The organism is Flavobacterium sp. LHD-85 (genome assembly GCF_030929595.1).
Classification (GTDB): Bacteria; Bacteroidota; Bacteroidia; order Flavobacteriales; family Flavobacteriaceae; genus Flavobacterium.
Genome location: NZ_JAVFVR010000005.1, coordinates 230,686 through 288,356 on the forward strand (window position 1 = coordinate 230,686; position 57,671 = coordinate 288,356).

Below are 57,671 nucleotides of genomic sequence, written 5' to 3' on the forward strand. Positions count from 1 at the left end.
ATGTTGAACCTCAAAAAAATCAATGGGATATTAACTTTACAACTTTCGTAAACGTTATTCCTAATGGAGCAACAACAGTACCATATTTCTATCCAGATTATGTTACTAACAACTTAAATGGTAATGCAAAAGCTTATCAAGTCTTAACTTCTGCGTTTACTTATGATGCTTTTACATTAGCAAATGTTGATAATACTAAATTTACTGCAGATCAAAGAAATATCGGGTCAAATTGGAGAAGTACTAGTGCTCCTGGTCCTGATGGAAATCCAATGACTCAATTTGTATTAAGAACGGATCGTTTCTTTGTAATTAAAGACCCTGCAGGAAACGTTTATAAATTGAAATTTACAGGCGGTGCAAAAGCTGATTTGGAAAGAGGTCATCCAACATTCCAATATGCTCTTTTAAAATAATTTCAAAAATGAAAAAATCTAAAGACTATAAAGAATATTTCATTTTTAACTTCAAAATGCTTCGGCATCAAAAATCTAGTTAATCATTAGCTTTGTTTTTTTTATTTTTTTTGATAAAGAGGTTAGGATCTTTCTAACCTCTTTTTTTTGTTCTACTTTCTTGTTAAAATGAAATAGAAACAAAATGTTATTCTATCTTTGCACAAATTTTTTTCTGCAATAAGTTAACAATTATTTTATTGGTTTAATTTTTGAACGCAGTCCTTCATATATTATAATTATTAGGTGAATACAAAATCTTATTTTTTTCAGTCTTTTGCAATCGTGGCTTTAGCGCTGGTTGCTTTTATTGGGTTTAAACAAATCCTTCCAGATAAAATATTTTCTGAGACTAAGCTAGATTCTAAAAATATATTGATAGATAGTATGCTTTTAGAATCTGTTGCAGACGATTCATTATCGCTAGACAAAGACAGTATTGCAAAAAGTGAGCAAGCATTAAACGGGCAGAAAATTGTTTTTGATGAAACCGAAGGGATTGAATTTCCTGCAGAAACATTTGAAAACTATAAAGGATATCAATATCTGATTTCTTTCTATGAGAAATTGTATCAATTAGAAAAAAATCCGCAGAACAAAGTTCGAATCGCTTATTACGGTGATTCTATGACCGATGGAGATTTAATCGTTCAGGACGTTCGTACCAATTATCAAGAACGTTTTGGAGGAAATGGAGTTGGTTTTGTTCCTATTACTTCAGAATCTGCAGCTTCTAGAGGATCTGTGAAATCTTCTTATTCTAAAAACTGGAAAACGCAGTCTTACTTAAACGTAAAAAGACCAGTAAGCCCTTTTGGAGTTAACGGACATGTGTTTTTTGCCAATGATAAATCCAATTCAACTTGGGTTCAGTATGAAGCGGGATTGAACAAATATTCTACTTCTTTAGATAATGCAACATTATTTTATGGACGTTCATCTAAAGTAGGAAAAGTGAATTTCATTATTGGAAAAGATACGCTTAAGAAAAGTCTTTCTCCAAATAATTTAGTGAATACATTGAAAGTTTCGTCCGGAAGTTTAAAAGCTTTTAGAGCAAACTTCATTCAAGCAGATTCTATTCCTATTTACGGATTTAATTTTGATAATGGAAGTGGAGTTCATGTTGATAATTTCTCTCAGAGAGGAAATTCAGGACTTCCAATTTCGATGTTCAATGCAGATGTAATGAAAGCTTTCAATAATAGTTTGAAATACGATTTGATTATTCTTCATTACGGAACGAATGTTTTAAATTACGGAACTAAAAATTATTCTTGGTATGAAAAAGGAATGACAAAAACCGTAAATAAAATAAAAGAATCTTTTCCTGGAGTTTCAATCTTAATTGTGTCTACTGCTGATAAATCGACGAAATATGATTTGGAGATGAAAACCGATTCTGCTGTGGTTCCTCTTATGAAGGCACAAAAGCATTATGCGTTGGAAGCGCAAGCTGGATTTGTGAATTTATATACTCTAATGGGAGGAGATGGCTCTATGATCAAGTGGGTTGATGAAACTCCTGCAAAAGCAAACAAAGATTATACTCACTTTAACCAACGTGGAGCTAAAGCAATTGGTAATTTGCTTTATGGACAATTGAATAAAGGATACGAAGAATATAAAGGACTCAGACAAAAAAGAGATGCAGAAGGGACTAAGCCAAAACCAGTGAAAAAAGCCAGACCCGATTCTGTTTCAGTAACAAAAGATAGTGTATGATAAATAAACTTATGGTTTTCTTTTGTTGTCTTTTTTTTACAACAAATGAAAAAACTCCCAAAACAGACGTACAGCCAACACCCAAAAGTATGATTCAAAAAGTGGATACAGCAGCAATTGATGCACCTTCTGATGGCCAGATTTATAATGCAAAAGCGATAAGCGATTTTTTTGAGAAACTGGAAAAAAACGAAGATCATAAAAATCAAAAAATCAACATTGTACATATTGGAGATTCTCACATTCAAGGTGATTTGATGACCAATGAAATCAGAAAAAAACTGCAACAGAAATTTGGTAATGGAGGACGTGGTTTGGTATTTCCGTATCAATTAGCAAAAACAAACGGATCTTATAACGAACGTTTTAGATCGAACAGAACTTGGGAAAGTTATAGGAATATTTATCCGGTTAAGAATTGCCCGATTGGGTTATGCGGAATTGGACTTTGGAGAGATTCTGGCGGATTTGTAATGGAGATGAATGTGAAAGATCCAGCATACAAATTCAATACTATAAAAATTATTACGCCGCAAAATCAAAATATGTTTGATTTGGCAATTTCGTCTAAAATCAATTCTATTCAGACAACAGAGCCTAAAGTAATTACGCATAAAATTAAAAAAGGCGAAGTGCTTGGTACAATTGCAGACAAATACAATGTTTCGATTGCAGAAATTAAAAGAGACAATCATTTAAAATCGAACAATATCCGAGCGGGAAGAACTTTAAGAATTGCCACAAAGGAAACGAGACAAAAGACCATTTCTATGTCAGAATTTGTTCCGCTGGAAATAAAAGCAGATTCGTATTCGCATTATTATAATTCAGAAAATGCTTTAAGTCGAATTTTCTTGATTCCGAACAAAGAAGCAAAAGATTATGAGTTAAACGGAATTGTTTTAGAAAAAGACACTCCAGGAATTATCTACAGCGGAATTGGAGTGAACGGAGCTAAATATTCAGATTACAATAAATATCCGTTGTTTTTTGAACAATTGAAATCATTGCATCCTGATCTGCTGGTTTTTTCGCTGGGAACAAATGAAAGCTATGACCACTTAGATCCAGAAAATTATATTAAAGAATTACGAGAGTTTATCAATAATATAAGAGCACAAAAAATAGACGCGCCAATCATTGTAATGACACCTCCGCCATCATTGTTAAGACGAAGACCAAATACTTACATTGATAATTATGCGAGACAGATTATAGATATAGCCCAGAAAGACGGTCTTGCCGTTTGGGATTTGTACGATGAATTTGGAGGCATGAGCGGAATCAGACAATTAAAAGTACAAGGATTAATTGGGCCAGATTGGGTTCATTATTCAAAAAAAGGATACGAGAAACAAGGAAATCTGTTTGCTCAGGCGTTTTTAAGATCATACGATAATTTTAAATTAAAGAAGTAAGTTGACAACAATAGATAGCATTAATAATTGGTTCATTCAAAACTTTGGTGCAATTACAATAGAACAAGTTAAAAGTTGGTTTGTTTATAATGAAGACGAAAAACTTTTATTCAATACCGGTTTATTCTTAGGTTTATTTTTGATTTTCTATTTTGTGTATGGTTTTTTACGCAAAACATTTTATTTGAGATTAACGTACGTTATTCTCTTCTCATTATTCTTTTACTATAAGTCGAGCGGTATTTACTTTTTACTGTTACTGCTGTCATCTGTAGTAGATTATGGTTTGAGCCAGATTATTTATCGAGAAAGCAGAGATGGAGTTAAGAAACTGTACTTGGTGATAAGTGTTATTTTGAATTTGGCACTTTTAGGCTATTTCAAATACATGAACTTTTTGATTGTGACTTACAATGATATGTTTCATGGTAATTTTGAACCGCATAATGTTTTTCTTCCTGTTGGAATTTCGTTTTATACGTTCCAGTCAATGAGTTATATTATTGAGATTTACAGAGAAGAAATTAAGCCGACAAAAAACTACATTGAGTATTTATTCTTCGTATCGTTCTTTCCTCAATTAGTTGCGGGACCAATTGTACGTGCGAAAGATTTCTTGCCTCAGATTTATCAAAAATTAAATCTTACCAAACAAGATGTAAACAACGCTTTGTTTTTGATTATTGGAGGATTAATCAAGAAAACCGTAATTTCAAATTATATCTCTGTAAACTTTGTTGATCGTGTTTTTGATACGCCGATGAGTTATACTTCGTTCGAAAACTTAATGGCTTCGTACGGATATGCCATTCAGATTTACTGTGATTTCTCAGGATATTCAGATATGGCAATTGGTATTGCATTATTGCTTGGTTTCAAATTGCCAGTCAACTTTAGAACTCCGTATAAATCCACTTCGATTACCGATTTCTGGAGAAGATGGCATATTTCGCTTTCAACTTGGTTAAAAGACTTTTTATACATTTCGATTGGAGGAAACAGAGAAGGTTCTTTCGCAGGATATTTATTCCCAAGTTTATTCTTCTTCGGATTATTGCTTTGGGGAATGTCTTGTTATAATGAAAGTATAATTCCGCTTATCATTGCAGGAATCAGTATTTTAATTTTCGCTTTGTCGTTTTTGCTTTCAAGCAAAATCAAACAAACCTTAGTGACCAATTTCAATTTGTTTACTACAATGCTTTTAGGAGGTTTATGGCATGGAGCAGGAGCGCAGTTTATTGTTTGGGGAGCATTACACGGTTTGGCGTTAGCAGTTCATAAAATATTCATGGAATTTTTTCCGTCAAAGAAAGATAAAAGCCCAAATTTCTTGTGGAGATTTTTCTCTATCCTGATCACATTCCATTTTGTGGTTTTCTGTTGGATTTTCTTCCGCGCCAGAGATTTTGAAACAGCTTTACAGGTAATTAATAATATAGGTCAATTAACATTCGAACCAGAACTTTGGAAAACAATTGTTTTAGGTTATAAAAATGTCTTCGGATTAATGCTGTTCGGTTATGTTTGGCATTTCTTGCCAGAAACTTTCACTAACGGAATGAAATCTGTTTTCGACAAAACTCCATTATTAGTAAAAGCGATAATCTTAGGATTCGTGTACTGGATTGTTTATGCAACAGCAGTAGCAGGATCACAGCCTTTCATTTACTTTCAATTTTAAAGGTTCATAGCCACAAAGACACAAAGGCGCAAAGTTTTTTCTTTGTGCCTTTTTTTATAATTTTTACTCAAAGAAATAAAAAAATAAGCTTTGTGACTTAGTGTCTTTGTGGCAAAACCAAACTTTGTGGCAAAAAAACCATTTAAATAAAAATTGCCTGAAATATCTAATTAGATTATCTTTGCACTTCATATAAAGAAAATGATATGTTTGATAATTTAAGTGATAAGTTAGATAAAGCGTTCCATATATTAAAAGGACACGGTAAAATTACAGAAGTAAACGTTGCCGATACTTTAAAAGAAGTTCGTCGTGCGTTACTAGATGCCGATGTTAACTTTAAAATTGCTAAAGATTTTACAGCTAGAGTAAAAGATAAAGCAATTGGCCAGGATGTATTAACAACCTTACAGCCAGGACAATTATTGGTTAAGTTAGTAAAGGACGAACTTACTGAATTGATGGGTGGAGATGTTGCTGGTGTGAACCTTTCAGGAAATCCAACAGTGATTTTGATGTCTGGACTTCAAGGTTCTGGTAAAACGACTTTCTCGGGAAAATTAGCAAACTTCTTAAAAACAAAGAAAAACAAGAAACCACTTCTTGTAGCGTGTGATATCTACCGTCCAGCGGCGATTAATCAGTTGCATGTTGTGGGAGACCAAATAGGTGTTGAGGTTTACTCAGAACCAGAAAATAAAAATCCTGTAGAAATTGCTCAAAACGCAATTAAACATGCCAAAGCAAACGGATTCAATGTTGTTATCGTCGATACAGCTGGACGTTTGGCAGTAGATCAGGAAATGATGGACGAAATTGCACGTGTTCACAAAGCAATTCAGCCACAAGAAACATTGTTCGTTGTAGACTCTATGACAGGACAAGATGCTGTGAATACAGCAAAAGCTTTCAACGATATCTTAAACTTCGATGGAGTTATCTTAACGAAATTAGACGGTGATACTCGTGGTGGAGCTGCACTTTCGATCAAATCGATTGTAAACAAGCCAATCAAATTTGTTGGTACTGGAGAAAAAATGGAAGCAATTGATGTTTTCTACCCAGAACGTATGGCTGAGCGTATTTTAGGAATGGGAGACGTTGTGTCTCTTGTTGAAAGAGCTCAAGAACAATTTGACGAAGAAGAAGCAAGAAAACTTCAAAAGAAAATCGCTAAAAACGAATTCGGTTTTGACGACTTCTTAACGCAGATTCAGCAAGTGAAGAAAATGGGTAACATGAAAGACTTGGTTGGAATGATACCAGGAGCTTCAAAAGCTATGAAAGACGTGGAAATAGAAGATGACGCTTTCAAACATATCGAAGCGATCATTTATTCGATGACGCCAGGAGAAAGAAGCAAACCAGCCATTATCGACGTAAAAAGAAAAGCGAGAATCGCTAAAGGTTCGGGAACTAAAGTCGAGCAAGTAAATCAGCTGATGAAACAGTTTGACCAAATGAGTAAGATGATGAAGATGATGCAGGGCCCAGGCGGAAAAAATCTGATGAAAATGATGGGAGGTATGAAAGGGATGCCGGGTGGTATGCCAGGAGGAATGCCGAAATAATAAAAAGAGTTTCAAGTTTAAGGTTTCAAGTTAAGAGACCAAAACTTGAAACTTTTTTGATTCAATAAAATATTAAGTTTCGCAAGTAACGTGACCCGAGGCCAAGGGACGACTAGGCGAAGCAAACATGAAACATTAAACTTGAAACACACACAATGCAACTACTAGACGGTAAAAAAACATCTAACGACATTAAAAACGAAATTGCAATCGAAGTTCAATCTATAAAAGCAGCTGGAGGAAAAGTGCCTCATTTAGCAGCAGTTTTAGTGGGTAACAACGGAGCAAGTTTAACTTACGTAGGAAGTAAAGTGAAATCTTGCCAAGAAATTGGTTTCGATTCAACTTTAGTTGCTTTACCAGAAACGATTACAGAAGACGAGCTTTTAGCAAAAATTAAAGAATTGAACGAAGATGATAATCTAGACGGATATATCGTTCAGTTGCCTTTGCCAAAGCATATCGACGAGCAGAAAATCTTATTGGCAATTGATCCAAACAAAGACGTAGACGGATTTCACCCAACTAACTTTGGTAGAATGGCTCTTGAAATGGAAAGTTTTATTCCAGCAACGCCATTCGGAATTATGGAACTGTTAGAGCGCTACAAAGTGGAAACTTCAGGAAAACATACTGTTGTAATAGGAAGAAGCCACATCGTAGGACGCCCAATGAGTATCTTAATGAGCCGTAAAGGAAATCCTGGAGATTCAACAGTTACATTAACACATAGCCGAACTAAAGATTTGGCAGAATTCACTAAAAATGCCGATATCATCATCACAGCTTTAGGAGTTCCAGAATTCTTAAAAGCAGATATGGTAAAAGAAGGAGTAACTGTTATAGACGTCGGAATTACTCGCGTAGATGATGCTTCAAACCCAAAAGGATACGTTATCAAAGGAGATGTTGATTTTGACGGAGTAAGCAAAAAAGCATCGTTCATTACGCCAGTTCCAGGTGGAGTAGGACCAATGACAATTGCAATGCTACTTAAAAATACGCTTTTAGCAAGAAAAATGAGAAGCGCAAGAAATAAATAATATTGCATCAAAATATATTTTAAAGCCCGTTCTATATAGAACGGGCTTTTTTGTTGCATTAATTTTTAACACAGAGAGGCATAGAATTTAATTTTTAAAAAGAATACCAAAGAGAAACAAATTTCTTCCACATAGTTTACTCAGACTCCTGCTATGTTTATTAAAAAAAGTGAAACGCCTTTCTTTACACTTACAATATCTATGTCTCTATGTGTTTAAAATCTTCTCAAAGTGCCATTTTAATATATAATTAATAGTTTAAAGTTTCGGTTCTTAAAAATAAAGGATACTTTTGCACCACTTAAAAAACACTTCTCCAAATGGACGATTATTATTCGTTAGTATTTAATTAAAAGCAGCTTTTGAAATTTTCAAAATGCTGCGGTAAAAACCTGTATTTTGAAATGAAAGCCTTTTACACAAATGACAATGGATTATTAGAAATATCAAAATGGATTCCGAACTGCTGGATAAGCATCGAAGATCCATCAGAAGAAGAAAAAAAATACTTGCTCGAAGAGCTTCAAATTCCAGAAGCTTTTTACAATGATATTGAAGATATTGACGAAAGACCCCGTATTGAAATCGAAGACGGCTGGACACTTATTATCATGCGTGTTCCTATAAAAAGTAACGATATTAAACTTCCTTTTCAAACCATTCCGATGGGTATAATTTTTAAAGATGATGTCTGCGTAACCATCACTTTTTATAAAACAGAAGTTATATATGATTTTATGTTGTATTCGAGACGCAAAAATATTCAGGTTAAAGACAATTTCGACTGGGTTTTGAGATTGCTTTTGTCTTCAAGTGTTTGGTATTTAAAATATTTAAAACAAATCAATCAGAAAATAAGACTGGCCGAAGATAATTTAGAAAAATCAATTAAAAATCAAGAATTGCAGGCTTTGCTTCAAATAGAAAAGTGCTTGGTTTTCTTTATTACATCTCTAAAAGCAAACGATGTTTTGTTTCAGCGTATTAAAAATCTAAAAGCATATAAAGCACATTACGATCTTGATTTATTAGAAGATGTCGAAATTGAGTTAAGTCAGGCACAAGACACAGCAAATATTTACAGTAACATATTGACTGGTATGATGGATGCTTATGCATCTGTAATATCAAACAATATGAATAACATCATGAAGCAGATGACATCAATCTCAATCATATTGATGATTCCAACTCTTATTGCCAGTTTATACGGAATGAACGTCCCAAATGGTCTGGAAGAAAACAAATATGGAATCTGGATTTTGCTATTAGTTTCCATAATTCTATCCTCTTTCGGCGTATTTTTATTCAAGCGCAGAAGATGGTTTTAAATAAAAAATTTTAAAAAGTATAAGAGCCTGTTCGTTAAGAATGGGCTTTTTTGTTTTTATAGTTTGGGCGTGACCCCGACACATTGAGAGGGCAAACATACTTTGCGCTTATACGCCCTCTCAACGTGTCGGGGTCGGGCTATCCGCGCTACTTCGGTAGCATGCTCCTATCCCTCACGCAACTTTGCGGAGAGACCTAACAGGTTTTAAAAACCTGTTAGGTCTTATTTAAATAAAAAAATCACTTTTTTACTTGCCAATTCAAAATAAATGATAACTTTGTACTGCAAAGTACTTTAATTATGAATCAAAAGCACCAAGAAGATTTAGCACATATTCGTTCCATGATGGAGCGCTCTTCAAGATTTATATCGTTAAGCGGACTTTCGGGAGTTTTCGCAGGTCTTTCGGCTCTAATTGGTGGAATCTATGTATACCAGTTGTTCAAAGCAAATGGAATGGATTATATAAATGATGAACATAGATTGTATTCTGCCAATTTGGTTTCAGAATTATTCTGGATAGGAATAGGAATTTTAGTTTGCGCATTTGCATTCGGAATCTTTTTCACCATTAGAAAAAGCCGAAAATACAATCTGCCAATTTGGACATCTGCGACTAAGAAGATGCTTTTCAATTTAACAGTTCCGCTTTTTGCAGGAGGTGTTTTCTGTTTGGCTTTAATGTATCACGGATACTTCGGATTGGTTGCACCATCTACTTTGCTTTTTTATGGTTTGGCACTTATTAACGCAGAAAAATATACTTTTTCTGATGTAAAATATTTAGGTTTCTGCGAACTTTGTTTAGGATTAATTGCTCTTTTCTACATCGGATATGGGTTGATTTTCTGGATTCTTGGATTTGGAATCCTGCATATCTTGTACGGATTAGTAATGTTCAAAAAATACAAATGATTGAATGGGAATTATTGACAAACTAAATAAAGATTTCGAAAGCCGTGTCAGATTGGGTATAATGTCCGTTCTGATGGTTAACGACTGGGTAGATTTTACCGAGATGAAAACGCTTTTGAATATCACCGATGGTAATTTAGCAAGTCATTCTTCTGCATTGGAGAAATCTGAATATATCGAGATTAAGAAAGAATTTGTGGGCAAAAAGCCAAAAACATCTTATCAGGTAACACCGCTTGGCCGCGCGGCGTTCAAAGAACACCTTTCTTACCTCGAAAAATTAATGAAATCATAGAATCTAAAATTTTTTATCTAAAAACTTTGAATTACAAAGTACTTTTAAAAATTAAAATCATGAAAAAACATCAAATTATCTTGGCATGTACAGCGGTTTTCATACTGCTTTTTTACAACGAATCTGTCGGAATCAATATTTCTATTTTCGGCGTAGTTCTTACACTATTGATTAGCTATTTTTTTCAAGAAAAGCTTGTAGACAGATCACATCTTATTTTAGTAATGACTTCTATTTTGTCTTGTTTTGCCTTTGCGTGGTATGGAGATGCTGCATCGTTTTTTGCCTTAGCATTATCAATTTTGTTTTTACAATTTAAAACACAAGATGGCGAACTCAAAACGATACAAATCTTTCCATTAATAATTTTAAACGGATTTACATCAGTAGGGCGTATTTTTCTTTTCAGCCAATGGCTTCCAGAAAGAAAAATTCATAACGATTTTGCTAAAAAATTAGTGGCGTTTGTTGTTATTCCGGTCATTTTTCTTGGATTGTTTTTTATCGTTTACTCTTTTGGAAGCGATCATTTCTCTTCATTATTTACAGATTATGAATTAGATGTCAATTTGCCACAATTAATTGCAATGTGCATTTTAGGATTTTATATTTCGTTCAGTTTTTGGAATTATTGGGTGCCAGATGCTTGTTACGATTACAATCCGAAATTGAATAATGATTTCAGTAATATTTCTGAAGTCAAAAATCAAAGTACATTTTCATTTCTTGATTTGGACTTCGAAAGAAAAAGCGGCGAAATCACATTGTTTCTGCTAAACATCATGCTTTTAGTTTTTATCGGAACTTATAACTATGAACAATTTTTTGAGGCAGTAGAAAAAACAAATCTAAGTGCAGATACACACGAACGTGTAAATGCTGTAATTTTTTCAATTTTAATGGCAGTTGGCGTAATCTTATTTTACTTTAAAGGCGGATTTAATTTTGACGAGAAAGCTAAATCTTTAAAAAACTTAGCTAAAGTTTGGCTTGCACTAAACGTAATTTTAATTGTAAGCGCTATGATTAAGAATACAGAATATGTTTCTTTTTATGGTTTAACATATAAGCGTCTTGGAGTTTATGCTTTTTTAATCTTGGCAATTATCGGATTGATAGTTTCGTTCCAAAAAATAAGAAAACAAAAAACGAACGCTTACCTTTTCAATCAGATGGTTTGGTATTTTTATGGAACAATTCTTTTGTGCAGTTATATCAATTGGGGAAGTCTTGTTACCAATTATAATATTTCAGTAAATAAAGGTGTAGAGCCAGTTTTTTTAAGTGGTTTGAATTTTAATGATGATATTCGACGTGATTATTTTTCTAAAAATAATCTGAGCGGTGGTTATGATGAAGGTATGAAAGAAGAGCTAATTTCAAGCTATCAGAATGCAAATTTTTTGTCTAAAGCGTTGTATTATGAATTTCTAGATAAAGAAAAGAAATAACAAAAAATCCCATTCATTTTAGTGAATGGGATTCTCTTTATTTATTATCTCCTCTTTTTTTAAATCGAGGATCATGTTTTGAGATAAAATTTTTTCTTCTAGTTGGAGTTGCACTTGAAGCAGCATTTTCAACTTTAGGAAAACTCGCTTCTTCCGTTTTGCTAGAAGGCTCAATTAACTGATTCAGTTCTTTTATTTCAGCATCGGTTAAATCTCTGTATCTTCCAACCGGAACATCCAAAGAGATATTGATGATTCTAATACGTTTTAAGGCTGTAACTTCATAACCTAAGTATTCAGACATTCTTCTAATCTGACGGTTTAATCCTTGCGTTAAAATGATCTTGAAAGTGTATTTGCTAATTTGTTCTACTTTACACTTTTTAGTCACTGTATCCAGAATTGGAACACCATTTCCCATTCTCTGAATAAAACGATCTGTAATTGGTTTGTTTACCGTAACTGTATATTCTTTTTCGTGGTTGTTTCTAGCGCGAAGAATCTTGTTTACAATATCACCGTCATTGGTCATAAAAATCAATCCTTCACTGGCTTTATCCAATCTTCCAATTGGAAAAATACGTTTTGGGTAATTAATATAATCAACAATATTATTTTTAACTTCAAGGTTAGTCGTGCATTCAATTCCAACAGGTTTATTGAAAGCCAGATAAACCAATTTTTCATTTTTCTCTACGATTAATTTTCCATTAATACGTACTTCATCATCTGGAGAAACTTTAGTCCCCATTTCAGCCACAGCGCCATTTATTGTTACGCGTCCTTCTTCAATTAATTTATCAGCTTCACGACGAGAACAATATCCCGTTTCACCAATAAATTTATTAAGACGTTTTAAATTTTCTTCCATACTGCAAAAGTAGCTAAAAGTTTAGACTTCTTAGAATTTTAGATTTCAGAAAAAAACTTAGTCCCGATAGCTATCGGGATAGTAGCTTAGAATCTCAGAAGCTTTTTTACGAATCATGAAAAATCGAACTATCTTCAGGAGTTTCTTTTCTGTCGAACATTCCGTAGTCACGAACTACGGTTGCAATTCGCAAATGATAATCTTTAAAAACTTCGTTTCTGCCTTTTGCTTGCGCGTGACGATGCATCTCGAGATTTCTCCATTGCTGAATACTTTCTTCATCTCTCCAAAAAGATAAAGACAAAATTTTTCCGGGATCAGCTAAACTCTGAAATCTTTCTATCGAAATAAAACCATCGATGTGACTTAATTCGGGTTTTAAATTTGCAGCGATATCCAGATATTCTTCTTTTTTTCCTTCGTTTGGAATGACTTCAAAAATTACAGCAATCATTTTAATTTTAGATTTTAGAGTTCAGATTTTAGATTTATGGAAAAACGTTGTACCTCTGAGCCTTTGCTACTTTGAACCTTCGGCAAAAAGAAACTCGATCACTTTATCATACAATTCATCATCGTGCATACCGTGGCCTAAACCGCTGGTTTCGATAAACTGACTGTTTTTCCAATTGCTGGCTATTTTTTGCCCTTCGGCGAAAGCCACAATTTTATCAGAAGTATCGTGCGCAATTAATCCAGGAATAGTAAATTCAGATGCGAATTTTTGTCCTGAGAAATCTTCTAATTTAAAATTGAATCGGTTTAAGAATTTGTTTTCTAAAAGAGAAAACATTTTGGTATTCAGGCTCAACATCGAAACATAATTGTCAATCAAAGTTTTTAACTCTGACGGAGCTCCTAAAATCACCATTTTGTTAATACTCGTATTTGGAAATAAATATTGATGATAAACACAAGCTGCTCCCCCAATAGAATGTCCAATGATGATTTCGGGCTGATATTTTTCTACGGCTTTATTGATAAATTCAGCGTAAAGCGGAACATTAAATTCTTTCCCGCTACTTTGTCCGTGTGCTGGTGCATCAATTGCTATAATGGTGCTTCCTGATTTCTGAAGATGTGGTAAGGTCTTTTTCCAGCGAGATGCATTGCTTTCCCAGCCGTGAACTAATAAAATTTTGGTTGCATTTCCTTTCCAAATATAAGTTTGAAAATGATGTTCGTTATGATGAAACGTTTCTGTTTCTGTATGTCGCAAAATTTTTGGAAGTTCTTCTTTTTTTAATCTGCCAATTCGAGGCTGGCTAAAAAGAGCATAAGAAAGTTCCATCGCTTTTTGTGGACGCACATAACTCAAAAAATTAATATAAGATCCAACTGATTTTAATGTAATAAAACGAATTCCTTTTTTAATTCCCAAAACTTAAATTTTTTCTAAAGGTAAAAAAAGGTCTGCCACGAATTACACAAATGGGCACGAATTTTTTATTTTCAAACGAATAGATTGAAAAAATAATTTGTGCCCATTTGTGGAATTAGTGGCAAAGTAAACAAAAAAAAAAGTCCCGATTAAATCGGGACTTTATATTAGAATTTTGCGAACAATTGTTCCATTTTTTCTTTTTCTTCTTCAGCTAATTGCGTATCAACTAAGATTCTTCCAGAGTGCTCATCAGTGATGATTTTCTTTCTTGAAGCAATTTCAACCTGAGTTTGCGGTGGAATTGTAAAGAAAGATCCAGCAGAAGCACCTCTTTCGATAGAAACTACAGCCAATCCGTTACGAACACTGCTTCTGATTCTGTTGTAAGCTGCTAATAATCTGTCTTCGATTTGTGCAGCATACTCAGCAGATTTCTCAGTTAAGAAAGTTTCTTCTTTCTGAGTTTCAGCCATAATAGCGTCTAATTCAGATTTTTTATGTTTTAAATGAGAGCTTTTAGCATCAAGTTTTTCTTTTAAATTAGAAATAACTTCTTTTTTGTGCTCGATAGAAGCTTTCATTTCTTTGATTTGCTTTTCAGCCAATTGAATTTCTAATTCTTGAAATTCAACCTCTTTTGTCAAAGAATTAAATTCTCTGTTGTTACGTACTGATTCTTGTTGTTTTGTGTACTTTTTAATCACCTCTTTATGCTCCTCAATAGCAATTTTCTTTGCTTTGATTTGCTCCTCAATCACTTCAAGTTCACCTTTCAGTTTCTCTGAACGAGTGCTCAAACCTGCAACTTCATCTTCTAAATCTTCAACCTCTAAAGGAAGTTCTCCTCTAACGTTTCTGATTTCGTCAATTCTAGAGTCAATAAGCTGTAAATCGTATATTGCTCTTAACTTGTCCTCAACACTTAATTCTTTCGTATTCGTCATATTTTATAAGTACTTAACTGGATTTGTATTTTCTTCCGATAAAATGATTGCAAAATTAAGAATTTTTTTTCGAAGATAATCAACAATATAATTTTTTGTATAGCGTTCGCTCTCAAAATGACCAATATCTGCCAAAAGTAACTTGTTTTCGGCTTCATAAAATTGGTGATATTTTAAATCGGCTGTCAAAAAAGCATCGGCTCCAGCTTGAATTGCATTTTTTATGGCAAAACTTCCTGAACCGCCCAAAACGGCCACTTTTTTTATTTTTTTGCCTAAAAAAGCAGAATGGCGAATTCCGTCGGCAATCATTTTGTCTTTTACGAAATGAAGAAATTCTTTTTCATCCATTTCAGTTTCAAATTCGCCAATCATTCCTAAACCAATATTTTGATGAGAATTTTCTAAGTTATAAATCTCATAAGCTACTTCTTCGTAAATATGATTCGCAAAAAGCGCTTTTAAAATTCGGGACTGCAAGTGTTTTTCAAAAGTAACTTCAATTTTTATCTCTTGAGTTTCGGTCAATTCATGGCGTTCACCAATTACTGGATTGCTATCTGAATTTCCTTTATAAGTTCCAGTTCCTTCAGAGTTAAAACTGCAATTATCATAATTGCCAATTGTTCCTGCGCCAGCTTCAAATAATGCTTTACGGACTTTATCCGCATTATCTGGAACGGTATAAGTAATTAGTTTTTGAATGAAATTCTGTTTTGGAATTAAAACTTTGGTATTCACTAAACCTAATGCATCACAGAAAATTTTATTCACTCCTTGAGAATGATTGTCAAGTGCGGTATGAACGGCATAAATGGCAATATCATTTTTAATTGCTTTTAAAATAGCGCGTTCAACATAATTTTTACCTGTAATTTTTTTAATTCCTGAAAATAATATCGGGTGAAAACAAACTACCAAATTGCAGTTTTTAGCAATTGCTTCCTCAATTACATTTTCTAGCGCATCGTGGCAAACTAAAACGCCAGTACTTTCGGTTTCCGAATTGCCAACTAAAAGTCCAACGTTGTCAAAATCTTCGGCGTAAGCCAAAGGTGACATTTCTTCAAGAACCGCTATTATTTCTTTAATTTTCATTGGTGTTTCAAAAGGTTAAAGGTGAACAACAAAAGTAATCCAAATTCTAAACTATTACAATCAAAGAAATAATGTCATTGTTGTTAATTGCGATTTCTTTTAAACTTTAGTCTTGAATTATTTTCGCTTAATAGCATAAATCGAAAATGATTTTTTCATCAGGTAAGATAAAACTATTGTTTTTCCAAAAATCTAAATTTTCTGGAATAGAATTATTTAAACCAATTTTTAAAAGCGGTCGATTAAGTTTTTCAGTATTTATCGTTTTAACTTCTGTAGACATTAGATTGTTGACATTATAGGTGTCGTATAAAAAGGAATTATCAGCCGTTGAAGTGATAATCGATTTGTCGATTACATTGAGATAATTTATAAAATATTTTCCATCTGATAGTTTATATGTTATTGTGATTTTATGATTCATTTGTGCAGTTTTACCAACCTGATTTTTTAATTCAAATGGTTCTCTGGTAACACAATGTTCATACTTTAATACAGCAAATGTTTGTGTGTCGATATATAAAACTCCCGATGACTTTTTTGGTGCAGGATAACCATAACCCGTAGAATATGCACCTGGTTCATTGTTCTGGAAGCTTATTTTGTAAACTTTCTGGTCGTTGTAAGGAACAATGCCTTCTTTTTTTAGCGTATAAGAAGCTGGTTTATAAAGTACATTGGCTTTGCTCAGAATAAGATCACGATCAAACAGAAAAGCAAAAGTGGCCATGCTGCCGAGTTTGTTTTTAGAAGTATTTTTAATAATCTCGTGAGTTTGCTGTATTTCTCCAAATATTTTTTCTTCAGGATTATTAACGCCTTTCATTCCTATTGAATTATAGGTTGCTATAATTGATTCGTCATGAGAAATAACTTCATTGTTTTTAATCACTTGATTGCGGAAGAAAAATGTCTGATTATACGGGTTCTGATCGCAATTAAGTTCAACATTAATCAGAGCTTTTGCTACTATTTCTTCTGCAGATAATGGTTTTGAGGTCGAACTTATTACAACTTCATTTAAATTAATAGTTTGAAAATGAAATGGTTTTAATTTTACTTTTACAAAATGTTTATTAGCATCAACAAGATTTTTAATTGAAATCGTATCTGAAATATATCCAAAAGCCGATACAATAATTTTGTTGTTGAAATTAGCTTTATCTATTAGCAGAGAAAATACGCCTTCCTTATTTGCTAGAATATTTTTGTTCGTTTGTGGTATTGAGATGTCAGCATTAGCAATTATTTTATGATTTTTAAAATCGTTTATTTTTCCATTTATTGTAAATGCATCGTTTTGCGTTTGCACATAATTTTCTTTTTCAAATAATCTAGCTTCAGGCTGATATGATTTTTTAATAAAAAAAAGACCGTCAAAAATGGTATTCCATCTTGCTTTTATTGGTATGTTTCCTAATGCGGAGCAGTAATAACGATTAGTTTCTTTCTTGTCAAATTCGAAAAAAACTTTGTTATAACCTTTATTTGCATTTTGTTGTTCGATGCTATTTTCAGGAGGAGTAAGAATTGGAAGAGTTTTACCATCTACGCGTCCGTACAATCCTTCGTAAGAAGAAAACGCAATACTATAAATTTCATCTTTAAAATAATTTTTTAGAAAACCACCCATTGGTAATGCTCCTTCAAGAAGTTTAGCTCCTTCTCCGGGAATATAATCTGTAAAACCAGTGGTTTTAAGCTCAATGTCTGACTGCTTTTGCAAATAACTTTCAGTTACTTCAGTAAATTCTGTTTGGTCGATATTTTTAGAAAAATGATAAGAAGCTCCCCAGCAAATTATTTTTTCATTTGGATACATTTCAGATAAGAAAATCAAATTTTTTGACATTTGCTCGTCTCTCGGATTTTGAACCGCAATTTTTTGGTTTTGCAATTGCATGACTTCAAAATTGACATCAGAAATTTTACTATTGATGACCTGTTTCAGCATTTTTTCATAAAAAGTCGGGTTTTGTATTTCTTTTAGAGCGTTTACCAGAACATTAAAATCTTGATACAAATCGGTAGAATCTTTTTTGTTGTTGGCAATGCTTTCCAAGTCTCTAAAAACAAAAGCTTTTTCTATTCTTGTCAAACTGTTTTTTGCAATATTAATTTTTCTGTTTTTGATCAAATCAGTTAGATCATTCATAAAATGATTCGAAAAAAGAATTCCTTCCTGGCTGTCAAAACCTAAGATCTTTATAGTGTCTTTTTGTTTGGCGCGTTCTTCAATATAGAGAAGTAAATTTTGAAATGCTTTGGTATCAGACCATATATCTATAATACTTTGGTCGAAAACCTCGAACGAAGTCTTTTTTTTCGAATATTCTTGAAATGCTTTGTACTGGTCATACAATCCACTTTCAAAGGCAATAGCATTGTATTTCTGTTTTTCGTGCAGATATTTTATGATATTCACTTTTTCATCAAAAGTAGCTCCGTCACCGTGAGATTGTTCTCCCAGTAAAACGATTTTCTTATTTTTAAGGATGGTGTCTAAAAACGGATAGGCATTGTTGTCAATTTTGGAATACTTGCCTGATATTGTATTTTGTGAAAAAGTTAGATTTAAAAGTAAAACACAGAATAGCGTAAAATAAAATTTCATGATCTATTAGTTTTCTAACCAGAATTCTCTCGATTAGATTTTAAATTGTTTAAGGAAAATTCGTTCTAAAAGTAGTGCAATAATTTATTGTTTTTAGTTTTTTTTCTGACATTTCTTTTTAATTTTTGTAGATAACCAAAAACTGCTTTGCATACAATTTTATCAGTTTTTATATTTTTATAATTTCTAATAATAGTATAAAAAATTATACTTTCGTAAAATGAACTTACTTCGAAAAATACTTTTCCCATTCGCTATTTTATACGGATTCATAACTTCAATCCGTAATTTTCTTTTTGATAAAGGAATTTTAAAATCGACTTCATTTGATCTACCAGTAATTGCGGTTGGAAATCTAAGTGTTGGCGGAACTGGAAAAACGCCTCAAATCGAATATTTGATCCGTTTATTGTCTGATAAATATAAAGTTGCCACTTTGAGCCGTGGTTATAAAAGAAAGTCAGAAGGTTTTGTTTTGGCTGATGAAAATTCGAATGCTGAAATTTTGGGAGATGAACCTTTTCAGTTTTATCAAAAATTTCCAAATGCTATGGTTGCAGTTGATGCCAATCGTACAAACGGAATTCAGCAATTGCTTTCTCAAAACGAAAAGCCAGAAATCATTTTATTGGATGATGCCTATCAGCACCGAAAAGTAAAAGCTGGATTTTATATTTTGCTGACTTCTTATGGAGATTTATACTCAGATGATTTTATGCTGCCAACAGGAAATTTGAGAGAGGGTAGAAGCGGAGCAGAAAGAGCCAATATAGTGGTTGTAACAAAATGCCCTAAAATTTTAACGGAAGAAGAACAAACTGAGATCAGATTAAAGCTGAAATTGAAAAGCGGCCAGCAAGTCTTTTTTACTTTTATAAATTACGACATCTTTATTTACGGTAAAAACGAAAAAATTACTATTGGCGAAATCAAATCAGAATCAAAATTACTGCTGGCTGGAATTGCAAAACCAAAACCGTTTTTTGATTATTTAAAGAATGAAAGCGATGAGTGTCTCACTTTTCCAGATCATCATCATTTTTCTGATGTAGACTTAGTTTCAATTCGAAATAAAGCAAACGGGAGAAAAATAATTACAACCGAAAAAGATTATGTGCGTTTGAAAGACTCGGAGTTGGTGGATCAATTGTATTATCTGCCAATAAAAAGCTCTTTTATCAACCATCAGCAAGATTTTGATGCTACGATCCTAGAGTATGTAGAGATTTGTGTCTAAAAAACTTAGAGTCTCAGTATCTCAGAAACTTAGAGTTTTAATTAATCAAAAAACTTAGCAATAGTACTATAGAAATCGTCTGGAACAAACGGTTTTGTAATCACATCGTCCATTCCGTAAGAAAGAAGCATGTCTCGATTTTCATCAAGAGATATCGCTGTCAATGCTATAATAGGAGTCGCTTTGTCAAATTCGCGAATCAATTTAGTTGCTGTAGTTCCGTTAATGCCTGGAAGATGCACATCCATTAAAATCATATCGAAGCGTTTGACTTTTAAAAGTTCGACAGCATCTTCTCCATTGTCAACAATCTCGCAAGTAATGTTTTTATTTTCCAACATTTTACGAGTGATCATTTGATTGATTTTGTTGTCCTCAATCAGTAAAATAGATTTGTTTTTCAATTGTTTGTCGTTATAAAGTTTTACTTCTTCAATTACTTCCAATGGCTCGTTGTTGACTTTGAAATTTAGTTTGAAAGTAAAAGTAGAACCTTTGCCTACTTCACTTTTTAGTTTTATTTCGCCTCCTAAAAGTTCAATCAGTTTTTTTACGATAGTAAGGCCAAGACCAGTTCCTCCGTATTTTCTATTTACTTCAATAGAACCTTGAGAAAAACTTTCGAATACGGTTTGGAGTTTGTCTTCAGGAATTCCAATTCCAGTATCGACGATTTCAAAATACACTGTCGCGTTATCTTCTTCTTGCGAATACAATTTAGCAATAACATTTACATGTCCGTTCTGAGTAAACTTTAAAGCATTATTGATTAAGTTGAGGATGATTTGGGACAATTTTGTGGGGTCTCCAATTAAGTTGTCAGGAATCGCTTTGTCTATTTCTAAGTTAAAATAGTTTTTGTTGGCTGTTGCAAGTTCTTTTAGAGAGCTTTGAATATTAAAAAGTAATTCTTTTAAATTAAAACTGATATTTTCAACTTCAGCTTTAGTCGAATCGATTTTATTGATTTCTAAAATTTCATTGATAAAAGTGGTTAAATAATTTCCTGAAAACTTTAAAGATTCAAGATATTTTAATTGTTTTTTCTTTGGTTTGTCTTCCAGCAAGATGTGTGTAATTCCATTAATAGCATTCAACGGTGTCCGGAGTTCATGGCTTACGGTTGACAAAAATTCAGATCGAGCCTTTGATGCTTTTTCTGCTTTATTTTTGGCCAAAATCAATTCTTTGTTCTTTTCTCGAAGCAATAAATTGTTCTGGTTTCTAATGATGTTGTTTTTGTATAAAGCTAAACTCAAAAGCGATAAAATCGAAATTAAGGCAATAGCCAAAATGCTGACTAACTTAGAATAACGGTAGGTTTTAAGCTGAAACTTCTCTTCGTTTTCTTTTTTAATTGTGTTATTTAAGGATTGATTTTTTTTGAATTTTTCATATTCGTCCAAATCAATTTTAGCATTTTTTAATTTTAAAAGATAATTTTCCAGCTGATAATGCTCATCTAAGTAAGAATAAGCCAGATCGTAATTCTTATTTTGTTTGTAGTATTGGCTTATCGCTAAAACAATTTTCGATTTTTTTGGAAGATCACTGATTTTATCATTGTAATCTAAGGCTTTGTTGAAATATATAATGGCCGAATCATTTCTTTTTAGCTGTCCTTCGATTAGGCCAAGCTGATAATACGAATCTGCTTTGGTTTTTAGAATTGCATTATTATCAGGTTTTTCAGCTATGGTTTTAAACGTTTTTACTGCTGATTTAAGGTCGTTATTAGTCTTAAATGCCAAAGCTTTTTGATAAGCCAGTACCTCGGCACTGTCATTAATATTCAGTTCCTTCAGTAAGTCTTTTGCTTTTAAATAATAAACAGCTGCAGTTTTGTAATCGCCTTTTGCCGTATTGGTTACGCCAATATAATGCAATGCCAAAGCCTTAGTGCAGCTTGGTTTTAAGGTGTCAAATAAAGAAACTGTTTTATGAAAGTTTGTTAAAGCGTCTTCATACTTTCTCTGGTTGTAATAAATTTTACCAAGCTTGAAAGTCTGATTGGCCAAATTCTCTTTTTTGCCGTTTTCTTCGCAAAAATTAATTGACTTTTCAGTATAGTAAACAGCCTGATTGTACTTTTTATTGTTAAGATTTGAGTTTGCTAGCTTGTTATAATAGGTAAGACTATCCGTATTCTTTTTGGTTTGAGAATACAAAAACGAGTTAAAAAAACAAACAACAATAAAAAGACAGTATTTCATGTATGGCAATGCTTTTACAATGAATCTTATTATTTTCGTATCAGTAAAATTAAATCAATCAATCTTGACGAATAGCCAATCTCGTTATCATACCAGCCTACAACTTTTACCATTTTATCGATAACCGAAGTTAGCTGAGCATCAAATAAACAAGAATGTGTGTTGCCAATTACATCAACCGAAACAATTGGATCTTCGGTGTAATCTAATATTCCTTTTAAATTTGTTTTTGAGGCTTGTTTAAATGCTTTATTTATTTCTTCAATGCTTACGGCACGTTTTACATTGAAGGTTATGTCTGTTAATGAACCGTCTGGGACTGGAACTCTAATGCCACAGCCACCCATTTTATTGTGCAATTTAGGAAAAATTTTCGTTAATGCCTTAGCTGCACCTGTAGTTGTTGGAACAATTGACTGGCTAGCACCTCTCGCACGGCGCAAATCCTTATGTGGCTGGTCATGAAGGCTTTGGTCTGTCGTGAAAGAGTGTATAGTTGTAATGTATGCTTGTTCAATTCCGCACAACTCTTCAATGATTTTAATCATAGGAGCAGCGTTGTTTGTCGTACAGCTTGCATTTGAAACTATATCTTCGGTTCCGTCCAAAATATGTTCGTTTACACCAAGAACTACTGTTTTTATAGTATCAACTTCTGAAGGAGCCGAAAGGATAACTTTTTTTGCTCCAGCTTCAAGATGCGCATTTAATTCTTCATGCGTTTTATATTTACCAGTCGATTCGATTACAATATCAATAGAATGCGATTTCCAGTCTATATTTGAAATATTTTTTTCATGAAAAAAGAAAAAATGCCTGCCATCTACAATAATGCTATTTTCATCATGACTTACTTCAGCTTTCAAAACACCGTGAATACTGTCATATTTAATTAAATGTGACATGGTTTTGTTATCTGCAATGTCATTTATAGCAACGACTTCGATTTCAGGGTGATCTAAAAGAAGGCGGAATAAATTTCTCCCGATTCTCCCAAATCCATTAATGGCAATTCTTGTTTTCAATGTTTTGTTATTCGTTTAATTGCTTAGCCGTTTAATCGGTTTTACAATTAAACGATTAAACGGTTAAACTTTATATATTATAAAATATGTTTTTGTGCTTTATATGAAGAACGAACAAGAGGTCCGCTTTCTACGTGTCTGAAACCTAAATCAAGACCAAATTTTTCATATCTGGCAAATTGTTCAGGTGTAATGAATTCTTTTACAGGAAGATGTTTTTTACTTGGCTGTAAATATTGTCCAATAGTAACAACGTCAACATTTGCATTTCTTAAATCAGTCATAGTTTGGAAAACTTCTTCTTCAGTCTCACCAAGACCAAGCATGATTCCAGATTTTGTTCTATTGATTCCTTTTTCTTTCAAATAACGAAGCACTTCTAAACTTCTGTCATATTTTGCCTGAATACGAACTTCGCGAGTCAAACGTCTTACCGTTTCCATATTATGAGAAACCACCTCAGGGTTTGCTTCTACAATACGATCAAGATTTCTTTCAATTCCTTGAAAATCGGGGATTAAAGTCTCAAGAGTAGTTTGAGGATTCATTCTTCTAATAGCTCGAACAGTTTCCATCCAAATGATAGAACCACCATCTTTAATATCGTCTCTATCAACGCTAGTAATTACAGCATGTTTGATATTCATGATTTTAATAGAACGAGCTACTTTTTCTGGTTCGTCCCAATCTACTGTTTCTGGTCTACCGGTTTTTACACCGCAGAACCCGCAAGAACGCGTACAAACGTTTCCAAGAATCATGAAAGTTGCTGTTCCTTCGCCCCAGCATTCTCCCATATTTGGGCAGCTTCCAGAAGTGCAAATGGTATTTAAACTATATTTATCAACCAAACCTCTAAGTTCAGTATATTTTTGTCCGATAGGTAATTTTACTTTTAACCACTTAGGTTTTGTGGTTTGTATATTTTCAGTGACTGTTTCCATATATCAATGTTCAAAGTACAAAGATACGGAATGTAGTTTATTTTGAGATGTTTATTTGCTTTTCCTTTGCATATCATCTTTGCAAAGAATATTCAAGATAATTTAATTCAAGTGTTAATAGATTGTTTTTTAATGTTTTTTTAAGGTGTGTTTTTTGATTTCTGTTTAATATTTTGATATTTCGGTTGGTTTTTATGGAATATAAAAGTTAGGTCTTAATCTGTTACAAATTTGGCTTCTTGGGAGCTGGCAAAATTAATGCGGTGCTAATTTTGCTCTTAATTTAACAGTTTTAAAACTATGGAAAAAAGAGTTGTTGTATTAGGAGTTTTATTTGCAATTCTAAGTTTTACCAAAACAAATGCACAAATACTTTCAGATAAAACTATGGGAGCTTTAGGTAAAGGCGTTTCAGGATTTACTTTTAGTGATGCAGATGCTGCAGCTTTAGCCAAGCAGTCTATTGCAGAGTTGGATGCAAACAATCCAGTTGCAGATTCAAAAAATGGATATTCAATTCGTTTAGAACGCTTATTTGGAAAACATACTGCTAGCGAGGGAGTTGCTTTAAACTATAAAGTATACTTAGTAAAAGATATAAATGCTTTTGCATGTGCTGACGGTAGTGTGCGTGTGTTTGCCGGTTTAATGGATATTATGGATGATAACCAGCTCCTAGCTGTTATTGGTCACGAAATCGGACACGTTGTTAATCATGATACAAGAGATGCTATAAAAGCGGCTTATAAAAAAGAAGCTTTGTTAGATGCAGCGTCATCTCAATCAGGAAAAGTAGAAACTCTTACTCAATCTCAACTGGGGCAAATAGGAAGCGCTATGATTGATAGCAAGCACAGTAGAAAACAAGAATCTGAGGCAGATAATTTCTCTTATGATTTTATGAAAAGAAATGGTTACGATGTGAATGCTGTAGAATCTGCTTTTAGAATTCTTCAAAATTTGAGCGAAGGAGCAGAAGCATCTTTTATGACTAAGATGATGAGCTCACATCCAGATTCTGGGAAAAGAGCAGATGCAGCCCAAAAAAGAGCAACAAAAGATGGCTTGTATCATGCTTATGAGCAGAAGAAAATTGTCAATACTGCTCCTGCAACTGCGGCAAAAAAGACAACTAAAACAACAAAGAAAGCAAGTGCGGCAAAGAAGAAATAAGTAATGCATGATTAAAAAACCGGCAAATGTAAAGAGTTTGCCGGTTTTTCCTTTTTAGGATAGAATCAAAATCCATTACAGATTGATTATCAGCTCATAAAAATGTCATATCTTTATTTGTTGAAAAACAAGTTTTGTGTGAAATTAAAATAGCATTTTGTTATGCTACATTTGTTGTTAAATTGTAATTATAAAAAATATGAAAAAGAAATTTATAATCGTAGGACTTTTATTTACAGCATTTGGTTTAACTAAAATGACTGCGCAGATTAATTTTGGAGATAAAGCAATTGGAGCAGTTCAGAAAGGAGTTACTAGCTTTACTTTTAGTAATGCCGATGCAGCAAAATTATCTAAAGAAGCTGTAGATAAATTAGATGCAGAGCATGAAATTGCGGGGCCAACAGATGGTTATGCTATACGATTAAATCGTGTTTTTGGAAAGCATGCATCTGGAGACGGATTTACTTTAAATTATAAAGTGTATAAATTAAAAGAAGTAAATGCTTTTGCAACTGCAGACGGAAGTGTTCGCGTTTATTCAGGATTAATGGATATTATGGATGATAATGAATTAATCGCCGTAATTGGACACGAAATTGGGCACGTAGCAAACAACGATTCTAGAGATGCTATTCGCGCTGCTTACCAGAAAGAGGCATTAATGGATGGTGCTGCTTCTCAGTCGGCAACAGTAGCAACAGTTACAGACAGCCAGCTTGGAAAAATCGGAAGCGCAATTATTGATAGCAAATACAGCCGCAAACAAGAATCGGAAGCAGATTTATTTGCTTACAATTTCATGAAGAAAAACGGTTACAATGTAAATGCTGAAGAATCTGCTTTTAGAATTTTGGCAAAAATGAGCGAAGGCTCTCAAGCTTCATTTATTGACCAAATGATGAGTTCGCATCCAGATTCTCAGAAAAGAGCTGATGATGCTAAGAAAAGAGCGGAAAAAGATGGTTTGTATAAACCGTACGTACAGCAGAAAATTGTAAATACAGCTCCTGCAACAACGACAAAAAAGACAACTACAACTACAAAGAAAACAACGACGACAAAAAAGAAGTAAGAGTTATTTCTTAAATTATAAAACCCAGCAAATTTCTGTTTGCTGGGTTTGTTTTTTTATCCTAATACATGAAAAGCGAGAATCTTCTGTACTTCATAAACATTAACCGATTTATTGAATTGTTTTACAATGCTTGGGTGTTGTTCGCTAGAAATCCAGATTTTCAATTCGGCATCAAGATCAAAAGTTCCTGCGGTTTCTACACTGAATCTTGTAATGTTTTTGTAAGCAATAGATTTGTATTCTGTTTTGCTTCCCGTGATTCCTTGTACATCGACTAAGATTAATCTTTTATTAGTAAAAATGAAAGTGTCGCGGATAAGTTTGAAACCCATTTCGATTTCTTCATTTGCAGTTAAAAGCTGTCCGTATTTTTTAATTAAATCTTCTTGGCTTACTGAACCTGCGTTGCCAAGAATAGCTGAAAATATTCCCATTACTCTGTTTTAATTTAGTTAAAATGATTTCCGTTTTGAAGGAGTAAATGTAGTGGATTTTGTTAATTTTTATGGATTGATTTGAATTTAATTATAAATGGAATTATTGTTATTGCAATTAAAAAAGATGATATAAAAGTGACAACTAAATTTCCAAAATTTAGAGCTTTTGGATTTATTATAAATCTCATAAATAAAATTGAGGTGGTAAATAAAATTACAGAAATCCAATAGAGTTTGTTAATTGAAGCTGGAGAAGCAAATGTTGTTGGAAGCTTAAAGAAAATTATTAATATGATAATAGCTCCAATAAATGTACTCGAATGCTGAGCCAATTTCCACAGCGGAATTTCTGTTCCAAAGATTGCTGTTGTGTTTTGTAAAGTTGAAATTTGATTGACAAAATAACCGTGTTTATGTGTAAAGGCATCCCAGAAAATATGAGAAAATATCCCAATTAATAAAGAAATTAAAACGATAAGCCAATTTCTTTTAAAATAAACATTCCAGTTAAAATCTGTAAAAACAAGAATTCGGCTTCTGATAAATGAAGGAAGATTTTGAAATAATAGATTTCTTGTAAAATTGTGAAAAAGAAAAGTCAATAAAAGAGCAAGAGGTAAATCAAACCAAAAAACGCCGTTTAAAGTGTGACTGTAATCGCTTTTAACTTTCATACGCAGAAAATATTCAAAATCTGGTGTTAAGCTTCCAATTACTAATGCTGTTATAGAGAACCATGATTTTGGTAAATATCTCAAAGGAAGAATTATTGCTGGATGCGAAAAAGTAAAAGGCATTAAGTTGATTTTTAGTTTTGATTTAGGAATTAAATGTAACAAAAAAGCAGAACCGAAGTTCTGCTCTTTCACTTTTTCAAAATATTTATATTATTCGACTTCTGTTTTTATTGTAATAGGAAGATTGTATGCAGTTCTTACTGGTTTTCCGTCTAGAATTCCTGGAGCCCATTTTGTTTTTAATGATTTTAAAACTCTAATGGCTTCTTTACCCATTCCGTAACCTGGATCATTTCTAACAATAATGTCTGTAAGCGATCCGTCTTTCTCAACTACAAAAGAAACATACACTCTAAGTGTTTTTTCTACGTCAAGTTCAGGTCTTTGGAAATTGTTTCCAACATACTTGTAAAACTGAGCAATCCCGCCTGGAAATTCAGGTTGTTTGTCCAAAATTGCAGAAGAAACAGGTCCTTCAATTTTAGGAGCTACTGAAGCAACAACTCCATTACCTTCTCCGCCTCCTGTTGTAGGCATTGGGTTGACTGCAGTTCCATTTCCATTTGCATTGTCTACAGTTGGTGCATTTTCCGTGTTTGAAGCAATTTTATCAACTGCTTCTTCTGGTCTTGTCACCACTGGATTGATTAATTGAGTTGCGTCTGTTGATTTTACAGCACTTTGCTCAACTACTGGTGCAGGCGGAGCTGGTGGCGGTGGCACAACAATTGGGTCAACGTTTACAATCGTTGGTTCGTAAATCTGAGGTTCTGGATCAACTTCAACAGGTGAAGTCATAATTTTACTAATAAGTACCGGTGCACTTCCTAAAGCCGTTATTAACAATAAACCCATAAAGAGAGCTGTAACAGAATTTTTGGAATTCTCCTGACGTAATTGATATGCGCCGTATTCTTTGTTTTTGTTCTCGAAAACAAGATCGGTCCACTTGTTTTCATAAATGCTTAATTTAGACATAATTTTTGGGTTTTAAGGTTAAGTAACTTTAAATCATACGCAGAAAAGGTTTTAGGTTTGAGCTAGCAACGTAAAAGTTGTAGTTTTAATGTTGTAGAAATGTTTTTATTTTAAGAATAAATATAGGAATAATTTATTCTTTATTTAAAGATAGTGAATTATCTGTTACGTTCAATGATTTCGGCTAATAATTTTTTAGCGCGCAAAAGTTTTACTTTAACGCTGCTTAATGGTTCGTCTATCTTAGCCGCAATTTCCTGATAAGACATTTCCTGAAAATAACGAAGCTGAATTACTTCTTGATAATGTGGTTTGAGTTCTTTGATGCATAGAAGCAGACGAGAAAGATTCTGTTCTTTGATTAATGCATCTTCTGCAGATGGAGTAGGGTCGGCAATGTTGTAAGCCTGTTGGTCTTCGTTGTCTGTGATTTCGATAAAAAGATTGGTTTTCTTTTTTCGAAGCAAATCAATATAGACGTTTTTTGCAATTGCGATAAGCCAGGTATTAAACTGAAATTCTGAATTGTAAGAAGCAATTTTGTCAAAAGCTTTGGAGAAAGTTTCTATTGTAATATCTTCTGCTGTGGTTTCATTTTCGGTGCGTTTGAGCATAAACGAATACACCTCATTCCAATAATGATCTAATAAAAAAGTAAAGGCGATCTGATCGCCTTTTTTTGCTTTTTCTATTTTAGAATTTATTTCCAATATACGGGTTTTGAAAAGATATTAGTTATAAAGATATTAATTTGCGTTAATATAAGCGCTATCTCAACAACTGGAAACCAAATTTTAATATCTTTTTCTTTTAATTTTCCTGCTGAACATCCAACGACTGTCCACACTATTGTATAGCGTGTTGCTAAAATTGCTAATACGGCAATCCATTGAAATTGAAATGCTAATAGTATAATAACTAATAAAAAGAAAAATAATTGTGAAAGGAAAAATAGTCCTAACTGCATTTTATCAAAAAACTTGTAATGTTCTGCAGTAGAAATATGTCTTCTTTTTTGAGTAAACCATTCTTTATAGGTTTTCTTAGGCTCTGAATAGGTAAAACTTTCAGGAGTATAAGAAATAGTAGTATTTGCTTTATTGGCTGCTTGATTAATGAACAAATCGTCATCGCCAGAACGAATTTGAATATGATCAATAAAACCATTTACATTGAAAAACTCTTCTTTTTTATAAGCAAGATTTCTTCCAACTCCCATATAAGGAAGCCCTATTTTTGCCCATGAAAAATATTGAATTGCTGTAAGGACAGTTTCAAAACGAATGATTTTATTTAAAAAAGAGCGCTCCACTTTTTCATAACCACCATAACCTAAAACAATTGTCTTGTTCATGGTAAATTGCGAAGTCATAGAGGTAATCCAATCTTTAGAACTTGGGAAACAATCTGCATCTGTAAAAAGTAGATAATCTTTTTTTGCAGCTTTTATTCCAAGCGTCAAAGCGTATTTTTTGTTTCCCCAAAAAGCTTCATTGTTTTCGACTTTTACCAAACGGATATTAGAGAATTCTTTTTCAAATTCCTCAAAAACTTCAAGAGTTTCATCGCTTGATGCATCGTCAATTAAAACAACTTCAAAATCAGGATAATCTTGCTGTGCCAAAAGCGGAATATATTTCTTTACATTCTCCTCTTCGTTTTTAGCGCACACAATTACAGAAACAGGAAGATTTTTAGGCTTCACGTGCTGTGGTTTTGCAAAAGCAAATTTTCCAAAAACTCCGAGATAATAAAAAAGTTGAACTGCAACAATAGCAATAAAAAAGTAAAATATGTATATAAGCATCTGATTTATTTGGTTCTATTAATTTCACGTTCTGCGACTGCAAATGTAATTATCAATTCGCTAAATTCAATAGCTAAAGCCGATTTACTTTCGGCATTTTGACATTTCTTTTGCAACAGCAATAGACTGAGGGTTTTCGGTTTTTTCCAATTCCGAAATTATGTTTTTATAATTGTGATCGTCGCGGTTTTGGGAGAGTTTTTTCGTAGCTTGAATTTCCTCAATTTCGATTTCAAAACCAAAAATTCCTCGTGCCTCACGCATTGTTTTTTCAGATAAATTTTCAACGCGGACAGGATTCTCAGAATTCACCTCGTATTTGTCTACAAGTTTTTTAAGTTGTTCTACTGAAGCTTCATAGTCAACAATCTTGATTTTTCCATAAACGTGTACGGCTATATAATTCCAAGTCGGAACATTTTCATGATCGTACCAAGATGAAGAAATGTAACTGTGCGGACCTGTAAAAACAGCCAAAACCTGATCGTTTGCCGCAAAACCTTCTGCTTGCGGATTCAGTTTTGAAATATGCCCTTGGAGAATTTCTTTTCCTTCAGCATTCATTTCCAATTCTATCGGAATATGTGTTGCGCATAACTTTCCGTTAGTCTGATTGATAAGGATTCCAAAACTATTTTCTTTCAAAAAAGCTCTTATTTCTTCCTGATTTTCGTTTTTGTATAAATCTGGTGTGTACATGTTCTTGTTGTTTATACAATTTGTCACATTGAGCGAAGTCGAAATGCTTTATATAAAGACTTCGACTCCGCTCAGTCTGACAGTGGGTTAAATTCGTGACAATTTGTGAAATTTGTGTTTTAAATCACATTTACTTCAGCTTCAATCTGAATGCCGAATTTTTCAAAAACCGTTTTTTCGACTTCTTTTGAAACCGCTAAAATTTCTTGCCCTGTTGCGTTTCCGTAATTCACCAAAACCAAAGCTTGATTTTTATGAACTCCCGCGTCTCCAAAACGTTTGCCCTTAAAACCAGCTTGTTCAATCAGCCAGCCTGCAGGAACTTTTACTTCAGTTTCTGAAACTTCGTAGAATTTCATTTCTGGGAATTTCTGATGGATTTTCTCAAAATCAGATTTCAACAAAATCGGATTTTTAAAGAAACTTCCGCTGTTTCCTAGTTCTTTCGGATCTGGCAATTTACTTTGTCTGATAGCAATTACAGCATTGCTCACATCTTTTAAAGTGGGTTCTGCAATATTATTTTTGGCCAATTCTGCCAAAATATCTCCGTAAGAAGTATTGATTTTATGATTGCGTTTGGTCAGTTTAAAAATAACCGAAGTAATAATATATTGGTCTTTCACTTCATTTTTGAAAATGCTTTCGCGGTAGCCAAAATTACATTCAGCATTATTGAACGTTTTAATTTCTTGAGTAGCAATATTTATGGCTTCGCAAGAAACAAAAGTGTCTTTAATTTCGGTTCCATAAGCTCCAATATTTTGAACTGGAGTTGTACCAACATTTCCAGGAATAAGAGACATATTTTCTAATCCGCCAAAATTATTGTCGATCGTCCAAAGAACAAAGTCATGCCAAGTTTCTCCAGCCTGACTTTCAACCCAGACAAAATCTTCATCTTCTTTAATTGTTTTTTTACCTTTTAAATCAATATGAATCACCAAAGCGTCAATATCTTTGGTTAAAAGCATATTGCTTCCGCCGCCAAGAATAAATTTTTTCTCGTTTTTATTTTCTTCTAAAATGGTTTTTAGTTCAGCAATCGAATGAACGGCAACAAATTGTTTAGCACTGGCTTCAATGCCGAAAGTATTATAATTTTTTAAAGAAAAATTGGATTGGATTTCCATAAATAAAAGGCTTTTTAAGTTCCGAAACTTCGGAAAAATTCTGAGATCAAAAGTAACGATTATAATTTATTTGAATCAATTTTCTATAAAAAGACTTTTCTCAAAATTTTATTTTATGGCTTCAATAAATTGCTGCATTTCTTTCATTGTGCCAATTGTAATTCTGGTCCATTTTCCGTTTTCTTCGTAGATTTTTGTTCCCTGTATGTTATGATTTTCTAATTGTTTGAAATAATCTTTTTTATAATTATCTAAAGAAAAATAGATGAAATTAGTGTGTGAAGGAATACACGTTAAATTAAGTTTAGTAAGCTGCTCAATAGTATATTTTTTTACTTCTTCATTTGCGGCGTGTACTTGTTGAATAAATTTATCATCATTCAATGACGCGATTGCTGCAGTTGCTGACACCACGCTGACAGATAAATTTGGCGTGGATTTTAAAGCGCTAAGTTCTTCAATTGTTACTGAAGAAGCAACGGCATAACCTATACGCGCGCCAGCTAGACCATACATTTTTGAAAATGTTTTGGTAATAATTATATTTTTATTTTCAACTACGAGGTCACTTAATGATTTTTCTTTTGTGAAATCTAGATAAGCTTCATCTACAAAAACAATTGCTTTTTTTGACGCTTCTTTTACAAAAGAAACGAGCTGTTCGTAATCGCATATTGTTCCTGTCGGATTATTAGGATTGCAGATATACACCATTTTTGTATCTGAATCAATTGCTTTTAGCATTGCTGGCAGATCATGTTTTTTGTCAGCGGTTAGTGGAACGGTGATTTTTTTTAAACCCAATTTTTCAGAAGGAAATGTCCAATAATTAAAAGTTGTTTCAGCCAATATAAAATTGCCTTTTTGTAAAGCGGTATATTGAAGAACCAAGTCTAGAATTTCTGTTGAGCCAGCACCAAGTAAAATGTTCTGGCTTAAAACATTATTTTTTGTAGCAATAAGGGCAATTAATTCGTTTGAAAGATTCCAACCGTATCGATTGCTGTTATTGATGCTTTTTTGCATGGCAGCGCGAGCAAGTGGTGAAGGCCCATACGGATTTTCATTTGATCGTAATAATATGGGCGATCGGTCTAAATCTGGAAGAATAAATGTTTCTGGTAGCGTATTTGCAAACGTTTCGAATTGGCAGAGGCCTAATCCAACTGCACCTAAACCTATTTGTTTTAACCAGTTTCTTCTATTGCTCATATTATTTAAGAATTAAATTGGACAACTCGTTTTTGATAATATGTCGTTGAGTTTCAATAAAAGTTACGTTAAGTTTTAACAGTAAAGTTTGTAACGCTTTTGTATTCTTTGCGTAAGTTTTTGTTTTCGATAGCTATTGTTTTTTTTAATAAAATTCAAAAGACAAATTAATTTCTTTTGTAAATTTGAAAGAATTATAATATTATAATTATGGCTAAAATTTTCCGTAAGAATAAGATTTTGCTTTATTTAGGTTTGTTTTTGTCAATATCAGCTTCTGCACAAGTTGTTAATATTGAGGGAGAATGGGGTACAAAGGATATAATTGGTTATTCTAATGTTTTTGAATTTTCTTTAATAAAAGAAAAGCAGCCAAATAAAGGACGAAGTGTAATATTTAGTTTAGACGGCACATTTTCATGTGGCGAACCAATGATATGCCCTAATGGATGTTCTGTTTATACTTCAGGTTCTTACACGATGGTTGATAATGACCATGTGCGTATGACTGTTGAAAATGTGCGTTTTGTTGGGTTTTATTGTGGCAATCTAAGAACACAACAGGAAAATAAGAGTAAAGATTTAGGTGTTTTTTATATTTATAAAGAAGGTGATGCAGTTCGATTAATTCCTAGTAATGGTGATTTGCAAGGGGATAGAGATAAAATGCTTTATACTCAAATGCTGGATTCTTTTGGTAAGGAATGGAAATCGTATGAATATGTCTGGGATGAGACAACTGCAGATCAGGGAGAAGAAATTGTAAAAGATTGTAAAGACAGAAGAAAACAAAGAGATTTGTCTAATTATAAAATTGTATTTTCTAAAAACGAAAGTTATGGAGATATCTTTCTTTTGAGAGAAAATGAAAACTATCATTATGTTGTTTACAATGCTGTGAGCAAAAAAGTTTCTTTGGCTTATCCAAAAAAGTAAGAATTAATTATTTCGAGAATTAATCAGTTGATGATACTTTTTCGAAATAACCTTCATATTAATGTCATAATTCGCATTTTCTTCCACAAATTTTCTATTTCGATTAATCGCTTCATTTCGCAATTCGGGATTTTCAAAAGACCAGATTAATTCTTCGACTAGCATTTCGATATGATCCACTTCAATCAATTGACCGTTTTCTCTATGTGTAATCCAACTTTGATTTCCTGGAATATCTGAAACTATAGGATAACAACTGCATGCCATTGCTTCAAACAAAGAGGCAGAAACGCCTTCGGTAGTCGGCATACTAATGTAAATATTGGATTGCTGCAGTAGTTTTGGAAGTTCTGTATTCGGAATTCTTCCTGTAAAAATTACTTTGCTTTCGATTTGGAGCTCTTTTGCTAAATCTTTTAAGTATTGCAATCTGTTTCCATCGCCAACAATTGTCAAAGAAAAATCAATTCTTTTTTGGTTTAAAATTCCGAAAGCTTTTAAAATTGAATCATGACGATATTCTGGCTGCAGTGAACGTGTTACAATTGCTTCAATTTTATTTGAATTATTGGTTGAAGGTGTGAAAATCGATAAATCAATTCCTTTCGGAAGAACCAAGACCTTATCCATGTCAACACCGACTTCTTTCATGTGAATTGCCATTACAGGCCCCCAAGCATGAATTAAATGTGCTTTTTTGAAAGCGTATTTCTGAATGAATTTTTTAAAAGGATATAATTTAGATTCCTCTGGCCATAAATCGGTTCGGCCTTGTTGCGCAATAGCAATGGTTTTAGATCCCGATAATGCTGCAAGAAAACCATAACTGGTAGTTCTTTCTGCAATTACCATATCTGGTTTTTCTTTTTTAATTATTTTTCGAATGGAAATAGGAGCGAATAAATATTCTAAAATACGTTTGGATCTGTGGTTGTTTGATGTTTGAAGTTCCCAAGTGATAATTTCAAAATCGCCAAATTCTTTAAGGCCTTTCATCCAAGTGATGGCGTCAGCACGATAAGATTCTCCAAGAAAAAGTATTTTCCTATTCATTTATAAAAGTTTTTCCGCCACGAATTTCACAAATTTTCACTAATTAATTCGTGTCAATTCGTGAAATTCGTGGCAATCTAATCTTTTTTAGAACTCTTCAGTGTCTAAAGCGCGGTTGATGAATTCGTTTAGTGGTTTTAGAGCTATCAGTTTTTGGCTTATTTTTTTTACGAAATCTTTCTGGGTAACTTCTGAGATGTCATAAACTTGAGTAGCTGTAAAACTTTTTAGTTTTAAAAATTCGATTGCTGGATGGTCTTTTTCGTAACCGCGAGGCATGCTTTTAAGCGAATTGTTTTCGTTGATGTCTAAACTTCCAAATTCTTTCTTGAAGTTTTTGTCGCTTAAAATTTCCTGTAAATCTTCGTAGAAAAAAGCAATTTCTTTACGAACTTTTTTCAAATCTTCAGATTCAGGAGAATAAAATCCGCCTGCAATAAAACTAGCGCCTTTTTCTATATGTACATAATATCCAGCACGATTTAAACCTTTCATTCCGCAAGACATCCAGACGCCTAAATGAGCTTTGTAAGGAGATTTGTCTTTTGAAAAACGAATGTCACGATTGATTCTGAATGTACAGTTTTTAACTTCCAGTAATTCTAATGAAGGATCAAGCGGTTTCATTGCGTCCAGAAAATCACTCACCAATTGATGATAGTCTTTCTTGAAAACTTCGTATCGTTTTTTATTGTCCTGAAACCATTCTCTGTTATTGTTCTTTTTTAAATCGTCTAAAAATTGCAATGATTCTTTCGCTAGCATATTCTGTGTTTTTTGATTGCAGTTGTTTTTAAGGTTGCACTAATTACACGAATTTACGCTAATTTTTCTATTGCTTATCGATCAACTTTGATAAAGTTCGAAACTTTGTCAAAGTTTTTAATTAGTGAAAATTCGTGTAATTAGTGGTAAAAAAACTTTACAAATTGAATATCTTATAAGTCTGATGTGTCGATTTTACAATCGCTTCGGTTCTTTCTGGATGCGTGTCCGAAATGAAAAGCTGTCCAAATGTTTCACTGTTTACCATTTCTACAATTTTGGCAACACGCGTTTCGTCTAGTTTGTCAAAAATATCATCAAACAAAAGAATTGGTTTTACACCGCTTTGTTTTTTCAGGAATTCAAATTGCGCCAGTTTCAAAGCGATCAGAAAAGATTTTTGCTGACCTTGCGATCCGAATTTTTTTATCGGATGCGAATCAATTTCAAAAGACAAATCATCTTTATGAGTTCCGACGGTAGTGTAGTGTAGCGCTCTGTCTTTGTTGATGTTTTCCTGTAAAAGTGTCAAAAGATCTTTTTCAAACAAATGACTTTCGTAAACCAGTTGCACACTTTCTTCAGATCCCGTGATGGCTTGATGATGTCTATTAAATATAGGTATAAACTGTTCTAAGAAATCTTTTCGTTTTTCAAAAATCGATTTCCCATATTCATTTAATTGCTCATTATATATAGATAAGGTATCATTGTCAAAAGTATGATTGAGTGCAAAATATTTCAAAAGTGCATTTCGCTGCACAATCACTTTTTGATATTGAATAAGCTGATGCAGATAAGTAGAGTCTAATTGCGAAATCACGCTATCCATAAATTTACGGCGTGTTTCACTTCCTTCAATAATTAGATCGCGGTCTGCTGGAGAGATAATTACTAGCGGAATAAACCCGATATGATCTGAGAATTTATCATAAGGTTTTCCGTTTCGTTTTAAAACTTTTTTTTGTCCTTTTTTCAAACTGCAGACAATCTGTTCTGTTCTTTCGTTCTTTTCCAGTTCGGCATCAATAACAAAAAACTCTTCTCCATGCTTGATATTTTGAACTGCAAGCGGATTAAAATAGCTTTTTCCGTAAGCCAAATGGTAAATAGCATCGAGCACATTGGTTTTTCCAATGCCATTTTTGCCTACAAAGCAGTTGATTTTGATGTCAAAATCAAAACTGGCCTCTGAAAAATTTTTGTAATTAAATAAAGAAATTTTGTTAAGATGCATTTTTAAAGACTCCAAGTATAAAAACCACTGTTTTTAGCAGTAAAAATTTGAGCGTGCAAATTACCGAAAATTATCGATATAATTGGCTTTAGGGCTTTCTTGAGCTTATTTATTTTACCGCTTCCGCGAAAGGATAAGCGAATAAGGAAAATATTTCTTTTAAAATAGTGATAAAATTGAAATTTTTTACCTCAGTTTCAAGAAAAATTTTATTTTTGCCGTTCACTAAATAAATTTTAAATGGCAACTTACAATAAAAGAGGATATAAGACACCAAAAGAAAAGGAAGTAAAAGAGGTGGTTACTGAAGAGCAACAAGTAATTATTGATGAAAAAGATAGTACAACGGCTGGAGTTTTCTCAAAATTAGATGAAACTGCTTCAAGAACTGAGGATTGGGTGGCTAAAAATCAAAAAATCATTATTGGTTTAGTTGCTGGTATTGCAGTTGCTACAATTGGATATTTGGCTTACCAAAAATTTATTGCAACTCCTAAACAAGAAGAGGCTGCAAGTGAAATGTTTGTTGCTCAACAAAACTTTGAAAAAGCTGTAAACGGTGTTTCTAGCGATTCATTATTCAAATTATCATTAAACGGTTCTGAAGGAAAATTCGGATTTATCAAAATTGCTGACGAATATTCTGGAACTGATGCTGGAAACTTAGCAAACTACTACGCTGGTATCGCTTACCTAAACACTGGTAAATTTGATGAGGCAATTAAATATTTAGGTGAATTCAAATCAGAAGATGTAATCTTAAGCGCTTTGGCAAAAGGTGCTACAGGAGATGCTTACGCTCAAAAAAATCAGCAAAAAGAAGCTTTAGATTTTTATGTGAAAGCTGCTGAGTCTAACAAAAACGATTTTACAACGCCTCGTTTCTTGTTAAAAGCTGGGAAAACTGCTTTAGCTTTAGGACAAAAAGAAGATGCATTGAAATATTTCAATGACATTAAAGATAATTACGACAGTACTCCAGAAGCAGCATCTGTTGATGCTTTGATCGGATTAGCGCAATAAAAATTTTAGACTTTAGATTTTAGATTGTAGATTTGTAAAGAATCTAAATTCGAAAATCAAAAATCTAAAATATTACAGATGGCTACTGAAAATAAAAATCTATCAGAATACGATAAAAACACAATCCCAAACGCGAAAGACTTTCGGTTTGGGATTGTTGTTTCTGAATGGAATGATACTATAACAGAAGGACTTTATAATGGTGCTTTTGACGCTCTAGTTGATTGCGATGTTCCGGCTCAACAAATTATCCGTTGGAATGTTCCAGGAAGTTTTGAGTTGATTTATGGAGCTAAGAAAATGCTTCAGACTCAAAATGTTGATGCAGTTATCGTAATTGGTTGTGTAATTCAAGGAGAAACAAAGCATTTTGACTTTGTGTGCGAAGGTGTTACACAAGGAATTAAAGACTTGAATGTTCAAACGGACATTCCGGTTATTTTCTGTGTTTTAACAGATAATAATATGCAACAGTCAATTGACAGAAGCGGAGGAGTTCACGGGAACAAAGGAACTGAAGCGGCAATTGCAGCGATCAAAATGGCTTACATTCGTCAGCAGGCTTCAATCGCTCACGTTTTCAATCAGCCATTATTGACTTCTGGAGCGCTTCAAATTGAAGATTCTCCTAGAAAAATAGAAAACGAATAAAGCACGTTTGTTTTAAAAAATATTAAAACCTATACTGTGTAATAACGGTATAGGTTTTTTTGTTTTTTTTATGATTGATCTTATTCTAAAAGCCAATCAAAATTCACTAAATTTGTACTTCTTGGTTTGCAAAAACCTAACCTAAACTTTAAAACTATTTTTGCTTAATGTCGAGTATTATTCAATTGCTTCCTGATCACGTTGCTAACCAAATTGCTGCTGGAGAGGTGGTTCAAAGACCAGCTTCAGTCGTAAAAGAATTGTTAGAAAATGCGGTCGATGCCAAAGCAACTGATATCAAATTGATTATAAAAGATGCCGGTAAATCGCTTGTGCAAGTTATCGATAATGGAGTCGGAATGACCGTTACAGATGCGCGCTTGTGTTTTGCTCGTCATGCAACATCCAAAATCCGTCAGGCTGAAGATTTGTTTTCATTAGGAACAAAAGGTTTCCGTGGAGAAGCGTTGGCTTCTATTGCAGCGATCGCTCACATGGAAATGAAGACCAAACAAGATCAAGATGAACTTGGAACGCATATTGTAATTGAGGGAAGTAAGTTTGTTTCGCAAGAAGTGGCGGTTTTGCCAAAAGGAACTTCGTTTGCGGTTAAAAACCTGTTTTTTAATATTCCTGCTCGTCGTAATTTCTTAAAGTCAGATACAGTTGAGTTTCGTCACGTAATGGATGAATTTCAGCGTGTAGCATTGGCACATCCAAATATTCATTTTAGTTTTTATCATAACGGAAGTGAAATGTACAATCTTCCTGCAGCAGGATACCGTCAGAGAATTGTAGGTATCATGTCTGGGAAAACAAATGAAAAATTAGTTCCAGTAAACGAAGATACAGAGATTATCAATGTTCAAGGTTTTGTATGCAAACCCGAGTTTGCAAAGAAAAATAGGGGAGAACAGTTCTTTTTTGTAAACGATCGATTTATAAAAAGCAGTTTCCTTCACCATGCAGTTATGTCTGCATACGACGGATTGCTGAAAGACGGTTCTCAACCAAGTTATTTCTTGTATCTACAGGTTCCGCCAAATACAATTGATATCAATATTCACCCAACTAAAACAGAAATTAAGTTTGATGATGAGCAAGCTCTTTATGCTATTTTAAGAGCATCTATCAAACATAGTTTAGGACAGTTTAATGTCGCTCCAGTTTTAGATTTCGATAGAGATGCCAATTTAGATACGCCGTATCATTATAAAGATGTAGAAGTTGGAATTCCAACAATTCAGGTAGACGGAACTTTTAATCCTTTTACTGATGATAAAACCAATCAGCATTATAGTAAAGCTGCTTCGGGATCGTCTGGATATAGTTCAGGGTCTTCTTTTTCGTCTTCGTCAGGATCATCATCTTCTGGATCGTCATATTCAGGATATTCTAAAAAAGTAGAGCCAACTGCAAGTTGGGAAAGTTTGTATGTTGGTTTAGATGTTGAAAATCCAGAAAGTATAGAAAGTTCGCCTTTTACATTCGAAAATGAGGAAGTGACCTCTTCTTTGTTTAATGATGAAGAGGTAGAACAAGCGACGCAGAAAACCTATCAAATTCATAAAAAATATATTGTATCGCCAATAAAATCAGGAATGATTATTGTAGATCAGCAGCGTGCGCATCAGCGAATTTTGTACGAACAATTTTTGCTGAATATGACCGTTAATCAGGCTTCGAGCCAGCAATTGCTTTTTCCTTTAGATTTGTTTTATTCGGCATCTGAAATGGAATTAATCGAAGAGTTAAAACCTTCGCTAGCAACAACTGGATTTGTTTTTGACGAAAGTAAAACAGATCACGTTGTAATTTCGGGAATTCCTGTAAATATTACAGAAAGCGAAGTTTCGCAGGTAATTGAGCAATTATTGAGTGATTTGCAGGACGGAATTCCAGCAAACAGCTACAGTCAGAACGATACAATTGCCAAATCAATGGCAAAAAGTTTAGCGGTTAAAACAGGATCTTATTTAACCGAAAAAGAACAAGATAATTTGGTAAACGGTTTGTTTGCCTGTAAAGATCCAAATATTTCACCTTTTCAAAAACCTACCTTCATTACCATGCGTGTTGAAGATATAGATAAAAAGTTTGCTTTATGATGAATATGACTCCAGTTGTTAAACAACTGCTTATTATTAATATTATATTTTTTATTGGTTCTCAGTTAGTGCCAATATCATACGAGTATTTCGCGATGTTCTTTCCAGAAAATCCAAGTTTCCGAGTATGGCAGCCTATCACGCATATGTTCATGCATGGCGGGATTATGCATATTGCATTTAACATGTTTGCATTGGTTTCTTTTGGATCTGCTTTAGAACATTTTTGGGGAGGTAAAAAGTTTTTATTTTTTTACATCTCTTGTGGTTTGGGTTCGGCATTGCTTCATACAGCGGTAAATTATTACTTTTTTGAGGATACAATTAATATCTTGACTGCTAATGGTTATCATAAGGCTGATATTTTGAATATTTTAAGTCAAGGAAAAATAGATACTAGATGGCAGACTTTAGTAAGTGCACCTCAATTTGATGGGTTTACAAGTGCTTATATAGGAACTGTTGTTGGAGCTTCTGGTGCTATTTACGGTTTGCTTACGGCATTTGCTTTTATGTTTCCAAATGCAGAATTGGCACTTTTGTTTATTCCAGTTCCAATCAAAGCTAAATACTTTGTTCCTGGGCTTTTATTAATGGATTTGTTTTTAGGTGTTAAAGGGACTTCTCTGTTTGGAGGTGGCGGTACCGGTATAGCGCATTTTGCCCACGTTGGAGGTGCGATTACTGGTTTTTTAATGATGTGGTACTGGAAAAAAAATCAGTTTAATAACAACCGTTGGAATTAATTTTTAACTTTAAAGTACGAATTCTAAAATAGAAGAATTTTTATGAATATTCTAGACGATTTAAAATTACAGTATAGATTGGGTGGTATCGCTATGCGAGTTATGTATTGGAACATAGCATGTTTTATTGTATCACTTATCTTTTTCTATCAATTTTCAGTAGGTCAGTTTGCATTTCCAAATTGGCTGGCTTTGTCGTCAGATCCTCAGGTTTTTATGTTTAAACCTTGGACTTTTTTAACGTATGCATTCTTTCACGACGGATTTTTCCATCTGTTATTCAATATGATGGTGCTTAATTTTGCGAGCACATTGTTCTTGACTTATTTTACTCAAAAACAATATTTAGGATTATATCTTTTAAGTGCTCTTTTTGCAGGAGTTGCTTTTGCGCTGAGTTTTTATTTTTCTAATATCAGCGGTTCCATTGTTGGAGCTTCTGCTGCTATTATGGCTATTTTGGTGGCCGCGACGACTTATTCTCCTTTGATGAATGTGCGTTTGTTTCTTTTTGGAAATGTGAAACTCTGGCATATAACAGCTGTTATTCTAATTTTAGATTTAATGCAGTTCCGTTTAGGAAATATGGGCGGACACATTTCGCATCTTGCTGGTGCTTTCTTCGGATTTGCTTATATTAAATTACTTCAAAACGGTACAGATTTAAGTATCGTTGTTTCTAAAACGTTAGATTTCTTTGTAAATCTTTTTAGAAAATCTCCTACGACCCCATTTACAAAAGTTCATAAAAATTACAAAAAACCTACAGAAAAAACGACATCAAGAATTGTTACGAAAGATAAAACGCAACAGCAGATTGATGAAATTTTAGACAAAATAAGCCAGTCGGGATACGATTGTCTGACAAAGGAAGAAAAAGAGTTTTTATTTAAAGCTGGAAAATAAACTTGTAGGAGACTTAAATATGAAAAACCTTTCTTGGTTTAATAAAATAATGTTCTTTTTGAACATAGTGCTGACCGTGCTTACATTTAGCGTCTATGTTTTACCTTTTTTAGCACCTAAAAGTTTTCCGCTTTTATCGGTGCTTACTTTGTTTATGCCCGCCTTTTTTGTGGCCAATATATTGTTCTTTATCTATTGGGGAATTCAGTTTAAAAAACGTCTTATTTTGTCTGGTTTGGTTCTGCTGACCGGAATTACATTCATCAGTAAGTTTTATAAGTTTTCTGGGAAAGAGTATGTAAAAGACGAAAAGGATTTCTCTGTAATGAGTTACAATGTACGTCTTTTTAACGTTTTTAAGTGGCTGGATCGAGATGATATTCCTTCAAATATTAAAGCTTTTATAGACGAAAAAGATCCTGATATTTTGTGTATTCAAGAGTACTCCAATTCGGCGCATTTGGATTTAAAAGTATATCCGCACCGTTATATTTTTATTGATGGGAAGAAAATTAAAACTGGTCAGGCTATTTTTTCTAAGTTTCCTATTATTGATCAAGGAAATATCATTTTCCCTAAGTCAGACAATAATGTAGTTTATGCTGATATTAAGCGCGGAAAAGATGTTATTCGTGTTTATAATATGCACTTGCAATCCATTAAGATATCTCCAGATGTAAGCGAGATTTCTGATGATATTGATAATGTGAATCAGAAAAAATCACAGCGTATTTATGCTAGAATTAGTAAAGGTTTTACGCAACAACAAGAGCAGGCTGAAATTTTTAAAGAGCATATCAAGAAATGCAATTACCCAATTATTATTTGTGGAGACATGAATAATAGTCCGTTTTCTTATGTTTACAGAAGTATCAAAGGCAAGCTAAAAGATGCTTTTGAAGAAGCTGGAAAAGGTTTTGGTGCAACTTATAAGTTTAGATATTACCCTGCAAGAATCGACTACATTTTTACAGACAGTAAAATGAAAGTAAAGCAGTTTGAAAGCTTTTCTGACTTTGAAAATTCAGATCATTATCCTATTATGACAAGACTTTCGGTGGAATGATTTATTGGTTGAAAGTCAAAAGTCAAAAGTGGAAAGTTAAAGGTTAAGATTATATGAGAACTCATAACTCATAATTCACAACTCATAATTTAAATTATTTTCTGTGTCTTTAAATAATCCATTGCAAATTTACCTTCATTAAAAAGCAAATCTAAAACACTTAAATTGTTGATAAATCCATGTTTGTCATCAAATACTTGAGTGTATTTTTCAAAAGAATTAGTGTCTTTTTTACCGTTAGCCAAATATCTGAAATCGGTAAGATCAGCAACTTCATGAAAGTATTCTGTAGTTTTTCCGAATTCCAGTTTCATTCGAAGGCATTTCGTCACAACATCTAAGACTTCGAAGTTTAAATCCATCAAAAATTGGTGTTTTTTCTCGAAAATAGGAGTAATATCATCTTCGAAATACTCAAAGAAAGGTGAGCTTCTGTATGCGGCTTCAAGCGATTTAAAATGCTGTTTCTGCCAGTCAAATTCGTTTTCGATTAAAATGTCTTTGGTCTTTTGATGCGCTGCTTTAGAATGCTTAACAGGAATATTTAATAATTGAATTCCATTCGGACTATAAATATATGTCCTGTTTCTATTAGTCTGTTTCTGAAAATTGTCTTCCATTTCAAAAGTAATACTGTCAGATTGTGCTATAACAGCAAAATGACTAATAGATGGGAAATAAGTTGGAAGTATTAAGGAATTCATAGTTTTAATTCTTGTTTAAACGTTTCAGGTTTCAAGTTTCAAGTTTTTGTGTGAACTTGAAACTTGAAACCTGAAACAAAAATAACTTATTTTTTATTATGCTTTATTTTCTCTTCTTTTTTTCCAGATAAAATCTCCAACGAAATAAATAGCTAGAAGTATTAGGAAGTATTTAAAGTAAGAGTGAGGCTGACCTTCGCCATCTACAGTTGTAAATACTCTGCTCCAGCGAACTTTGTTGATGCCTTTACCGTTAGTGTCCCAGCTCATCCAAATGAATACTGGTTTTCCTACGATATGATCTTCTGGTACATACCCCCAGTAACGGCTATCTTCAGAGTTATGACGGTTGTCTCCCATCATCCAGTAGTAGTTCTGTTTGAAAGTGTATGTTGTTGCTGGTTTTCCGTTAATTATGAATTTTGAACCTTGCAATTCTAAGGTGTTGCCTTCGTAATTAGTAATAATCTCTTTGTAAAAAGGAAGAGATTCATTTGTTAATGCAACTGTTTTTCCAGCCTCAGGAATATAAATTGGTCCCATATTGTCTTGGTTCCATTTGTTGATGTGAGGGAAAATGTCGTTGTTGTCTCCTGTGTCTACTTTTCTGATTACTGCTGTAACTCCAGGAGTGTTTTTAAATCTTTCTGCTCCAGCTTCTGTTAAGGCTCCTAGATAAAGAGTGTCTCTTTTTTCTGTTCTAAAACCTGCTGGGTCTGTAATGTCTAATTCTTTGAAAATAGTTTCAAAATCAATTGGTGTTTTTCCGTCCAATGCTACAGCGTATGAATACTGTGGTTTCGCTCTTTCTGGTAAAACTAACTTTTTACCGTTAATAAAAACATAACCGTCTTTTATTGATAAACTGTCTCCAGGAATACCAACGCATCTTTTTACATAATTTGATTTTTTGTCAATTGGTTTGATAACTCCAGGTCTTCCTTTTGGCTCAAAGAAATAGTGAACCGTATCGACAGGCCAGTTAAAGACGACAATATCACATCGATTTATTTTCTGAATAGCAGGTAGTCTTAAGTATGGTAATTGTGGCCAGCTTAAATACGATTTGCTTTTTGTCATAGGAATAGAGTCGTGAACCATTGGCAGTGCAACAGTTGTCATAGGGACTCTAGGTCCGTAGTTTAATTTGCTTACAAATAAGAAATCTCCAATCAATAAAGATTTTTCTAAAGACGATGTCGGAATAGTGTAAGGCTGTACAACATAAGTGTGTACTAATGTTGCTACGATGATGGCAAATAATAAAGAACTAACAGTATCTGCAGCTTTATTTTCTGGAGTTAGTTTACGGTCTTTATTGTATTCTAATTTGTGAGTATAATTGACCACATAGATATAAAAACCTAAAGTAAAAAGACCTAGAATAGTATCTAAAGTTGATTTTTTACCAAATGTTCTTAGCGTTTCTACCCATACAACAGGAAACATAATCAGGTTGATGATCGGAATAAAAAGCAATATTGTCCACCATGTCGGACGCCCGATGATCTTCATTAAGACGATAGAATTGTATACCGGAATTGCTGCTTCCCAGCTTTTTCTTCCCGCTGCCTGATATAATTTCCATGTTCCAAGAAAGTGAATAATTTGAACGGCTAGAAAAAATACGAACCAAGAGTAAAATGTCATAATATTGTATTTTAAGTTTCAAATTCAAGCTTTTAACTACCTTGAATTTTGGTCAATTTATTGTAAGTTTAGTACATCTTTCATAGAGAAAATTCCTTGTTTTCCTGCTAGCCATTCTGCTGCAATAACAGCGCCAAGGGCAAAACCTTCACGGTTATGGGCAGTATGTTTAATTTCGATACTGTCAATCGCAGAATCGTAATTTACAGTATGAGTGCCAGGTACTTCTCCAATTCTTTTTGCTTCAATATGAATTTCGTTTGCTTGTGCTTCTTCTAAAGTCCAGTTAGCGTAATTGCTGTTTTCAATAACGCCTTGAGCTAAAGAAATAGCTGTTCCGCTTGGAGCATCAAGTTTGTGAATATGGTGAATTTCTTCCATCGAAACTTTATAAGAATCGAATTGCTTCATGATTTTGGCTAAATATTCATTTAATCCGAAAAAAATATTTACTCCTAAACTGAAATTTGAACTAGAAATGAATCCTCCTTTTTTCTCATTGCAAAGCGCAATCATTTCATCATAATGTTCTAACCATCCAGTAGTTCCTGATACCACAGGAACATTTGCATTGAAAGATGCAGAAATATTGCTTACAGCTGCAGATGGAACACTGAAATCGATGGCGACATCGGCAGTCGAAAGTCCGTCATAGGTGTTAAATTCATCTTTCTTTAAAACTATTTCATGACCTCTTTCTAAAGCAATTCTTTCAATTACTTTACCCATTTTTCCGTATCCTAAAAGCGCAATTTTCATTATGATTTGTTTTTGATTTTTTAAATAGAATTTAATCTATTAAAACTTATAGTTAAAGGTTAGTCCGACATTTGGTTTAAAAGTTACATCGTCGGGATAAATTTCTGGACGCATTGAGAGTCTTTCGTTTACATTAAACTGTATCAAAGCGGCGTCAACATTGGCATCAATGATGTTTAATACATAGAAGCCAACTACAAATAAGGCAGATAAATCTCTGTTTCTTTGATAGAATTTCTGTCCTTCAATAAGTCGATTGTCATCCAAAAATTTGTAATTATCATCGTTGTAGCCTTCTAATCTTCGTTTGTAGGCATCGCGATAATCGTGGTATTTTTTATTGTTGTCTATGTAAAAATATAAACTTGTTCCGATTGCTCCGTAAACCAATGGGATTTTCCAATATTTCTTGTTGTATGCTTGACCTAGACCAGGTAAGACAGCAGAGTAAAAGGCTGCTTTTGCTGGCGTAAGTGGGTCTATCTCTTCTAATGTAGCGGTGTCTTTTACGATCAAAACCGTGTCTTTTTTTGCCTGGGCAAAAAGAGAAACGGTTCCTGTTAGAAAGAACAATAGACCAATGGGGACAATTTTATTCACTATCCGTTTATTAATTTCATAATTCTGTTAAAGTCAGCTTCAGAATTAAATGGAATTGTAATTTTTCCTTTTCCGTTGCCGGCGACTTTTATATCAACTTTTGAGCCAAAATAATCATTAAAACTGTTTTTTTGAGTTTCTCTAATTACGAATGCAGCATCAGCTTTTGGTTTTCCATCGGCTTTTGGCTGTAAGCCTTCGTGGTAATTTTTAACTAAAGCTTCTGTTTCACGAACTGATAAATTTTGGCTAACGATTTTTTGATAAATATCGGTTTGAACGTCTAGATCTTCAATATTGATAATTGCTCTACCGTGCCCCATACTGATAAAACCATCACGAATACCTGTTTGGATAATCGGATCTAATTTTAAAAGGCGTAAATAATTGGCAATTGTCGAACGTTTTTTACCAACTCTTTCGCTCATTTGTTCTTGAGTTAATTGAATTTCGTCGATTAAACGTTGGTAGGATAAAGCAATCTCGATTGGATCTAAGTCGTGACGTTGGATGTTTTCAACCAAAGCCATAACCAATGATTCGTTGTCATTTGCAATACGAATATAAGCAGGAACATGAGTTAAGCCTACTAATTTAGACGCGCGAAGACGACGCTCTCCTGAGATTAACTGATATTTATTAAAATCTAATTTACGAACAGTAATAGGTTGAATTACACCAAGTTCTTTAATAGAAGTGGCTAATTCGCGTAATGATTCTTCATTAAAATTGCTTCTAGGCTGAAACGGATTTATTTCAATCGCACTAATTTCAAGCTCTATAATATTTCCAACAACTTTATCAGCATTTTTATCTTCTACTGATTTAATGTCGTTTTCCGGATCTTTTAATAGTGCAGATAATCCTCTTCCTAAGGCTTGTTTTTTAATTACTTTTGTCATAAAAACTATTTGCTGTTTTTCTTTATAATTTCTTGTGCTAAATGTATATAGTTTACGGCGCCTTTGCTTGTTGCATCATAATTAATGATACTTTCTCCAAAACTCGGAGCCTCACTTAATTTTACATTTCGCTGAATTACAGTGTCAAAAACCATATCGTTAAAGTGTTTTTGAACTTCTTCTACAACCTGATTTGATAAACGTAATCTTGAATCGTACATTGTTAATAACAAACCTTCAATGTCAAGATCTGGGTTGTGTATTTTTTGAATACTTTTAATAGTGTTCAATAATTTTCCTAATCCTTCAAGTGCAAAATATTCACATTGAATAGGAATAACTACAGAATCTGCTGCTGTTAAGGCATTCAAGGTTAACAAACCTAAAGAAGGAGCACAGTCGATAATGATGTAATCATATTCTTCTTTTGCTTCTTCCAATGCTTTTTTAAGCATGTATTCGCGGTTTTCTTTGTCAACCAATTCAATTTCGATAGCAACAAGGTCGATATGAGCAGGGATCACGTCAACGTTTGGAGCTGTACATTTTAAAACGGCTTCTTTTGGTGTTACAGTATGCTCAAGTATTTGGTAAGTTCCAGTTTCAACTGTTTCTACGTCAATTCCAAGACCAGATGTAGCATTGGCCTGTGGATCAGCGTCGATCAACAATACTTTTTTCTCTAAAACACCTAATGAGGCAGCAAGATTTACTGATGTAGTAGTCTTTCCAACGCCTCCTTTTTGATTAGCAATAGCAATGATTTTGCCCATTTATTTTCTGAATTTTGAACCGTAAAAATACAATTATTTATGGTTTCTGAAAATCTATTTTGTTAACATTTAAGAAAGTTTGATTAATCGGGGTTTCATGGGTGTTTGGCAGAAAATAATTTTAGTTATAAATAAAAATATGATAAGATTTCAGAGCAATTTTGTTGATATTCTTGCCACAAAAGTGCGAGAATTGAATTTTACTTCAAAAAAGGTCTTATTTTAAAATTTCAATAGTGACATAAACCAAACCGCTTTTTTTATTAGATGCAATTTCCATGAAAGCTCTTTTGCTTAGGTCAATTTCCCGTCCTTTTATAAAAGGGCCTCTATCTGTAATTTCTACTATCGTAAATTTCTTGGTCTGTTCGTTTGTTACTTTTAATATAGTGCCAAAGGAAATTTTTTTGTGTGCAGCCGTGAGTTCATTATTGTTAAATCTTTTACCGCTTGCTGTTTTTCTTCCGTTGAATTTATCATGATAGTATGAAGCATGTGCGTTTTGTTTGTACAATATGCTTTTTCTAGTTGAAGCGCATGAAGCAATGGGAGTAATGTTTTTTTGTTGTGCGATTCCAACGGCAGAAAAAAATAAGGCAATAGACAGTATGATCTTTTTCATTTTATTTTCTCGTTCTATTTACGGGCAAAAAAAGACTATTAAAGAAAAACAGATATGTTCGATAAGTTTTATTTGTGTTAGAAAAAGACAAAATTTTGAGGTTTTGTAGTGTTTTTGATAAGAAAATTGAGCTCGGAAACGGACGTCTAGGTTTGAGATTATTGCTATTTTGGGCTTTCTTAAAACTACAATTATTACAATCTATCAAACCACAAAATGAACATTCTTATGAGTAAAAAAGTAATCTCATTATTGACAGTATTTACGTTTATCATGCTTTTATGCAGTTTTGCTTCGCCTTATTCGGATAACGAAAAAATAGAAGGAAATAAAAATATAGAGCGTAAAATTGTTTACAACAAAAAGAAACATAATATCACATTATCATGGTCGGCTTTTGGCTCTTCTGGAAATTATATCATTACCAGAGGGGGCAGCCGTTTGGCATCTGATTTTGTATCGGTAGGATCAACTTCTAAATTGACATTTGCTGATAATAAGCCAAATGCAGATAAATATGAGAACTATTATAAAGTAAGCCGAAATGATATCACAATTATCATTTCGCTCGAAAATCAGATTTTTGGTGATAATATGTATTTCTATGATAGAAAACATGAAAATGCTGAAACGGCTAGAAATGATATTAATTCGCAGTTTAGCAGTATCGGTTTAGGCGGTGCAAATGGTGAGTGGACAACAAAACGTCAGGCGTATTATTTTAAGCCAAATTTAAGCGGACAAACCTATGATATTGGCGGATCAGGTTCTGCATCGTCGGCGGAGGCAAATGCTATAGAATTAGGGTTTTATTCTCATATTGGAGGTTTGGGTAAAGTACCGTCAGATGTTAAACTGGGGGCAATTTTTACAAGGCCTCATCTTTCGGGGGGAGCAAATGCTACTTGTACATTTTGGCGTTCTGTAGAAAATGTAGAAGTAATGCGTGATTTCTCTTGGACTGTTTCTCAATCAACCAGTGCACGAAGATTATTGATTGAAAGTACATCAAAATATATTTCGGATATTGGAGATACAAACTTTTGGGGCAGCGGTGGTTTCATTGCAGATGCTCATTATACAACTTCGAGACCAAATTGGGCAGGACAGCAACAATGGTATACTAGAAATACAGTTTTTCCGTCAGGTTCTGGAGCTATGGGAGGTTCGTACAATATGGTTTGGCAGGGTTGCGTAAATCCTCCGCAAGCAAATGATTCTAATTCTCCAATTTCGACAACGCCAATTATTAGAGAAAAACCTTTTCTTTTTATTGGAGATGATGGAGAATATAAAGTGTTTGTTCCTTTATGGCAAAAAGATCGAGTGGGAGTTTCCTGGTCAGCCGCAAATATGGGAGAAGGGAAAGTTCAAGATTTGATTGAGAGCTGGTACGTGGCCAAAGAAGGGGATACCGATGTAGAGATTAATGCAGCATTGAAAGCTGGTAAAAATATTTTTTTCACTCCTGGACATTATGCATTGAATGCTCCGATTCAGGTGAATAGAAAAGACGCTATACTCCTTGGGGCTGGTATTGCTTCGGTAACACTAGAGCCTACAGAAAAAAATACTTGGGGATGTATTTATGCAGATGATAAAGACGGAATTATCATTGCCGGACTTTTGATGGATTCATTTAATAGTACTACCTATCAAGTTAGAATTGGTAATGAAGGGGCAAATGCAGATCATAGCGCAGATCCTATTCTGCTTAGCGATATTACATGTAGAGTTGGAGGGGTTCAATCAAAAAATATTCAGATTCAGGCTTCCATGCAAATAAATAGTAATAATGTTGTAGGAGATCATTTCTGGTTGTGGCGTGCCGATCATGGTTCACAGAAAGGCGGTGATGCACGCTGGAAAAGAGATAGATGCAAAAACGGACTTATTGTTGGAGGAAATGATGTGACATTGTATGCATTATTTGTTGAGCATTTTCAGGAATATGAAGTGTTGTGGCTTGGAGAACGCGGGAGAACATTTTTCTTTCAGAACGAACCGCCATATGATGCTCCGAATCAAGCAAGCTGGAGTAGTCAGGGCGGAAGAGTTGATGGTTATGCGGCTTTTAAAGTAGCGAACACCGTAAAAGAACATCATACAATAGGAATGGGGTCTTATGCCGTTTTTACTGGTACTGATGGGAATGTGAATAAGAAAAATGGTTTTGAAGCACCTAATAGTCCAAATGTAAAACTAGAGAAAATGTGTATTACTCGTTTTGCTGGACCAGGTAATATTCAAAATGTTATAAATGGTGCGGGTGGAAGCACAGCAACTGGTGCAAAACATGTTGCATTATATAATAATGGTGAAGGAATACAGCCTTTTGATGAAGAATTTACCCTGCCTAATAAAGAATCTTATCCTGTTTATATAAGTATGGAATAATAAACTTAGGTATTACTTTTTTTTAATATAAGCCTCTAAAGATCGATTGATTTTTAGAGGCTTGTTTTTTATATAGCCCGCGGTTTCAACCGCGGGGAACGTATCGTGAATAGTATAATGTGTCCCGTGGTTGAAACCACGGGCTATGTTTTAAAATTGCGTAAAATTTAGAAAACTATAATATTGATTATGGTTTTCAATTTATTGCAAAAAAAAAGTCTTTTCATTTTTTGAAAAGACTTTTGTCGGGGTGGCAGGATTCGAACCTGCGGCCTTCCCGCTTTAAGGCGGGACGCGATAACCGTTCTACGCTACAGTTGATATTCAAAATTTATGTCTTGAAGATATCTTTTTGCACCACGTTTTTTTATTTTGTTTTCTAAAGTCACTGCTTCAGACCTTGAGTCTAATTGAATTGTATAAATGATTTTCCATGGAGCACCATTTTTTGTAGATAATGATTGTCCGTTATTATGTCTTCTAAGTCTGTCTTCGATATCATTTGTTTGACCGATGTAAAACTTTTCCTTGGTAGTGCTGTAAACAATATAAACGAAAAACATAAAATAGATTTTAAATAAAAAAGCCGAACATTTCTGTTCGGCTTTTGTCGGGGTGGCAGGATTCGAACCTGCGGCCTTCCCGCTTTAAGGCGGGACGCGATAACCGTTCTACGCTACAGTTGATATTCAAAATTTATGTCTTGAAGATATCTTTTTGCACCACGTTTTTTTATTTTGTTTTCTAAAGTCACTGCTTCAGACCTTGAGTCTAATTGAATTGTATAAATGATTTTCCATGGAGCACCATTTTTTGTGGATAGTGATTGGCCGCTATTGTGCCTTCTCAATCTGTCTTCGATATCATTTGTTTGACCGATATAGAATTTTTCCTTTGTAGCGCTGTAAAGAATATAAACGAAAAACATAAGGTTGGAATTAGAAAAGAAAAGCCGAACATTTCTGTTCGGCTTTTGTCGGGGTGGCAGGATTCGAACCTGCGGCCTTCCCGCTTTAAGGCGGGACGCGATAGCCGTTCTACGCTACAGTTGATATTCAAAATTTATGTCTTGAAGATATCTTTTTGCACCACGTTTTTTTATTTTGTTTTCTAAAGTCACTGCTTCAGATCTTGAGTCTAATTGAATTGTATAAATGATTTTCCATGGAGCACCATTTTTTGTAGATAATGATTGTCCGTTATTATGTCTTCTAAGTCTGTCTTCGATATCATTTGTTTGACCGATGTAAAACTTTTCCTTGGTAGTGCTGTAAAGAATATAAACGAAAAACATAAAATAGATTTTAAATAAAAAAGCCGAACATTTCTGTTCGGCTTTTGTCGGGGTGGCAGGATTCGAACCTGCGGCCTTCCCGCTTTAAGGCGGGACGCGATAGCCGTTCTACGCTACAGTTGATATTCAAAATTTATGTCTTGAAGATGTCTTTTTGCACCACGTTTTTTTATTTTGTTTTCTAAAGTCACTGCTTCAGACCTTGAGTCTAATTGAATTGTATAAATGATTTTCCATGGAGCACCATTTTTTGTAGATAATGATTGTCCGTTATTATGTCTTCTAAGTCTGTCTTCGATATCATTTGTTTGACCGATGTAAAACTTTTCCTTGGTAGTGCTGTAAAGAATATAAACGAAAAACATAAAATAGATTTTAAATAAAAAAGCCGAACATTTCTGTTCGGCTTTTGTCGGGGTGGCAGGATTCGAACCTGCGGCCTCCTGCTCCCAAAGCAGGCGCGATAACCGGGCTACGCTACACCCCGAAGATGTAATTTTTATTGTAGTGCCCGAAAGCGGATGCAAAGATATAAATAAATTTGATTTGTAAAAGGAAAAAATGAAAATAAATAAAACTTATTTTGATATAGCTATTTCAGATTTATTTTCGGCGATATTTTTTATAATAAAGTTTACATTTGCAACTCAAAAAAACTATTACTATGTCAAATACAATCGAAAAAATTAAATGCCTTATTATAGGTTCTGGCCCCGCAGGTTATACTGCAGCTATTTATGCGGCTAGAGCTAACATGAATCCAGTTCTATATCAAGGAATGCAACCTGGCGGTCAATTGACTACTACTAATGAGGTTGAAAACTTTCCAGGTTATGTAGATGGAGTTACAGGACCAGAAATGATGATTCAGTTACAGGAACAAGCAAAACGTTTTGGTGCAGATATTCGTGATGGATGGGCTACAAAAGTTGATTTTTCTGGAGATATTCATAAAGTTTGGATTAATGATACAATCGAATTGCACTGTGAAACTGTAATTATTTCTACAGGTGCTTCGGCTAAATACTTAGGATTGCCATCAGAACAACACTATTTAAATATGGGTGGTGGAGTTTCTGCATGTGCGGTTTGCGACGGATTCTTCTACAGAAACCAAGATGTTGTAATTGTTGGTGCTGGAGATTCTGCTTGTGAAGAAGCACATTACTTGTCTAAACTTTGCAAGAAAGTAACGATGTTAGTTAGAAGCGATAAATTCAGAGCTTCTAAAATTATGGAAGAGCGTGTTCGTAAAACTGAGAATATCGAGATTTTAATGCATCACGACACAGTTGAAGTTTTAGGAGACAACAATGTAGTTCATGCCATTAAAGCTTTAAACAAAACAACTGGCGAAACAATCGAAATTCCTGCAACTGGTTTCTTCGTAGCAATTGGACACAAACCAAACACAGATATTTTTAAAGATTATATTTCTCTTGACGAAACAGGATATATTATAAATACTCCTGGTACATCTAAAACAAATGTTGACGGTGTATTTGTAGCAGGAGATGCTGCAGATCATGTATACCGTCAGGCAATTACTGCTGCTGGAACAGGATGTATGGCGGCATTGGATGCTGAAAGATATTTGGCTTCAAAGGAATAAGTTAAAAGGTTCGGGTTTCAAGTTGTAGGAACGCTGAAATCTTTGTGAGTTGTCCTCAAAAAGGTTGACTCGATTTGTAATATAAAATTAATTAAACCGGAACAGAATTATTTTTGTTGCGGTTTAATTTTTTTAAGATGTTATTCATTCCGTAGGAATGTCTGCTTGGTAGATTTTTTAATTAGATTCACAGGTATACGTTCCTTAGGAACGTTTGATTATGTTTACAGCATCATTCATTCCGTAAAAAAGGTGTCCCTACAGGACACTATGTAAATACATAATTATTTTTTCTACCGACCAGATATTCCTAACGGAATAAAAAATCCCAGTCTAAAATTTTAGACTGGGATTTTCTTTTTTGTTATATTATTTTTAAACTTTAAAAGCTTACAATGTCGTTGCTTTTGCTTTTGTTGCGCCTGGTTTTTTTATCAATTTAGCCTCTTCGCTAAAGCGTGTAAGTTCTATTTTTGGATCACCATATAATGAAATTTCAGACTTGTCACCAGCAGCTATTGCAATAGTGGTATCTGCTAAAATTGTAGCAACGGCAGAACCTTCAGCTGTTACGTTTGCGTCTTTCAAAGTGAATTTTGTTCCTGTGAAAATAGAATTATTATCTAATCTAATTGTAGCTTTTTCTGCAATACCTTCAATTGCAGCGGTCGCTTTCTGATACAAATCACATTTGAATTTTACAGCAGAAACTAATGTTTTAACTGCGGCATTTTTGCTCAATTGTAAATTTCCGTCTTCGGCCTTTAAGTTTAATTCTGTTCTAGATTTATCATCTGCAATTAAAGTGAATTTTTTTGAATTCACATTCAAGTACAATTTAGAAAAATCAAGACAATTCATTGTAATGTCATCCAATTGCAATTCTTGAATAGCATAAACTATCGCTTCGTTTTTAGTGATTACTTTATTTAACGATTTTGTATAAGTAACCTTGACAGAAAGTTTCTTGAAAATTGTAGATTCTTTATTAGTATATAATCGAAGTGTTTTTTCTCTTAAATCCATTCCTACAATATCGTGCAGGTTATCATCGGCTTCAATTTTAATTTCGTTTTTCTCTCCTTGTTCTAGATAAACTTCTAGGTTATCATCGACTTCAAGGGCATCAAAACTTCCAACTTCTTTTATTGAGGTAGTTACAATTTTAGAGCCTTTAATTTTTTCTCTTTTTTGAGCGAAAGTCAGAGTCGTAACAAATAATAATAAGAGTAGGGCGGTACTTTTTTTCATTAATTCTAGATTTGATTTTGACAAATATAAAAAAATCATCCACTTTTGATGAATGATTTCGTTTATATTTAACAGTTGCTTTTTTAGCTTTTGCTTACGCTTCCTCCAGAACTTGAAGATTTTTCAACCGTTTTTGGATTGCCGCTGTAGTTAATATTTCCTCCGCTAGAAGCGTCTGCTTTTAAGCTTAAGATCGGCTGTACCGAAACTGTTCCTCCACTAGATGCATCTGCATGAACATCATTTGCTATTAATTTTTCAGCATCAATACTTCCTCCACTTGATACCGAAGTCGTAAGGCTTAAAGCTTTGCCTTCGATATCTATAGAACTTCCGCTTCCAGCATCTATAGCGATTCTATCAGATTCAATATTCATATCCATCGATGCTGCGCTCGAAGCTTCCAAAGTAACATCTTCACCTTGAACAAGCCCGTCAGTTTCAACACTTGAAGCGCTTGAAGCTTCTATTTTATGAACAACAGGCATTTTAACTGTTACCTTTTTTGATGTAATGTTACGGAAAGAGCTGTATTTGCATTCAATAATAAGAGTTCCGTTTTCTACTTTAGTAACAATTTCTTTTTGAAGATTGTCATCAGCCTCAACTGTAATTTCTGTAGCATCAGATTGTACAACAACCACATCTATGGCGTTGCTTACAGAGATATTTTTAAACTCTCCTTGAACAGTTCTTTTTTCTGTTGTAACATTTCCGCTTCCTTCAATTGCATTCATGTTAAAATTACATGAAGCAAACAATAAAGCTGTAACAGTTGCAATTATAAATTTCGTAATATGTATGATTATTTTTATCATGGTTTAGTTAGTTTTGATTACCACTCCGTTTTTATCAATAGTTAATTTTCCTTTTTTTCCGTTTAAAACTTCTTTTCCGTTAATTTTAACCGAAACCTCTTTTATAGTGTCAGTATCATCAATGGCATCATTAACTTCTTCGTTTATATTCTCGTAGTCAATTTCATCGCTGTCATTGTCCTCATCAGCAGGGCAGTTTAGACATTTTACTTTAGATCCTACAACTTTGTAATTGTAATCTCCGTTGTAATTCAGTTCCAAGAAATTGTCGTCTGAGTTATAGTAATCTCTTACAGAAGAATCAGGTTTAACTAATTGCCCTTC

General features: G+C 33.6%; 56 protein-coding genes and 1 tRNA gene (2 of these 57 only partly in view). 22 read left to right on the forward strand and 35 right to left on the reverse strand.

Annotation, left to right across the window (positions count from 1 at the left end):
- The 10 genes from RB618_RS10945 to RB618_RS10990 form a co-directional block, all read left to right on the forward strand.
- On the forward strand, positions 1 to 416 hold the 3' portion of the coding sequence (locus RB618_RS10945; protein ID WP_308068757.1) for an HmuY family protein. 1,000 nt of this gene lie to the left of the window's left edge; the window shows 416 of its 1,416 coding nt (coding positions 1,001-1,416); its start codon lies beyond the left edge, outside the window; the stop codon is at positions 414 to 416.
- A 285-nt stretch (positions 417 to 701) separates the two neighbouring features.
- Positions 702 to 2,180, forward strand: a complete 1,479-nt coding sequence (locus RB618_RS10950) for an SGNH/GDSL hydrolase family protein (protein ID WP_308068758.1) — start codon at positions 702 to 704, stop codon at positions 2,178 to 2,180.
- Positions 2,177 to 3,598 carry a GDSL-type esterase/lipase family protein gene (locus RB618_RS10955; protein ID WP_308068759.1) on the forward strand — a complete coding sequence of 474 codons (1,422 nt, stop codon included), beginning with the start codon at positions 2,177 to 2,179 and terminating at the stop codon, positions 3,596 to 3,598. Before RB618_RS10950 ends, RB618_RS10955 begins: the two co-directional genes overlap by 4 nt.
- A 1-nt stretch (position 3,599) precedes the next feature.
- On the forward strand, positions 3,600 to 5,282 hold the full coding sequence (locus RB618_RS10960) for an MBOAT family O-acyltransferase (RefSeq protein WP_308068760.1): 1,683 nt from the start codon (positions 3,600 to 3,602) through the stop codon (positions 5,280 to 5,282).
- 206 nt (positions 5,283 to 5,488) lie between these two features.
- The gene (ffh, locus tag RB618_RS10965) at positions 5,489 to 6,853 is read left to right on the forward strand and encodes a signal recognition particle protein (protein WP_095929402.1); all 1,365 of its coding nucleotides are present in this window, start codon (positions 5,489 to 5,491) and stop codon (positions 6,851 to 6,853) included.
- Positions 6,854 to 7,008: 155 nt separating this feature from the next.
- Positions 7,009 to 7,896: a tetrahydrofolate dehydrogenase/cyclohydrolase catalytic domain-containing protein gene (locus RB618_RS10970; protein ID WP_308068761.1), complete on the forward strand. Its 888-nt coding sequence runs from the start codon at positions 7,009 to 7,011 to the stop codon at positions 7,894 to 7,896.
- 404 nt (positions 7,897 to 8,300) lie between these two features.
- Positions 8,301 to 9,227: a magnesium transporter CorA family protein gene (locus RB618_RS10975; RefSeq protein ID WP_308068762.1), complete on the forward strand. Its 927-nt coding sequence runs from the start codon at positions 8,301 to 8,303 to the stop codon at positions 9,225 to 9,227.
- 302 nt (positions 9,228 to 9,529) lie between these two features.
- Positions 9,530 to 10,144, forward strand: a complete 615-nt coding sequence (locus RB618_RS10980) for a hypothetical protein (RefSeq protein WP_111363225.1) — start codon at positions 9,530 to 9,532, stop codon at positions 10,142 to 10,144.
- Positions 10,145 to 10,148: 4 nt separating this feature from the next.
- On the forward strand, positions 10,149 to 10,439 hold the full coding sequence (locus RB618_RS10985; protein WP_008464519.1) for a transcriptional regulator: 291 nt from the start codon (positions 10,149 to 10,151) through the stop codon (positions 10,437 to 10,439).
- A 59-nt stretch (positions 10,440 to 10,498) separates the two neighbouring features.
- Positions 10,499 to 11,890, forward strand: coding sequence for a DUF4173 domain-containing protein (locus RB618_RS10990; protein WP_308068763.1), 1,392 nt, complete (start codon positions 10,499 to 10,501; stop codon positions 11,888 to 11,890).
- 37 nt (positions 11,891 to 11,927) lie between these two features.
- Here the strand turns inward: RB618_RS10990 and rluF are convergent, their stop codons facing one another.
- From rluF to RB618_RS11020, 6 genes are all read right to left on the reverse strand, one after another.
- Positions 11,928 to 12,761, reverse strand: a complete 834-nt coding sequence (gene rluF / locus RB618_RS10995) for a 23S rRNA pseudouridine(2604) synthase RluF (protein WP_308068764.1) — start codon at positions 12,759 to 12,761, stop codon at positions 11,928 to 11,930.
- A gap of 106 nt (positions 12,762 to 12,867) precedes the next feature.
- Positions 12,868 to 13,215, reverse strand: coding sequence for an antibiotic biosynthesis monooxygenase (locus RB618_RS11000; protein WP_308068765.1), 348 nt, complete (start codon positions 13,213 to 13,215; stop codon positions 12,868 to 12,870).
- Positions 13,216 to 13,281: 66 nt separating this feature from the next.
- A complete protein-coding gene (locus RB618_RS11005; protein ID WP_308068766.1) occupies positions 13,282 to 14,142 on the reverse strand; it encodes an alpha/beta hydrolase in 861 nt (286 codons plus the stop codon).
- 167 nt (positions 14,143 to 14,309) lie between these two features.
- On the reverse strand, positions 14,310 to 15,089 hold the full coding sequence (locus RB618_RS11010; RefSeq protein WP_091496387.1) for a zinc ribbon domain-containing protein: 780 nt from the start codon (positions 15,087 to 15,089) through the stop codon (positions 14,310 to 14,312).
- Between the two features lie 3 nt (positions 15,090 to 15,092).
- Entirely contained in the window at positions 15,093 to 16,187 is a 1,095-nt protein-coding gene (locus tag RB618_RS11015) for a Nif3-like dinuclear metal center hexameric protein (RefSeq protein ID WP_308068767.1), read from the reverse strand.
- A gap of 127 nt (positions 16,188 to 16,314) precedes the next feature.
- A complete protein-coding gene (locus RB618_RS11020; RefSeq protein ID WP_308068768.1) occupies positions 16,315 to 18,801 on the reverse strand; it encodes an erythromycin esterase family protein in 2,487 nt (828 codons plus the stop codon).
- 220 nt (positions 18,802 to 19,021) lie between these two features.
- Between RB618_RS11020 and lpxK the strand changes: the two genes are divergently transcribed.
- Positions 19,022 to 20,038, forward strand: coding sequence for a tetraacyldisaccharide 4'-kinase (gene lpxK / locus RB618_RS11025; RefSeq protein WP_308068769.1), 1,017 nt, complete (start codon positions 19,022 to 19,024; stop codon positions 20,036 to 20,038).
- 41 nt (positions 20,039 to 20,079) lie between these two features.
- Here the strand turns inward: lpxK and RB618_RS11030 are convergent, their stop codons facing one another.
- The 3 genes from RB618_RS11030 to lipA all read right to left on the reverse strand — a co-directional run bounded on the left by RB618_RS11030 (position 20,080) and on the right by lipA (position 24,220).
- On the reverse strand, positions 20,080 to 22,251 hold the full coding sequence (locus RB618_RS11030) for an ATP-binding protein (protein ID WP_308068770.1): 2,172 nt from the start codon (positions 22,249 to 22,251) through the stop codon (positions 20,080 to 20,082).
- Between the two features lie 29 nt (positions 22,252 to 22,280).
- Positions 22,281 to 23,276 (reverse strand): type I glyceraldehyde-3-phosphate dehydrogenase, encoded by a 996-nt coding sequence (gene gap, locus RB618_RS11035; protein WP_308068771.1) that lies wholly within the window; start codon positions 23,274 to 23,276, stop codon positions 22,281 to 22,283.
- Between the two features lie 77 nt (positions 23,277 to 23,353).
- Positions 23,354 to 24,220 carry a lipoyl synthase gene (gene lipA / locus RB618_RS11040; RefSeq protein WP_095929418.1) on the reverse strand — a complete coding sequence of 289 codons (867 nt, stop codon included), beginning with the start codon at positions 24,218 to 24,220 and terminating at the stop codon, positions 23,354 to 23,356.
- 300 nt (positions 24,221 to 24,520) lie between these two features.
- Here lipA and RB618_RS11045 point away from each other — a divergent pair, with 300 nt between their 5' ends.
- Complete coding sequence (locus tag RB618_RS11045) at positions 24,521 to 25,393, forward strand: M48 family metalloprotease (protein WP_308068772.1); 873 nt, start codon at positions 24,521 to 24,523, stop codon at positions 25,391 to 25,393.
- Between the two features lie 199 nt (positions 25,394 to 25,592).
- Entirely contained in the window at positions 25,593 to 26,468 is an 876-nt protein-coding gene (locus tag RB618_RS11050) for a M48 family metalloprotease (RefSeq protein WP_308068773.1), read from the forward strand.
- A gap of 56 nt (positions 26,469 to 26,524) precedes the next feature.
- Here the strand turns inward: RB618_RS11050 and RB618_RS11055 are convergent, their stop codons facing one another.
- The 8 genes from RB618_RS11055 to RB618_RS11090 all read right to left on the reverse strand — a co-directional run bounded on the left by RB618_RS11055 (position 26,525) and on the right by RB618_RS11090 (position 33,474).
- Positions 26,525 to 26,905: a PH domain-containing protein gene (locus tag RB618_RS11055; RefSeq protein ID WP_091496369.1), complete on the reverse strand. Its 381-nt coding sequence runs from the start codon at positions 26,903 to 26,905 to the stop codon at positions 26,525 to 26,527.
- Positions 26,906 to 26,967: 62 nt separating this feature from the next.
- Positions 26,968 to 27,705: a DUF4184 family protein gene (locus RB618_RS11060; RefSeq protein WP_308068774.1), complete on the reverse strand. Its 738-nt coding sequence runs from the start codon at positions 27,703 to 27,705 to the stop codon at positions 26,968 to 26,970.
- A 90-nt stretch (positions 27,706 to 27,795) separates the two neighbouring features.
- Positions 27,796 to 28,623, reverse strand: coding sequence for an energy transducer TonB (locus RB618_RS11065; RefSeq protein ID WP_308068775.1), 828 nt, complete (start codon positions 28,621 to 28,623; stop codon positions 27,796 to 27,798).
- Between the two features lie 158 nt (positions 28,624 to 28,781).
- The gene (locus tag RB618_RS11070) at positions 28,782 to 29,333 is read right to left on the reverse strand and encodes an RNA polymerase sigma factor (RefSeq protein WP_111424500.1); all 552 of its coding nucleotides are present in this window, start codon (positions 29,331 to 29,333) and stop codon (positions 28,782 to 28,784) included.
- The gene (locus RB618_RS11075) at positions 29,324 to 30,430 is read right to left on the reverse strand and encodes a glycosyltransferase (RefSeq protein WP_308068776.1); all 1,107 of its coding nucleotides are present in this window, start codon (positions 30,428 to 30,430) and stop codon (positions 29,324 to 29,326) included. Before RB618_RS11075 ends, RB618_RS11070 begins: the two co-directional genes overlap by 10 nt.
- An 84-nt stretch (positions 30,431 to 30,514) precedes the next feature.
- The gene (locus RB618_RS11080; RefSeq protein ID WP_308068777.1) at positions 30,515 to 31,129 is read right to left on the reverse strand and encodes an FMN-binding negative transcriptional regulator; all 615 of its coding nucleotides are present in this window, start codon (positions 31,127 to 31,129) and stop codon (positions 30,515 to 30,517) included.
- Positions 31,130 to 31,248: 119 nt separating this feature from the next.
- Positions 31,249 to 32,262 carry a UDP-N-acetylmuramate dehydrogenase gene (gene murB, locus RB618_RS11085; RefSeq protein WP_308068778.1) on the reverse strand — a complete coding sequence of 338 codons (1,014 nt, stop codon included), beginning with the start codon at positions 32,260 to 32,262 and terminating at the stop codon, positions 31,249 to 31,251.
- 108 nt (positions 32,263 to 32,370) lie between these two features.
- Positions 32,371 to 33,474 carry a histidinol-phosphate transaminase gene (locus tag RB618_RS11090; RefSeq protein WP_308068779.1) on the reverse strand — a complete coding sequence of 368 codons (1,104 nt, stop codon included), beginning with the start codon at positions 33,472 to 33,474 and terminating at the stop codon, positions 32,371 to 32,373.
- A gap of 210 nt (positions 33,475 to 33,684) precedes the next feature.
- On the opposite strand from RB618_RS11090, the gene RB618_RS11095 reads away from it, so the two are divergent.
- On the forward strand, positions 33,685 to 34,410 hold the full coding sequence (locus tag RB618_RS11095; RefSeq protein WP_308068780.1) for a hypothetical protein: 726 nt from the start codon (positions 33,685 to 33,687) through the stop codon (positions 34,408 to 34,410).
- A gap of 3 nt (positions 34,411 to 34,413) precedes the next feature.
- On the opposite strand, the gene RB618_RS11100 is transcribed toward RB618_RS11095, so the two are convergent.
- The 3 genes from RB618_RS11100 to recF form a co-directional block, all read right to left on the reverse strand.
- The gene (locus RB618_RS11100; protein ID WP_308068781.1) at positions 34,414 to 35,463 is read right to left on the reverse strand and encodes a glycosyltransferase; all 1,050 of its coding nucleotides are present in this window, start codon (positions 35,461 to 35,463) and stop codon (positions 34,414 to 34,416) included.
- 87 nt (positions 35,464 to 35,550) lie between these two features.
- Positions 35,551 to 36,228 (reverse strand): DUF2461 domain-containing protein, encoded by a 678-nt coding sequence (locus RB618_RS11105; RefSeq protein WP_308068782.1) that lies wholly within the window; start codon positions 36,226 to 36,228, stop codon positions 35,551 to 35,553.
- A 157-nt stretch (positions 36,229 to 36,385) separates the two neighbouring features.
- Positions 36,386 to 37,465 (reverse strand): DNA replication/repair protein RecF, encoded by a 1,080-nt coding sequence (recF, locus tag RB618_RS11110; RefSeq protein WP_308068783.1) that lies wholly within the window; start codon positions 37,463 to 37,465, stop codon positions 36,386 to 36,388.
- Positions 37,466 to 37,705: 240 nt separating this feature from the next.
- On the opposite strand from recF, the gene RB618_RS11115 reads away from it, so the two are divergent.
- From RB618_RS11115 to RB618_RS11140, 6 genes are all read left to right on the forward strand, one after another.
- Entirely contained in the window at positions 37,706 to 38,488 is a 783-nt protein-coding gene (locus RB618_RS11115) for a tetratricopeptide repeat protein (protein WP_308068784.1), read from the forward strand.
- 78 nt (positions 38,489 to 38,566) lie between these two features.
- Positions 38,567 to 39,139: a 6,7-dimethyl-8-ribityllumazine synthase gene (gene ribH / locus RB618_RS11120; RefSeq protein ID WP_308068785.1), complete on the forward strand. Its 573-nt coding sequence runs from the start codon at positions 38,567 to 38,569 to the stop codon at positions 39,137 to 39,139.
- A 167-nt stretch (positions 39,140 to 39,306) separates the two neighbouring features.
- Complete coding sequence (gene mutL, locus RB618_RS11125; RefSeq protein WP_308068786.1) at positions 39,307 to 41,247, forward strand: DNA mismatch repair endonuclease MutL; 1,941 nt, start codon at positions 39,307 to 39,309, stop codon at positions 41,245 to 41,247.
- A complete protein-coding gene (locus RB618_RS11130; protein ID WP_202005926.1) occupies positions 41,244 to 41,993 on the forward strand; it encodes a rhomboid family intramembrane serine protease in 750 nt (249 codons plus the stop codon). Before mutL ends, RB618_RS11130 begins: the two co-directional genes overlap by 4 nt.
- 42 nt (positions 41,994 to 42,035) lie before the next feature.
- A complete protein-coding gene (locus tag RB618_RS11135; RefSeq protein ID WP_202005928.1) occupies positions 42,036 to 42,899 on the forward strand; it encodes a rhomboid family intramembrane serine protease in 864 nt (287 codons plus the stop codon).
- Positions 42,900 to 42,918: 19 nt separating this feature from the next.
- Entirely contained in the window at positions 42,919 to 43,965 is a 1,047-nt protein-coding gene (locus RB618_RS11140) for an endonuclease/exonuclease/phosphatase family protein (protein WP_308068787.1), read from the forward strand.
- A gap of 89 nt (positions 43,966 to 44,054) precedes the next feature.
- On the opposite strand, the gene RB618_RS11145 is transcribed toward RB618_RS11140, so the two are convergent.
- The 7 genes from RB618_RS11145 to RB618_RS11175 form a co-directional block, all read right to left on the reverse strand.
- Complete coding sequence (locus RB618_RS11145; RefSeq protein ID WP_308068788.1) at positions 44,055 to 44,669, reverse strand: WbqC family protein; 615 nt, start codon at positions 44,667 to 44,669, stop codon at positions 44,055 to 44,057.
- Positions 44,670 to 44,765: 96 nt separating this feature from the next.
- Positions 44,766 to 46,319, reverse strand: a complete 1,554-nt coding sequence (gene lepB / locus RB618_RS11150; RefSeq protein WP_308068789.1) for a signal peptidase I — start codon at positions 46,317 to 46,319, stop codon at positions 44,766 to 44,768.
- 57 nt (positions 46,320 to 46,376) lie between these two features.
- On the reverse strand, positions 46,377 to 47,078 hold the full coding sequence (dapB, locus tag RB618_RS11155) for a 4-hydroxy-tetrahydrodipicolinate reductase (RefSeq protein WP_308068790.1): 702 nt from the start codon (positions 47,076 to 47,078) through the stop codon (positions 46,377 to 46,379).
- A 39-nt stretch (positions 47,079 to 47,117) separates the two neighbouring features.
- Entirely contained in the window at positions 47,118 to 47,678 is a 561-nt protein-coding gene (locus RB618_RS11160; RefSeq protein ID WP_202005938.1) for a DUF5683 domain-containing protein, read from the reverse strand.
- On the reverse strand, positions 47,678 to 48,580 hold the full coding sequence (locus tag RB618_RS11165) for a ParB/RepB/Spo0J family partition protein (RefSeq protein WP_308068791.1): 903 nt from the start codon (positions 48,578 to 48,580) through the stop codon (positions 47,678 to 47,680). The genes RB618_RS11160 and RB618_RS11165 overlap by 1 nt, the downstream gene beginning before the upstream one ends.
- 5 nt (positions 48,581 to 48,585) lie before the next feature.
- Entirely contained in the window at positions 48,586 to 49,353 is a 768-nt protein-coding gene (locus RB618_RS11170) for a ParA family protein (RefSeq protein ID WP_008464569.1), read from the reverse strand.
- Positions 49,354 to 49,570: 217 nt separating this feature from the next.
- Entirely contained in the window at positions 49,571 to 49,975 is a 405-nt protein-coding gene (locus RB618_RS11175; protein ID WP_308068792.1) for a septal ring lytic transglycosylase RlpA family protein, read from the reverse strand.
- Positions 49,976 to 50,203: 228 nt separating this feature from the next.
- On the opposite strand from RB618_RS11175, the gene RB618_RS11180 reads away from it, so the two are divergent.
- Complete coding sequence (locus RB618_RS11180) at positions 50,204 to 52,372, forward strand: hypothetical protein (protein WP_308068793.1); 2,169 nt, start codon at positions 50,204 to 50,206, stop codon at positions 52,370 to 52,372.
- 311 nt (positions 52,373 to 52,683) lie between these two features.
- Here RB618_RS11180 and RB618_RS11185 read toward each other — a convergent pair whose 3' ends face one another.
- From RB618_RS11185 to RB618_RS11205, 5 genes are all read right to left on the reverse strand, one after another.
- A complete protein-coding gene (locus tag RB618_RS11185) occupies positions 52,684 to 52,935 on the reverse strand; it encodes a GIY-YIG nuclease family protein (protein WP_308068794.1) in 252 nt (83 codons plus the stop codon).
- A 113-nt stretch (positions 52,936 to 53,048) separates the two neighbouring features.
- The gene (locus RB618_RS11190) at positions 53,049 to 53,300 is read right to left on the reverse strand and encodes a GIY-YIG nuclease family protein (RefSeq protein ID WP_308068795.1); all 252 of its coding nucleotides are present in this window, start codon (positions 53,298 to 53,300) and stop codon (positions 53,049 to 53,051) included.
- Between the two features lie 114 nt (positions 53,301 to 53,414).
- Positions 53,415 to 53,666 carry a GIY-YIG nuclease family protein gene (locus RB618_RS11195; protein WP_111424514.1) on the reverse strand — a complete coding sequence of 84 codons (252 nt, stop codon included), beginning with the start codon at positions 53,664 to 53,666 and terminating at the stop codon, positions 53,415 to 53,417.
- A 113-nt stretch (positions 53,667 to 53,779) separates the two neighbouring features.
- Positions 53,780 to 54,031 carry a GIY-YIG nuclease family protein gene (locus RB618_RS11200; RefSeq protein ID WP_308068796.1) on the reverse strand — a complete coding sequence of 84 codons (252 nt, stop codon included), beginning with the start codon at positions 54,029 to 54,031 and terminating at the stop codon, positions 53,780 to 53,782.
- 47 nt (positions 54,032 to 54,078) lie between these two features.
- Positions 54,079 to 54,153 (reverse strand) — tRNA-Pro (locus tag RB618_RS11205).
- A gap of 177 nt (positions 54,154 to 54,330) precedes the next feature.
- Between RB618_RS11205 and trxB the strand changes: the two genes are divergently transcribed.
- Entirely contained in the window at positions 54,331 to 55,278 is a 948-nt protein-coding gene (gene trxB / locus RB618_RS11210) for a thioredoxin-disulfide reductase (RefSeq protein WP_308068797.1), read from the forward strand.
- Between the two features lie 390 nt (positions 55,279 to 55,668).
- Here the strand turns inward: trxB and RB618_RS11215 are convergent, their stop codons facing one another.
- The 3 genes from RB618_RS11215 to RB618_RS11225 form a co-directional block, all read right to left on the reverse strand.
- A complete protein-coding gene (locus RB618_RS11215; protein WP_308068798.1) occupies positions 55,669 to 56,529 on the reverse strand; it encodes a GIN domain-containing protein in 861 nt (286 codons plus the stop codon).
- A gap of 83 nt (positions 56,530 to 56,612) precedes the next feature.
- On the reverse strand, positions 56,613 to 57,347 hold the full coding sequence (locus RB618_RS11220; protein ID WP_308068799.1) for a head GIN domain-containing protein: 735 nt from the start codon (positions 57,345 to 57,347) through the stop codon (positions 56,613 to 56,615).
- A gap of 3 nt (positions 57,348 to 57,350) precedes the next feature.
- Positions 57,351 to 57,671: the end of a PspC domain-containing protein gene (locus RB618_RS11225; protein WP_308068800.1), read on the reverse strand. The gene runs 1,422 nt beyond the window's last position; only the last 321 of its 1,743 coding nucleotides appear in the window; its start codon lies beyond the right edge, outside the window; its stop codon occupies positions 57,351 to 57,353.

What these genes read in the sequence shown, in the direction of transcription:
- trxB (WP_308068797.1), top strand. Translation starts at nt 54,331, where the DNA reads ATGTCAAATACAATCGAAAAAATTAAATGCCTTATTATAGGTTCTGGC.
- RB618_RS11220 (WP_308068799.1), bottom strand. Translation starts at nt 57,347, where the DNA reads ATGATAAAAATAATCATACATATTACGAAATTTATAATTGCAACTGTT.
- RB618_RS11060 (WP_308068774.1), bottom strand. Translation starts at nt 27,705, where the DNA reads ATGCCTTTTACTTTTTCGCATCCAGCAATAATTCTTCCTTTGAGATAT.
- RB618_RS11165 (WP_308068791.1), bottom strand. Translation starts at nt 48,580, where the DNA reads ATGACAAAAGTAATTAAAAAACAAGCCTTAGGAAGAGGATTATCTGCA.
- RB618_RS11015 (WP_308068767.1), bottom strand. Translation starts at nt 16,187, where the DNA reads ATGAAAATTAAAGAAATAATAGCGGTTCTTGAAGAAATGTCACCTTTG.
- RB618_RS11030 (WP_308068770.1), bottom strand. Translation starts at nt 22,251, where the DNA reads ATGAAATACTGTCTTTTTATTGTTGTTTGTTTTTTTAACTCGTTTTTG.
- RB618_RS11045 (WP_308068772.1), top strand. Translation starts at nt 24,521, where the DNA reads ATGGAAAAAAGAGTTGTTGTATTAGGAGTTTTATTTGCAATTCTAAGT.
- RB618_RS11115 (WP_308068784.1), top strand. Translation starts at nt 37,706, where the DNA reads ATGGCAACTTACAATAAAAGAGGATATAAGACACCAAAAGAAAAGGAA.
- RB618_RS11215 (WP_308068798.1), bottom strand. Translation starts at nt 56,529, where the DNA reads ATGAAAAAAAGTACCGCCCTACTCTTATTATTATTTGTTACGACTCTG.
- mutL (WP_308068786.1), top strand. Translation starts at nt 39,307, where the DNA reads ATGTCGAGTATTATTCAATTGCTTCCTGATCACGTTGCTAACCAAATT.
- RB618_RS11020 (WP_308068768.1), bottom strand. Translation starts at nt 18,801, where the DNA reads ATGAAATTTTATTTTACGCTATTCTGTGTTTTACTTTTAAATCTAACT.
- RB618_RS11065 (WP_308068775.1), bottom strand. Translation starts at nt 28,623, where the DNA reads ATGTCTAAATTAAGCATTTATGAAAACAAGTGGACCGATCTTGTTTTC.
- dapB (WP_308068790.1), bottom strand. Translation starts at nt 47,078, where the DNA reads ATGAAAATTGCGCTTTTAGGATACGGAAAAATGGGTAAAGTAATTGAA.
- RB618_RS11075 (WP_308068776.1), bottom strand. Translation starts at nt 30,430, where the DNA reads ATGCTTATATACATATTTTACTTTTTTATTGCTATTGTTGCAGTTCAA.
- RB618_RS11130 (WP_202005926.1), top strand. Translation starts at nt 41,244, where the DNA reads ATGATGAATATGACTCCAGTTGTTAAACAACTGCTTATTATTAATATT.
- RB618_RS11055 (WP_091496369.1), bottom strand. Translation starts at nt 26,905, where the DNA reads ATGGGAATATTTTCAGCTATTCTTGGCAACGCAGGTTCAGTAAGCCAA.
- RB618_RS11100 (WP_308068781.1), bottom strand. Translation starts at nt 35,463, where the DNA reads ATGAATAGGAAAATACTTTTTCTTGGAGAATCTTATCGTGCTGACGCC.
- lepB (WP_308068789.1), bottom strand. Translation starts at nt 46,319, where the DNA reads ATGACATTTTACTCTTGGTTCGTATTTTTTCTAGCCGTTCAAATTATT.
- RB618_RS10975 (WP_308068762.1), top strand. Translation starts at nt 8,301, where the DNA reads ATGAAAGCCTTTTACACAAATGACAATGGATTATTAGAAATATCAAAA.
- murB (WP_308068778.1), bottom strand. Translation starts at nt 32,262, where the DNA reads ATGGAAATCCAATCCAATTTTTCTTTAAAAAATTATAATACTTTCGGC.
- RB618_RS11080 (WP_308068777.1), bottom strand. Translation starts at nt 31,129, where the DNA reads ATGTACACACCAGATTTATACAAAAACGAAAATCAGGAAGAAATAAGA.
- RB618_RS11095 (WP_308068780.1), top strand. Translation starts at nt 33,685, where the DNA reads ATGGCTAAAATTTTCCGTAAGAATAAGATTTTGCTTTATTTAGGTTTG.
- RB618_RS11145 (WP_308068788.1), bottom strand. Translation starts at nt 44,669, where the DNA reads ATGAATTCCTTAATACTTCCAACTTATTTCCCATCTATTAGTCATTTT.
- RB618_RS11170 (WP_008464569.1), bottom strand. Translation starts at nt 49,353, where the DNA reads ATGGGCAAAATCATTGCTATTGCTAATCAAAAAGGAGGCGTTGGAAAG.
- RB618_RS10970 (WP_308068761.1), top strand. Translation starts at nt 7,009, where the DNA reads ATGCAACTACTAGACGGTAAAAAAACATCTAACGACATTAAAAACGAA.
- RB618_RS11105 (WP_308068782.1), bottom strand. Translation starts at nt 36,228, where the DNA reads ATGCTAGCGAAAGAATCATTGCAATTTTTAGACGATTTAAAAAAGAAC.
- RB618_RS10955 (WP_308068759.1), top strand. Translation starts at nt 2,177, where the DNA reads ATGATAAATAAACTTATGGTTTTCTTTTGTTGTCTTTTTTTTACAACA.
- RB618_RS11195 (WP_111424514.1), bottom strand. Translation starts at nt 53,666, where the DNA reads ATGTTTTTCGTTTATATTCTTTACAGCACTACCAAGGAAAAGTTTTAC.
- RB618_RS10980 (WP_111363225.1), top strand. Translation starts at nt 9,530, where the DNA reads ATGAATCAAAAGCACCAAGAAGATTTAGCACATATTCGTTCCATGATG.
- lipA (WP_095929418.1), bottom strand. Translation starts at nt 24,220, where the DNA reads ATGGAAACAGTCACTGAAAATATACAAACCACAAAACCTAAGTGGTTA.
- RB618_RS11175 (WP_308068792.1), bottom strand. Translation starts at nt 49,975, where the DNA reads ATGAAAAAGATCATACTGTCTATTGCCTTATTTTTTTCTGCCGTTGGA.
- RB618_RS11050 (WP_308068773.1), top strand. Translation starts at nt 25,593, where the DNA reads ATGAAAAAGAAATTTATAATCGTAGGACTTTTATTTACAGCATTTGGT.
- RB618_RS11185 (WP_308068794.1), bottom strand. Translation starts at nt 52,935, where the DNA reads ATGTTTTTCGTTTATATTGTTTACAGCACTACCAAGGAAAAGTTTTAC.
- rluF (WP_308068764.1), bottom strand. Translation starts at nt 12,761, where the DNA reads ATGGAAGAAAATTTAAAACGTCTTAATAAATTTATTGGTGAAACGGGA.
- RB618_RS11190 (WP_308068795.1), bottom strand. Translation starts at nt 53,300, where the DNA reads ATGTTTTTCGTTTATATTCTTTACAGCGCTACAAAGGAAAAATTCTAT.
- RB618_RS11090 (WP_308068779.1), bottom strand. Translation starts at nt 33,474, where the DNA reads ATGAGCAATAGAAGAAACTGGTTAAAACAAATAGGTTTAGGTGCAGTT.
- RB618_RS11140 (WP_308068787.1), top strand. Translation starts at nt 42,919, where the DNA reads ATGAAAAACCTTTCTTGGTTTAATAAAATAATGTTCTTTTTGAACATA.
- ribH (WP_308068785.1), top strand. Translation starts at nt 38,567, where the DNA reads ATGGCTACTGAAAATAAAAATCTATCAGAATACGATAAAAACACAATC.
- RB618_RS11135 (WP_202005928.1), top strand. Translation starts at nt 42,036, where the DNA reads ATGAATATTCTAGACGATTTAAAATTACAGTATAGATTGGGTGGTATC.
- recF (WP_308068783.1), bottom strand. Translation starts at nt 37,465, where the DNA reads ATGCATCTTAACAAAATTTCTTTATTTAATTACAAAAATTTTTCAGAG.
- RB618_RS11000 (WP_308068765.1), bottom strand. Translation starts at nt 13,215, where the DNA reads ATGATTGCTGTAATTTTTGAAGTCATTCCAAACGAAGGAAAAAAAGAA.
- lpxK (WP_308068769.1), top strand. Translation starts at nt 19,022, where the DNA reads ATGAACTTACTTCGAAAAATACTTTTCCCATTCGCTATTTTATACGGA.
- RB618_RS11180 (WP_308068793.1), top strand. Translation starts at nt 50,204, where the DNA reads ATGAGTAAAAAAGTAATCTCATTATTGACAGTATTTACGTTTATCATG.
- ffh (WP_095929402.1), top strand. Translation starts at nt 5,489, where the DNA reads ATGTTTGATAATTTAAGTGATAAGTTAGATAAAGCGTTCCATATATTA.
- RB618_RS10985 (WP_008464519.1), top strand. Translation starts at nt 10,149, where the DNA reads ATGGGAATTATTGACAAACTAAATAAAGATTTCGAAAGCCGTGTCAGA.
- RB618_RS11010 (WP_091496387.1), bottom strand. Translation starts at nt 15,089, where the DNA reads ATGACGAATACGAAAGAATTAAGTGTTGAGGACAAGTTAAGAGCAATA.
- RB618_RS11200 (WP_308068796.1), bottom strand. Translation starts at nt 54,031, where the DNA reads ATGTTTTTCGTTTATATTCTTTACAGCACTACCAAGGAAAAGTTTTAC.
- RB618_RS10990 (WP_308068763.1), top strand. Translation starts at nt 10,499, where the DNA reads ATGAAAAAACATCAAATTATCTTGGCATGTACAGCGGTTTTCATACTG.